The following is a 56,006-nucleotide window of genomic DNA, read 5'->3' on the forward strand; positions in this document are numbered from 1 at the left end:
TGGGCCTGGGCTATCCGCAAGGGCCGCTGGCGTTGGGCGACACGCTGGGCACGAGCGCCATCCTTGAAGTGCTGCAGAACCTGTACGTGCTCTATGGCGACCCGCGTTATCGCCCGAGCCCGTGGCTGCTGCGCCGTGCCCGTCTGGGCATGTCGCTGTTGACGCTGGACGCCTGATTGCCGTTCCCCTCATATAGGCCATTGCCATGACCGCGCAACTGCTCTCCCAACGCATCGGCTCGACGCTGGTGCTCACGCTGTCCAACCCCGATGCGCGCAACGCGCTGGACCCGGTGATGTACGCCGCGTCAATGGAAGCGATGGACCGCGCTGCCAACGACAACGAGATCCGCGCCATCATCTTCACCGGCGCTGGCAACGCATTCTGCGCGGGCGGCAACCTGAACCGCCTGCTGGAAAACCGCAGCAAACCCAAGAGCGTGCAGGAAGACGGTATCGATGCGCTCAACCATTGGATCGAGACGATCCGCACCTTCCCCAAGCCGGTGATTGCCGCGGTGGAAGGCCCTGCGGCGGGGGCAGGTTTCTCGCTGGTGCTGGCCTGCGACTTTGCGATCGCGGCATCGGACGCGAAGTTCGTGATGGCGTACGTGAACGTCGCACTCACGCCGGACGGCGGCGGCTCGTGGCACATCGCGCGCTTCCTTCCGCGCCCGCTGGCGAGCGAGATCATCATGCTCGGCAAACCTGTCGGTGCGGAACGGCTGGCGCACTTCGGCCTCATCAATGAAGTGGTCAAACCCGGTGAAGCACTGGAGCACGCACTGGCACTGGCCGAAAAGCTGGCTGCGCAATCGCCGCATGCGGTGGGCCGCATCAAGGGCTTGATCGCCAACGCAGAAGACGCCTCGCTGCACGATCACCTGAAAGCCGAACAGCACAGCTTTGTCGAAGCGCTGCACCATGCCGATGGCCACGAAGGCATTTCTGCCTTTCTGCAAAAGCGCAAACCCCAATACCGTTGAGCATGATTCCGTTCCCGACACCCAACCGCCGGCGCGTCTACCTGATGCGCCATGGCGCCGTCACGTACTTTGACGAGACCGGCCGCCCGATCGAGCCCGACACCGTGCCGCTCAACGAAGAAGGCCGCAAACAAGCGACGGCCGCCGGGCGGACCTTTGCGGCAGAGAACATCATGTTCGATCGCGTGATCGTCAGCGGCTTGCCGCGCACGGTGGAAACCGCACAGCGCGTGCTGGCGGAAATGCCCGCGATGCAGGCGCGTGGCGTAGCGCTTGAGCAATGGCCCGAGCTGCAGGAAATTCGCGGCGGCAAGCTGGGAGAGATTCCCGAGCATGAGCTTGCGCAAGCGTTCATCGGCGTATTCGAAGGCACCGTGCCGGAGGAACGCCGCTTCCTGCACGGCGAGAGCATCGGCGAATTTCTCGACCGCGTGATCCCAGCCCTCGCGCGCCTGCGCGACCTGCCCGACTGGGACACCGTGCTGCTGGTGCTGCACGGCGGCACCAACCGCGCGATCCTCTCGCACGCCATCACCGGTGGTGAGCGCGTGTTCTTTGGCAACCTCGCGCAGACGGCCGGCTGCATCAATGCACTCGATGTAGGTGACGAGCCGAGCGATTGGGTGCTGCGCATGAGCAACTTCTCGCCGCCCTCACCTGTGCACTTTGGCTCGCGGCTGACGACGATGGAGGTCTTGCTGCAGCAATACCTTCGCTACCGCAATCCCGCCTGAACCCATCACAGAACACGATTCGGAGACACCCCCAATGGCACAAACGGAGCAGCAGGATTTCTCGGCCTTCGAAGGCACACGGCCGGTGGCAGACCAGCAGAAGTTCGACATCGGCGCCCTGGAGGCGTGGATGCGCGAACACGTGGCGGGCTTTGCCGGCCCGCTCACGGTGGAGCAGTTCAAGGGCGGCCAGTCGAACCCGACCTTCAAGCTGATCACGCCGTCGCGCACGTACGTGATGCGCGCCAAGCCGGGCCCGAAAGCGAAACTGCTGCCGTCCGCACACGCCATCGAACGCGAATACCGCGTGATGGATGCGCTGGCCAACACTGACGTGCCGGCTCCGAAGATGTTTGCGCTGTGCGAAGACGAAGCCGTGATCGGCCGCGCCTTCTACATCATGGAGTTCGTGCAGGGCCGCGTGCTGTGGGACCAGGCACTGCCCGGCATGGCGCCTGCTGAGCGCACCGCTATCTACAACGAGATGAACCGCGTCATCTCCGCGCTGCACACGGTGGACTACGCCGCCATCGGCTTGGCCGACTATGGCAAGCCCGGAAACTACTTCGCGCGCCAGATCGAGCGCTGGAGCAAGCAGTACAAGCTGTCGGAAACCGAGTCGATCCCGGCCATGGACAACCTGATCGAATGGTTGCCCAAGCACGTGCCGCAGGAGGCCGAGGAGATCACCAGCATCGTCCACGGCGATTACCGCCTCGACAACCTGATCTTCCACCCGACCGAGCCGCGCGTGCTGGCCATCCTCGATTGGGAGCTGTCGACGCTGGGCCATCCACTGGCCGACTTCAGCTACCACTGCATGAGCTGGCACATCGAGCCGGGGCAGTTCCGCGGCGTGGCCGGGTTGGACTTTGCAGCGCTGGGCATTCCATCGGAAGCCGAGTACATCCGCCAATACGAAGAACGCACCGGCCGCCGCATCACGGGCGACTGGAACTTCTACCTCGCCTACAACATGTTCCGCATCGCCGGCATCCTGCAAGGAATCATGAAGCGCGTAGTGGACGGCACGGCGTCTTCTGCGCAAGCGCTGGAAGCTGGCAAGCGTGCCCGCCCGATGGCCGAGCTGGGCTGGAAATACGCCAAGCAGGCGGGCGCCTGATCCAACAACCTACTTGTACTCACGCGCCGCTTCCAACGGACCGGACAGCGGCGCTTCCAGCTCCAGCACCACCCCGGGCAGCTGCACAAAGATCTGCGCTGCCGGCCGATCGGGGTGCTTGCGCGCCTGATGCGGCATCCCGCTCTCGCGCACGGCGGCCAGCACATCGGCCGCATCCTTCTTCGTGCGAAAGGCGACGTGCGAAAACACCAGCTCCGGAGCATCGCCCTCCTTGTCCACCAGATGCACCAGCGCATCGCCGTTCTGGTACAGCCATGTGCCGGGAAACGGAAACGCCGGGCGCAGCCCTGGTTTCCAGCCGAGCACGTCAGCGAAAAACTTGAGGATGGGCGCATCGCCCGACACGTGAAAGTTCACATGGTCGAATGTCCAGTCGCTGTCGGGTGTCATAGCAAACCGCCTCCGTCAATGTCGATGATGGCGCCGGTCATGAAACCGTTGGTCATGGCCAGCAGATAGCCCTGGGCGAGATCGTCGGGCGTGCCCACGCGGCCAACCGGCAACCCGCCGCCGATGCGCGCAAGCATGGCCTCGCGATCCGCCGGCGCGCCCCACACTTCCGTATCCACCACACCTGGGCTGACCACGTTGACGCGGCGCGGTGCCAGCTCCTTCGCAAGGTTCTTGGCCGCAGCCTCCACCGCTGCGTTGATGGACGCGCGCAGCAACCCTGTCGTCGTGGCCTTGCGTGAGAGCAGGCCCGATGTGAGCGTGATCGACGCCCGCTCGGCCAGATGCGGCAGCGCAGCCTGCACGGCCATCAGCGCAGCAAACAGCTTGGTGCCGAAGCCCTGCTCCAAGTCGGATCGTTGCAATGAGGCAAACGGCGGCGGGCTCGTGCGCGAGCCGATGGTGATGACAAGGTGATCGATCTTGCCACGCGGTGACATCTGGGCAGCCTGCGCCAACGCACTGCCAAGCGAAGCCGTGTCATTCGCGTCGACAGCAATCCCATGGATGCCGCCATCGTCCTTGGCCGAGCGGCCCAGCACCGTCACGCGGGCACCAGCGGCCGCCGCGGCACTGGCCACCGCCTGCCCAATGCCCGCCGTACCGCCTAACACCACCACCGCTTGGTCCTGCAAGGTCTTCGAAGTCATGCCAATGCTCCTTTGAGAAGAAAGAAAAACCGTCAATCGATGGCGGCGATTCTTCCATCAAACAAAAACAAGATAATCCGTCTATGCTTTGATGTTTCTCCAAACAGGCTTTGATAATGATCGCCCTTGACGACCTCCGCCTACTGGTGCGCATTGCTGATGCCGGCAACCTCTCCGCCGCTGCCCGGCAGCTCGGCTGGCTGCCCGCCACCGCCAGCGCGGCACTCAAGCGCGTGGAAACCGAACTGGGCGCCCGCCTGTTCGAGCGCACCACGCGCAGCATGCGGCCCACTGAAGCCGGCCAGCGTTATCTAGGGTATGCAAGGCAGGCGCTGGAAGCGCTGGATGAAGGCGCGGAAAGCCTTGGCCAGGATCGCACAGAGCTGACAGGCGCCATCCGCATTGCCGCCACATCAGACCTGGGGCGGCACATCCTGCGGCCGTGGCTGGATGACTTCTGCGATGCGCACCCCGGTGTGCGCGTCACACTGGTGCTGGGCGACCGGCTGGCCGACCTGATGCGTGAAGACCTCGACTTCGCGCTGCGCTACGGGCATCTGCAGGATTCGGCACTGGTCCGTCGGCCGCTGGCATCGCATCCGCGCGTGATCGTGGGGGCGCCGTCGTACTTCAAGCAGCACGGCCGCCCTGCACACCCGAGCGATCTGGCCGACCACCGCTGCCTGATCCTGCTGCGCAACGGCGAGCCCGTTACGCGCTGGCAACTCACCCATGCCAGCGGCCCCGCCCCGATCGACGTTCGTGGTGATTTCCAATGCGATGACGGCGCGGTCGTGCGCGACTGGGCCGTCGCCGGGCGCGGGCTGGCATTCAAGTCATGGCTGGATGTAGCGCAGGACGTGTACGCCGGGCGGCTGGAAGTCGCACTGCCTGCATGGAGCCACGCGCCCACGCCGCTGCAGCTCGTGAGCCTCGCACGCCGTCATCGCCCGGCGCGGCTGACGGCCTGTGCGGAGTTCCTCGCCGCGCGCTTTGCAGAGTTCAGCGCGCGTTATCCGTTCCCATCGGTCAAAGCCGCGGCGGCCTCATCCAAGGCCATCGCCACAACACGGTGACCTGCCGGCCTGCGCGTTATTGACTATTGCGGCGACGAACCACCCACCATGCAATCAGCGCGGTAAATCCGGCAACCAGCCCTACCATCATCCAGAAACCGTGGTGGTTGTCGGCCAGAGGCACGCCGCCCACGTTCATGCCGAACAGCCCCGCCACAATGTTGATCGGCAGCGCAAGCACGGTGACGAGCGTGAGCGTGAACAGCGTGCGGTTGTTCTGCTCGTCCAGGCGCGCGATCACCTCCTCCTGCAGCAGCTTGATGCGCTCGATCAACCCGCTCATATCGCGCAGCACGACAGAGAACTCCTCGGTCGATTCACGCAACTGCTGCACATCTTCCGGATGGAGCCACGCCGGCGGACGGGCCAGCAGCCGGAAGACCGAACCCGGCTCGGGCGCCAGCATGCGCTGCAGGCGCACCAGCACACGGCGAGTGCCGGCAAGCTCCTGCCGCCCTGACGTGATTTTCGATGCCAGAAAACGGTCTTCGATGCGGTCGATATCGATACCGGTGGTGCGCACGATCTGCGTCATCAGCTCAGCCTGATCGCACATCAGGTGGCCCAGCAGGTCGGCCGGCGAGCGAAACGCCTCGCCGTTGCGCACGCATTCACGCAGCCTGTCGACCGAATGCAACGGCTTGCGGCGCAACGTCACCAGCAGGCGCCGATGCGCGTACACCCACTGCGTCGCAACCTGCGTGGGCGCGCGTTCGAAATCGAAGATCACGTCGTTGAAGACGGCAACCAGCGCCCCGTCCTGCTGCTCGATGCGCGTGGAGTGCACCTCCTCGCCCAGCATCTCGATAAACGGCGCCGGCAAGTCGAGATGGTTTTGCAGCCACCGCATGCACCCCGCACGCGACAGGTTGAAATGCAGCCAGATGAACGCATCGTCGGCACTATCGTTGCCTGCATGCTCCAGCGCGTCGCCGATCTGCGAAGAATCAAGAGCGACACCGGGCCGGCCTGGCTCGAAGCGAAAACCGCAGATAAGACCGGTGTTGTCGGATTGGAAACTGATCGCGGACGCTGTCGCAGTCATACACGAGGATGGAAGACGGTTTGGCTGGAGACTCTGATGCGCGTGCTCGACACAGGCATGACATCAACCTGTCATGCGCACGATTGCGGCGTCTGGGGCGGTCGCCATGCACTGGCATGGCGCGCCCGTTTTGTGCAGCCACGATGATTGCGTCCGGCTTCCGGTTCGTCAACGTCCATCGGCAAAGGCAGCAACGGCATCGTCCAGCGCCACCTCGGCCATCGCCGCGAAGATGTGATCGCGCAGCCAGCGGCCGGCGGCATCCTGGTCGCTGTTGGCGTGCCAGTACAGGTACAACTCCAGCGCCGGCACGTTGAACGGCAGCGTGAGCATGACGTTGCCGTACGGCTCGTTGGCGATGCGCGCGTAGCGTATCGGCAGCGTGGCGAGCAAATCCGTGCAGCTCACCACACGGCAGGCTGCCGGATAGTGCTGGCAGCGCAGCCGCACGCGGCGCTCGTGCCCGAGCCGGCGCAATTCCACATCCTCCAGCCCCGCCCCGCGGCGGCGTGACGACACATGCACGTGCTCGCATGCCAGGTAGCGCTCCAGCGTCAGCGGCTCGTGCGCGATGGGGTGGCCGGGGCGCGCCAGCACCACCATCGGGTCTGCCAGGATCGGTGCGTGGCGAATGGCGGGGGATGCCGGCAGCAGGATGTCCGCCACGGCATCAATCGTGCCGGCCAGCAGTTCGGCTTCGAGCTGGCGGCGGTCGCCCCGCACCGTGGTCACGTCGATACGCGGCGCTTCCTTGGCAATTGCGGCCATCAAGGGCGGCAGCAGTGTCGCCTCCAATGCATCGCGCATCGATATTGTGAAACGGCGTTCACTCGTGGCGGGATCAAAGCGCGTGCCTTCGCGCAGGGTGCGCTCGAACCCCCGCAGCGACGTCCGCACCTCGGCAATGAGCGTGCGCGCCAAGGGCGTCGGCAGCATGCCCTGCCCGCGACGCTCGAACAGCGGGTCGTCAAACAGCTCGCGCAGCCGCCCGAGCGCGTGGCTGACCGCCGGTTGCGTCAGGTTGAGCGTGCGCGCCGCAGCCGTGATCCCGCCTTCCGTGTAGATGGCATCGAAGACGACGAACAGGTTGAGATCGACCCGCGAGATATGCATGGCTTTGATGAATGGCAATCTACGAAATTCATTTCTCTTATTGTAGGCGAAGGCTTAAGCTGCGGGCATTGATGTGAGTGAGGCCATGTGCCATGACCACAGCCACCGACCTGACCGTGCCGACTGTGCCTACGGGCTTCGACCTGCTGAACAAGCCGAGCCCCTTCCTGACGATGCTGGGGCCGGTATACGCCCGTGGCATGGGGCCGTCGATGGTGATGGGCTTTCACGTGGGTCACCACCACCTGAACCGGCGCGGCATCCTGCACGGCGGCGTGGTCGCATCGCTGGCCGATGCGGCGCTCGGATACTGCCTGGCCGACCCCGCCAGCGGTGACGACAAGGCAGGCGTGCTTGCCATGTCCACCGCCAGCCTGACGGTCGACTTCATCGCTTCCGCTGGTGAAGGCGACTGGATCGAAATCACTCCAGAAGGTTTGCGCACCGGCAGCAAGCTGGCGTTTGCGCAGGCCCTGTTCCATCGCGGCGACCGGCTCGTCGCGCGCGCCAGTGCCGTGTTTGCGGTGCTGGGCGGGCGAATCAACGTGCCGGTCCAGTAGCTGATTGCCTGTTCGAGACGCTTGTTCGACGTATCTGAGGAGACACCATGAATTTCGATTACACGCCCAAGGTCAAGGAGATGCAGGAACGCCTGCTCGCCTTCTTCGACCAGCACATCTACCCGAACGAGCATCGTTTCCACGAAGAAATCGAAGCGAACCGCCGTGCCGGTAACGCGTGGATTCCGACCAAGGTCATCGAAGAACTCAAGCCGCTGGCGCGCAAGGCCGGGCTGTGGAACCTGTTCCTGCCGCGCTCGCCGCGCGCACCGGAAGGTCTGTCGAACCTGGAATACGCGCCGCTGTGCGAGATCATGGGCCGGGTGCCCTGGGCGCCGGAAGTGTTCAACTGCTCCGCGCCGGACACCGGCAACATGGAAACGCTGGAGCGCTACGCATCGGAAGCATTGAAGGACCGCTGGCTGGAACCGCTGCTGCGCGGCGAGATCCGCTCCGCCTTCCTGATGACCGAACCGGCCGTGGCTTCGTCGGACGCCACCAACATCGAATGCCGCATCGAGCGCCAGGGCGATGAGTACGTCATCAACGGCCGCAAGTGGTGGTCGTCGGGCGCCGGCGACCCGCGCTGCGCCGTGTACATCGTCATGGGCAAGACCAACCCGGACGCTGGCCGCCACGAGCAGCAATCAATGATCGTCGTGCCGGCCGATGCGCCGGGCATCACCGTCATGCGCCCGCTGACGGTGTTCGGTTACGACGACGCCCCGCACGGCCACATGGAAGTCGACCTCAAGAACGTGCGCGTGCCGGTGGGTAACATCCTGCTGGGCGAAGGCCGCGGCTTTGAGATCGCGCAGGGCCGCCTCGGCCCGGGCCGTATCCACCACTGCATGCGCAGCATTGGCGTGGCTGAACGCGCGCTCGAGTTGATGTGCAAGCGCCTGTCGTCGCGCGTGGCGTTCGGCAAGGCCATCGCCCAGCACAGCGTGTGGCACGAACGCATTGCCGAAGCGCGCTGCATGATTGAACAGGCCCGCCTGCTCACGCTCAAGGCCGCGTACATGATGGACACCGTCGGCAACAAGGTCGCCAAGGCCGAGATTGCGATGATCAAGGTCGTGGCCCCGAACATCGCCTGCCAGATCGTCGACTGGGCGATCCAGGCACATGGCGGCGGCGGCGTGTCGGGCGACTTCCCGCTGGCTTCGGCCTACGCGCACCAGCGCACGCTGCGCCTGGCAGACGGCCCGGACGAAGTGCACCGCGCCGCCATCGCCAAGCTGGAGTTGGCCAAGCACCTGCACCTGAAAGACGTGGTCGACATGCCAATCACACGCGGCGCCTGACCTGCTGCACGGTTGTACCGTTCACTCCTTAACCCCGCCTTGAGCGGGGATTTTTTTGTCCGCGCCCATCGTCTGCGCGTTTTTTCGTTCTGTGCTGGAATGGAACACTTTTGCGGGCTGCTGGTGGCCTGCACGTCCCTTCTCTGCCAGAGGCCAAGGAGCCAACTCGATGATCGACGTCTATAGCTGGGCCACGCCCAACGGGCACAAAGTGCACATCATGCTGGAGGAATGCGAGCTGCCTTATCGCGTTCACGGCATCAACATCGGCGCCGGCGACCAGTTCAAGCCCGACTTCCTGAAGATCAGCCCGAACAACAAGATCCCGGCCATCGTTGATCAGGACGGCCCGGATGGCCAGCCCATCTCGCTGTTCGAATCGGGCGCGATTCTGCTGTACCTCGCTGGCAAGACCGGCAAGTTCATCCCCGAAGACGTGCGCGGCAAGTACGAAGTGCTGCAGTGGCTGATGTTCCAGATGGGCGGCGTCGGCCCGATGCTCGGCCAAGCGCACCACTTCCGCATCTACGCGCCGGAAAAAATCGAATACGCCATCAACCGCTACAGCAACGAGGCCAAGCGCCTGTACGGCGTGATCGACAAGCGCCTGTCGGAATCCAAGTACCTGGGCGGCGCGGACTACTCCATCGCTGACATCGCCACGTGGCCGTGGCTGCGCAGCTGGAAGAACCAGGGGATCGAGCTGTCGGATTACCCCAAGCTGCAGCGCTGGTTCGAGGCCATTGAAGAACGCCCGGCCGTGCAACGCGCGGTGAAGGTGCTGGCCAAGGAGCGGCCCGCCCTGCAGGACGACAAGGCCAAGGAAGTGCTGTTTGGCGCGACGCAGTACCAGCGCCGTTGATTGCGCATCTTTGCTTCAAGAAACAGGCCGCGCGATGTGATCTGGCGCGGCCTTTTCTTTTGGGCGCTATCAATGCAGCCATCAGGCACGAGGCCTACACTGGGCGCATTCGGATTCTCTTGGGGCAGTCATGGCGGCATCGGCCAAGCTTCGCGTTGGGGCGGTGATTTCGGTACTCGGTTACCTCGCGCTCGCGGCGTGGGGCTGGGGTGGCGTTGGCCCCCTGCTCGCAAATCCCGCGCGCGTGGCACTGGTGGTGGTGACGATCGCCCTCACGGTTGCCGCGCTGTTTGCAGGCGGCAACCTCAGCGCAGGTGAGCGCGAAGATCGATCCAACCGCTGGGTCCTGCCGGTGTTCGGCCTGATTGGCGTCGTCAGTGCCTGGCTGCCGGCTTACACGGATCGGCATGACTTCTGGTGCATCGACGGCGATGCCGTGCGGTGGCTGGGCGTCGTGCTCTACGCTGCAGGCGGCGCACTGCGGCTGTGGCCGGTGCACGTGCTGGGCAACCGGTTCAGCGGGCTGGTGGCAATCCAGCCGGGCCATACGCTGGTCACCGGTGGGATCTACCAATACGTGCGCAACCCCAGCTACCTCGGGTTGCTGGTGAGCACGCTGGGCTGGGGCCTGGGGTTCCGGGCGCTGGCCGGCGTAGTGCTGACGCTGCTGCTGATTCCCCCGCTGGTTGCGCGCATGCGTGCGGAGGAAGCCCTGCTGCAATCGCAGTTCGGTGCACAGTACGACGCGTACCGCGCCCGAACCTGGCGCCTGATTCCGGGGGTGTATTGACGCGAACGCTCCGGTCTCAGCTCGATAACGCAAAACACTGCACATCAGGCGCCGTGTACACCGTCGGATACGGTGCCCGCGGCCCGCTTTGCAACCGCAATGGTTGCGTGGCCAGCACTTCGGCTTCGTTGCGCTCACGGGTGCTCAGTGGCGCAGGCGGCGGACTCGGTAGTTGTGCTGGCTGATTCACGGCACAGCGCACCGGCTTTCCATCAGCCAGTTGCACATCCATCGTGTAGTAGGGCCCGACGATAGCTGGCGCGCACGCGGCAACCGCGCACGCCGCCGCAATCAGTACCACTCCATGCAGCGTCTTCATCACCCACCTCCGCAACGAGCATCCCTGCCAGTTTGACTCGCCACGTTGCAAGCGAGTGCCCGCCGCATCAAGCCGAGGCCGAAGCGCTCAGCATGCCCTGCCGCTCAATGAAGCGGATGACCTCATCCAGCCCACCCTGCGCCCGCAGGTTGCACATCACGAAGGGCCGGTCGCCACGCATCTTGCGCGTGTCGCTTTCCATCACCTCTAGGTTGGCGCCGACGTACGGAGCCAGATCCGTCTTGTTGATGATGAGCAGGTCCGACTTGGTGATGCCCGGGCCACCCTTGCGCGGAATCTTCTCCCCGCCCGCCACGTCGATCACGTAGATGGTCAGGTCCGATAGCTCTGGGCTGAAGGTGGCCGCGAGGTTGTCACCGCCCGATTCGATAAAGACCACGTCCGCATCCGGAAACTTGGAGAGCATGCGGTCCACGGCCTCCAGGTTGATCGACGCATCTTCGCGGATGGCGGTGTGCGGGCAGCCGCCCGTCTCCACACCCATGATGCGCTCGGCCGGCAACGCACCGGAGATCGTCAGCAGACGCTGGTCTTCCTTGGTGTAGATGTCATTGGTGATCGCCACGAGGTCGTAGCGCTCACGCATGGCCTTGCAAAGCATCTCGAGCAGCGTGGTCTTGCCGGAGCCCACCGGGCCGCCCACGCCGACGCGCAGGGCTGGAAGTTTCTTGGTACGCATGATGTTCATGAACGAAAGAGTCTTGAGTATTGGGTCTCATGCCGGGCCGACAGCACACCCAGTCCCGGCGAGAACGTCGACAGTTCCGGCGGATGACACGCCGCGCGGCGTGTAGCTTCTTCCACCGCGTTTGCAACCGCGGCATGCAGGCCAAAGAGAATGCGCTGCCCCGCCGCCTGCCCCAGCGGCACGGCCTTCACGGCCGCCGCCATCTGGTTTTCCACCCACGCAAAGCAGTACGCCGTCACACCGTCGTGCGGGTCGACGCTCAGCGCGGCCGCCGCCGCCGCAAATGCCGTCGGAAACGCCACCGACGCACGTGCCGACAGCGCTGCGCGCAATGCATCATCGCCCCATTCCATCTGCTGGATCAGGCGACTGAGCGACCAGCCCATCTGCGAGGTCTCCAAGCGCAGTTCGCGCGTCTCGCGCGTGGCAAGAAACCACGCATCGCGCACGGCCACGGCATCGAAGCGACCGGCCTGCCAGTCGGCAAACTGCAGCAACCACAGCGGCGCCTCGCACGCAGCGAGCACGTCGAGCCCTTCGGCAATCCACTTCGCAGCGGATGCCTCGTCGCCCACATGCCGCACATCCACCGCCGCCTCCAGCCCCTGCGAGTAGCTGAACGCGCCCACTGGCAACGCCGGGGACGCCAGGTGCAGCAAGGCGGTCAGCTGGGCCACGCTAGTCATGGTGGTGATGGCCGCAGCCGGGGCCGTGCACATGACCATGATCGTGGCTGTGGTCATGGCCATGGGAATGACTATGACTATGACTATGCCCATGGTCATGCGCGTGATCGTGATCGTGCCCGTGATGCTCGTGAAACAGCGCCTGCGCAGTGGCGTAATCCTCTTCGAAGGTTGCATCGTGGCCATGGCGATGGCCACCGCCGTAGGCACCCGCCTCCGGCTCGAACGGCGCTTGCACATGCGCGACGGTCACACCCAGGCGCACGAGCATGTCTTCGAGCACCGGATCGGCTTCAAGCTGCAGGGCATCGGCGCTGACCTGCACGGGCGTGTGGCGATTGCCGAGGTGGTATGCAGCGCGCATCAGTGCGAGGCGGTTGTCGCTGGTCACGCGCAGCACCTGCTCCGGCGCGGCCTGCACCTCCACCAGCGTGCCGTCTTCTGCGACGAGCACGTCGCCACCACGCATGACCGTACCGCGTGGCAATACCACCGCCACTTCAAGGCCATCGTCGAGCGTGGCACGCAGGCGGCTGCGGCTGCGTTCCAGAAACGGCAGCACCAGCTTGGGCGCACGCTTGACCAGCACGGGGGCCAGGCCATGCGGCGCGGGAAGATGTTTGTTGATCGAAAGCATTGTCAGGGCCTATTCGTACTTCAACTGCTGAACTTGAACCATGAGGTTCTGAACGTCATGGGCCGCAGTTCTGAACTTCAAACATGGAGTTCTGGACTCGGGATACCGGGTTCTGAACTTCAACCGTCGGGTTGCAGACTCCGATTTTGGGGTTCTGAACCCCATACCTTGGTGTTTCGGACTGCATAGCTCGCGTTCTGAACTGCAAGCATGGGGTTTTGGACTTCAAACTTGGAGTTCTGAACTTTGGATGTTGGGTTCTCGACTTCCAATGTTGGGTTCTGGGCACTAGTGGTACATCCCTGCTTTCTCCCCCTGCCGGGGGCGACTCACTTTCTTTGTCTTGCCAAAGAAAGTAAGCAAAGAAAGGCGCGCCCGATGCGGCGACTTCCCCTTGAATTTATGTCGCAAGGAGGGAGTGCAGGCAACTCGCTACGCTCAAACAGGCCTGCACTCTTTTTCCTCCTTGCAACAGAAATTCAAGGCGCCGCATAGGGCAGGGGTAAAGCACACCATCGTTTGCCAGTGCTCCACGTTGTCTTGCACTGTCTTTGTCCCCTGCCTTATCGATCTCATTCACTCTGCTTGGCTGCCACGGCCCTCTCTTGCTCCGCACCTCTTCCGGCTTGCCTCACCGCTTCCACTTATTCACCGTCGGTTTGGCCTTTGACGTTCCTGCCCTTGATGGCGCCTTGGATTTTTGTAAGCGGGCGGAAAAAAGACGGGGAACTGTCTGAGCGCAGCGAGTTTTCCCCGTCTCCGCCCGGTTGCACAAATCCAAGGGGAAGTCGCCATCTCGGGCGCGCCTTTCTTTTGCTTACTTTTCTTTGGCAAGACAAAGAAAAGTGAGTCGGCCCCGGCAGGGGACGATACAAGGGATGGACCAAAAACAAAAAAAAAAAAAGCCCACCCCACCCCTCACTAGAACAAGAAATACCGCTGCGCCATCGGCAACACCTCAGCCGGCTCACACGTCAGCACCACACCATCGGCCACCACCTGATACGTCTCCGGATCCACACTGATATCCGGCTGCCAGTCGTTATGAATCATGTCCGCCTTGCTGACAGTACGCGTGCCCTTGACCACCGCCGTGGTCTTCGCAAGCCCATACTGTTCCGCCACACCAGCGGCAGCCGCCGACTGCGACAGAAAGCTCAACGACGTGCGCCCCAACGCCCCACCCGCAGCCCCGAACATCGGCCGATAGTGCACAGGCTGCGGCGTCGGGATCGACGCATTGGCATCCCCCATCGCAGCGGAGGCAATCATGCCGCCCTTGAGGATCAGGCTGGGCTTCACCCCAAAGAACGCCGGCTTCCACAACACCAGGTCCGCCCACTTGCCGACTTCAACCGAGCCAACTTCATGCGCAATGCCATGCGTAAGCGCCGGGTTGATCGTGTACTTCGTCACATAGCGCTTGACGCGGAAGTTGTCATGCCCGCCGCGCGCATCGTTCGGGTCACCCGCCAGCTTGCCGCGCTGCACCTTCATCTTGTGCGCGGTCTGCCAGGTGCGCAGGACCACTTCACCCACGCGACCCATGGCTTGCGAATCGCTGGAGATCATCGAGAACGCACCCAGGTCATGCAGGATGTCTTCAGCGGCGATGGTCTCGCGGCGGATGCGGCTTTCGGCAAAGGCGATGTCTTCAGCGATGGACGCATCGAGGTGGTGACATACCATCAGCATGTCGAGGTGCTCGTCCAGCGTATTGACGGTGAACGGCCGCGTCGGGTTGGTGGACGACGGCAGCACGTTCGACTCGCCGCACACGCGGATGATGTCGGGTGCATGCCCGCCACCCGCCCCTTCGGTGTGATACGTGTGGATCGTGCGGCCCTTGAACGCGGCAACGGTCGCTTCCACAAAGCCTGATTCGTTCAGCGTATCGGTATGGATGGCAACCTGCGTGTCGGTGTCGTCGGCCACACCAAGGCAGCAGTCGATGGCGGCAGGCGTGGAGCCCCAGTCCTCGTGCAGCTTCAGGCCGATGGCACCCGCGTCGACTTGCTCGCGCAGCGGGCCCGGCAGGCTGCCGTTGCCCTTGCCCAGAAAGCCGATGTTCATGGGATACGCATCGGCGGCCTGCAGCATGCGCTGCATGTACCAAGGGCCGGATGTGCACGTGGTGGCGTAGGTGCCGGTGGCCGGCCCGGTACCACCGCCGATCATCGTCGTCACGCCGCTGTTGAGCGCTTCGTCAATCTGCTGCGGGCAGATGAAGTGAATGTGCGTGTCGACGCCACCGGCGGTGACGATCATCCCCTCGCCCGCGATGATCTCGGTGCCGGGGCCGATGACGATGGTCACGCCGGGCTGGATGTCGGGGTTGCCCGCTTTGCCGATCGCGGAGATGCGACCGTTCTTCAAGCCGATGTCGGCCTTGACGATGCCCCAGTGGTCAATGATGAGCGCGTTGGTGATGACGGTGTCGGCGCAGTCCTTCGATTCGCGCTGGCTCTGGCCCATGCCGTCGCGGATGACCTTGCCGCCGCCGAATTTCACTTCTTCGCCGTAGATGGTGAAGTCGCGTTCGACTTCAACGATGAGGTCGGTGTCGGCCAGGCGCAGTCGGTCGCCCGTGGTGGGGCCGAACATTTCCGCATAGGCGCGGCGGGAGATTTTCAGTGTCATGTCCGTGCCTCGATCAAAGCTTGCCCATCACACGGCCAGCAAAGCCGTAGACCACGCGATCACCGGCCAGCGCCACGAGTTCGACCGTGCGTTCCTGTCCCGGCTCGAAGCGCACGGCGGTGCCAGCGGCAATGTTGAGCCGGTAGCCGCGCGTGGCATCGCGATCAAAGCGCAGCGCGTCGTTGACTTCAAAGAAGTGGTAGTGCGAGCCGATCTGCACGGGGCGGTCGCCGGTGTTGGCCACCGTCACCGTCAACGTGGGGCGGCCCACATTCAATTCGAGGTCGCCGTCTTGCGGCAGGAGTTCGCCGGGGATCATGATTGCGCCTCTTGCCCTTAGACCGCAGCCACCAGCAGGCCCGCGCCGTACAGCGCCACGCCCACGCCCGACAGACGCGCCAGCCACGCCAGGCGCGGCTTGAGCGCAAACCCTGCGCCAATGCCCGCGGTATGCAGCAGCGCCGTCGCCACGGCAAAGCCACCGACGAAGTACGGGAACATGGCCTGTGCGCCAGCCGGGAATTCCGTGCCGTGCGCGTAGCCGTGGAACAGCGCGAACGCGCCACACAAGAGCGCACCAGCCCACGTGGGCATCTGCGCGCGTGCAGCGATCAGCAAACCGAACACCAGCAGCGATGCGGCGATCATTGGCTCGGCCATCGGCAGGGCCACGCCGCCCGCGCCAAGCATGGCGCCCATGACCATCAGCGCGACAAAGGCGACGGGCGCCCACAGTGCATCACGCACCGAACGCGAGGCCAGTGCGCTCCACACGCCCACGGCCACCATCGCCAACAGGTGGTCGGCTCCCGTCAAGGGGTGCAGGAAACCGGCGAGCAGGCTGCCCTCGGCGGTATGGCCCGGATGCCCCGGGTGCGCGAAGGCGATGGAAGCGCCAAGCGTAAGCGCAATGGCAACAGCAGGCCGCACGATGCGAGACAGGGTGTGTGTCATGGCAGGACTCGTTCTGTAATTGGCGATCAAACAATCGGGTGGTGAACGGTGACCAGCTTGGTACCGTCGGGAAACGTGGCTTCGACCTGGATGTCGGGAATCATCTCGGCGACACCGTCCATCACGTCATTGCGTGAGAGGAGCGTGGTGCCGTAGTGCATCAGCTCGGCCACGGTACGGCCGTCACGCGCACCTTCCATGATGGCGGCGCTGATGAAGGCAACGGCTTCCGGGTAGTTGAGCTTGAGGCCACGGCCCTTGCGGCGCTCGGCCAGCAAGGCGGCGGTGAAGATCAGCAGCTTGTCTTTTTCGCGCGGGGTCAGTTCCACGTGGGGCTCTCTTCGGTGAGGGTCTATGGGAGTTCAGTTAGACGGCGCAGGGTCACGTCGCCCAGAGTCGCAGTGGACGGCCTGGCACACCATGCATCGGTTCACGCAGCGCCAGCCAGGTCTGTGACAGCAAGGCGCGCACATCTTCGGGCCGGCGTGCGAGCACGCGCAGCAGCAAAACGTTTGGCAGGCCGGGCGCGTCCTGGGTGATGCAGGTCACGCCAGCACGGAGGGTGTCGTTGTACGGCAGGTGCTCGGCCATCGCCTCGGCCAGGGCTTCAGTCGCGCCCTCGCCCACCGCCCAAAGCGTGCCGACGACGTGAAAACCGGACATGCCTGTCGTCGCACTCAGCACGGGCGACTGCGCATCAAACGCTGCGGACTCGATCCACAATGGCTGGCCGTTGCAGCGCAATGCCGTGTGCATGGCGATGCGGCCTTCGGCCCATGACTCGCCGGCGGCGTGTCGGCCGAGCATGGTGGTATCCCAGCCGATGGCGGTGGCGCCGGGGGCCAGATCCAGCATCAGATCAATGATCGGGCACGCCTGGTTGAAGACGATGTTCTCCTGCGGCAGCCAGTCGAGCCGCCCGCCTTCATCCACGCGGATGGCAACGCGCTGCGTAGCCGTGCGGCCGAGCGACTTGTACCACTTGGTCGCGCCCGGCGTAGTCAGCAATGCGTGGGCGCCTGCATCCAACTCGATGTCGATGTCGAGCACATCGCCGCCGGCTATGCCTGCTGGCGGGTGCAGCATGACCACATGGCACACCCCCTCGCCTTCCGGATACAGCGCTTTCTGCACCCGCAATGGCCCGCGATGCTGGCACGACGCCAGCACGGTCCGCTCCCCCCGGCGCGCAAACGCCAGCCGCAGGGAGGCTTCCCAGGACGCGAAAGAATCGGTCTGCGGCGGAACAGGAAAATCGGGATGGCGCATCAGTGGTGCTGCACTGCAGCTAGGATTTTTCTCATCATAGCCAGATGCCGCAGGTTTCGCACTCGACTTTTTCTGCAAGACACCTGTGCGTCAAACAGCGACCAAGTCGCGTACGCCATCGGCTTCCATGTTGGCGCCGTCGCCCTGGGCGATGACCTCGCCACGGCTCATGACGACATAGCGATCCGCAATGCTGCGGGCGAAATCGTAGTACTGCTCGACCAGCAGCACCGACATGCCGAATTCGTCCACCAGACGGCGCAACGTGCGGCCGATCTCCTGGATGATCGACGGCTGAATGCCCTCGGTCGGTTCGTCCAGGATCAGCAGGCGCGGCTCGCTCATCAGCGCGCGGCCGATCGCCAGTTGCTGCTGCTGGCCGCCGGACAGATCGCCACCGCGCCGCCCCTTCATCTCCTTGAGCACCGGAAACAGCGCATAGATCGAATCGGGCACCTTGGACGGCGCGCGCTTGGCGGCAGCCCCGATCAGCAGGTTCTCTTCCACCGTCAGGCGCGGAAAAATCTCGCGGCCTTGCGGCACATAGGCGAGGCCCTGGGAGACCCGCTCATACGCGGGCAGCTTCTGGATGGCGTGCCCTTCCCAATCGATCGCGCCGCTGGCAGTGGGCACCACGCCCATCAGGCACTTGAGCAGCGTTGTCTTACCCACGCCGTTGCGGCCGAGCAGCGTGGTCAGCTTGCCTGCCGGCACCTCGAAGCTGACATTGCGCAGGATGTGGCTGCCGCCGTAAAACTGGTTCAGTTGCTGGACCTGCAACATATCAACGCCCCAAATACGATTCAATGACACGCTCGTCACGCTTGACGGCATCGAGCGTGCCTTCGGCCAGGACGCTGCCCTCGGCCAGCACGGTCACGCGCCCCTTCTCCCCCGCCAGCGCGGCAACGAACTCCATGTCGTGCTCGACCACCATGATCGAGCACGAGCCACGCAGGCCGTTGAGCAGCGCGGCCAGTTGCATCGTCTCCTCATCCGTCATGCCGGCGACGGGCTCATCGAGCAGCAGCAGTTGCGGTTGCTGCATCAGCAGCATGCCGATCTCCAGCCGCTGCTTCTGCCCGTGCGAGAGCAGGCCGGCAGGCCGATACGCCTCTGCTTCCAGGTGGATGCGGCCAAGCGTTTCTTCGATGCGCTGGCGGCCGTCATTCAGCAATCGGGCGCGCAGCGACACCCACCAGCGCTTGTCAGCCTTCATCGCCAGTTCGAGGTTCTCCCACACGGTGTGCTGCTCGAATACGGTGGGCTTCTGGAACTTCCGGCCGATGCCGATCTGCGCGATGCGAGGTTCGGTCAGTCGCAGCAGGTCGATGCTCTGACCAAGGAACACCCGGCCCGTGACATCCGCATTGCGCGGGCCGGTCTTGCCGGTGATCACGTCCATCATCGTGGTCTTGCCCGCGCCGTTGGGGCCGATAATGCAGCGCAGCTCGCCGTGGTCGATCGACAGCGTGAGCGCGTTCAGCGCGCGAAAGCCGCCAAAGCGCACCGTCACGTCTTCGAGATACAGGATGGCGCCGTGCGAGACATCAATCGTGTCCGGCTCGACCAGGTGGCCCATGCCGGTGGCGGTGCCGGTTTCCGCGCGGTCGGGGAGTTCGGTAAAGGTGCTCATGCGTGGTCTCCGGCGGGGGGTGCGGCGGTGGCTGCCGTAGCTTCGGGCGCCTTGGCTTGCGTGGGCACGCGCTTCTGTACGCGCAGCCCGGCCCAAAGCCCCAGCACGCCGTTCGGCAGATACAGCGTCACCAGCACGAAGATCGCCCCGAGCACGAACAGCCAGTACTCCGGCACCCACGCCGTCAGCAGCGTCTTGGCCCCGTTGACGAGGAACGCGCCGATGATCGGGCCGACAAGCGTGCCGCGCCCACCCACGGCCACCCACACGGCCATCTCGATCGAGTTGCCCGGCGACATCTCGCCTGGGTTGATGATGCCGACCTGCGGCACGTACAGCGCCCCTGCAATGCCACACAGCACCGCAGAGAACGTCCACACGAACAGCTTGTAGCCGAGCGGGTTGTAGCCGGAGAACATCACGCGCGCTTCGGCATCACGAATGGCCGTGACCACGCGCCCAAACTTGGAGGTGACGATCGCGCGGCAGGCGATGAATGCCAGCACCAGCGCCACAAACGTCGCGACAAAGAGCACCGTGCGGGTCGACAACGCGGCAATCGGGAAGCCAAGAATGCGCTTGAAATCGGTAAAGCCGTTGTTGCCGCCAAAGCCCGTTTCATTGCGGAAGAACAGCAGCATGGCCGCATACGTCATCGCTTGCGTGATGATCGACAGGTACACGCCTTTCACGCGCGAGCGGAAGGCGAAGAAGCCGAACAGCCAAGCCAGCACGCCGGGCACCAGAATCACCAGCAGCATGGCCCAGGCGAAATGCTCGGTGCCGTGCCAGAACCAGGGCAACTCCTTCCAGTCGAGGAAGACCATAAAGTCCGGCAGGTCGCTTTTGTACACGCCGTCCCGGCCGATCGAGCGCATCAGGTACATGCCCATCGCGTAACCGCCCAGCGCGAAGAACACGCCATGGCCGAGGCTCAGGATGCCGCAGTAGCCCCACACCAGATCAAGCGCCAATGCCGCCAGTGCGTAGCACATGATCTTGCCGATCAAGGTGAGCGCATACGCCGACAGATGCAGCGGGCTGCCCTCCGGCACCAGCAGCGCGCACACCGGTGCCCCGATGCAGACGATGAGAGACACCAGCACCAGCGCAGACCACCCGCGCCGCGACAGCAACGGCATGCGCGCCGGAATATCGAGAGAGAACTTGGTCGTCATGGATCAGGCCTCCGCGCTGCGGCCCTTGAGGGCGAACAGGCCCTGCGGACGCTTCTGGATGAACAGCACGATCAGCACCAGCACGATGATCTTCGCCAGCACCGCGCCGTAGAACGGCTCAATGAACTTGTTGATGAGCCCCAGCCCAAACGCACCAATGATGGTGCCGGCCAACTGCCCCACCCCGCCCAGCACCACGGCCATGAACGAATCGATGATGTAGCTCTGACCGAGATCCGGCCCGACGTTACCGATCTGCGAAAGCGCGCAGCCACCCAGCCCGGCAATGCCCGCACCGAAAGCGAAAGCGTAGCTGTCCACCTTCCACGTGCGCACGCCCACGCAGGCGGCCATCGTGCGGTTCTGCGTCGTGGCGCGTACGAACAAGCCCAGGCGCGTGCGGTTGAGTACGGCCCATGCAATCGCCACCACTGCCAGTGCAAACAGCAAAATCACGAGCCGGTTGTACGGCAGGATCAGGCCCGGATACAGCGCAATGCCGCCGCTCATCCAGCTCGGGTTGGCCACCTCCACGTTCTGTGCGCCGAAGATCGAGCGCACGGCCTGCATCAGCAACAGGCTGATCCCGAAGGTGGCAAGCAGCGTTTCCAGCGGACGACCGTACAGATGACGCAGCACAAGCCGCTCCAATGCAAAGCCGACCATGGCCGCCGCCAGAAATGCCGCAGGCAGTGCTGCCGGCAGATACCAGTCGAATGCGTTCGGGAAGTAGTGGCGGAAGATCGTCTGCACCACGTAGGTGGCATACGCGCCGATCATCAGGAACTCGCCGTGCGCCATGTTGATGACGCCGATCAGGCCATAGGTGATGGCCAGCCCCAGTGCAGCGAGCAGCAGCACCGAGCCCAGGCTCAGGCCAGCGAACAGGTTGCCGATCAGCTCGGCCTTGCGCTCCTGTGCCGACAGGCTATCGAGTGCCTGCTGTGCCGCCGCGCGCAGTTCGTCATCCGCCCCACTGTCTTTGGCGAGCAGTGGCGCGATGTGCTGGCGCGTCTGCGGGTTGGTATCCGAGCCCAGCAGCTTGAGTGCTTCGAGCTTCTCGGCATGCGTGCCGTCGTCGAGTGCGAGATTGGCCCACAGCAGATGCAGCTTGGTGCGCAGTTCAGGATCGGTCTCGTGCTTGCGTGCCGCATCGACGATCGGGCGCGAGGCCGTCTCCGGATGCGCGAGCAGCGTGTCGACGGCTTGCGCACGCACGGCGCGGTCGGGTGACTGCAAGACGAAGCCGCTCGCGGCGCTATCGACTTGCGAACGCAACGCGTTGTTCAGCGTGAGGGATTGCAGATCGTCTGCCTTGACCGTCACCGGCTGGCCAGAGACTGCATCGAGATAGCGTTCACCATCCTGGCGCACCATGCCAACAGCGGGCGCGAAGAACAGCGCATCGTTCTGCAAAGCCTGCAGGATGGGGCCAGCCTGTTCAGCAGGCGCGGCAGTCAGTGCGTTGAGCGCCTTCACCTTGGCATCGAAGTCATCTTCGGCCAACGGCTTGAGATCAGCCTGGCTGAGCGAGACGGGAGGTTGCCCGGCAGCCCATGCCGATACAGCGGGCGTTGCAGCCAGACAAAGCGCACACAGCAGCGCAGCAAAGGAATGAGACAACCAGCGGGACAAGCGCATCATGGCAATCCGATGCGTGGCGGCCGGGGTTGAGGCCGCTCCGCCACGTCGTACAGCGTCGTTCAAAGGACAAGCCACGTGCGTCACGTGACCTGCCCGCCTGACTACATCACTTGCTTGCAACCATGTCAGGCTTGCCCTCGTTGCCCGGAATGTATGGGCTCCACGGCTTGGCGCGGATCACTGTCGGCGTCTTCCACACCACGTTGAACTGGCCGTCACCACGTACTTCGCCGATCATCACGGGCTTGCTCAGGTGATGGTTGTTGTTCATCACCAGCGTGAAGCCCGACGGCGCCTTGAACTGCTGGCCGTACATTGCCTGGCGCACCTTGTCCACGTCGGTGGTGCCGGCCTTCTCGACGGCCTGCTTCCACATCATGATGCCGACGTAGGTGGCTTCCATCGGGTCATTGGTGACACGCTTGTCGCCGCCCGGCAGGTTATTGGCCTTCACCCACGCGGCCCACTTCTTCTTGAAATCGTCGTTGACCGGGTTCTTGACCGACATGAAGTAGTTCCACGCTGCAAGCTGGCCAGCCAGCGGCTTGGTGTCGATGCCGCGCAGCTCTTCTTCACCCACCGAGAACGCGACCACCGGCACGTCCTTCGCCTTCAGGCCGGCGTTGCCGAGTTCCTTGTAGAACGGGACATTCGAATCGCCGTTGATCGTGGAGATCACGGCCGTCTTGCCACCCTGGGAGAACTTCTTGATGTTGGCGACGATGGTCTGGTAATCGGCGTGGCCGAACGGCGTGTAGACCTCTTCGATGTCGCTGTCCTTCACGCCCTTGCTGTGCAGGAAGGCGCGCAGGATCTTGTTGGTCGTGCGCGGGTACACGTAATCGGTGCCCAGCAGGAAGAAGCGCTTGGCGCCACCGCCCTCCTTGCTCATCAGGTATTCCACGGCCGGAATGGCCTGCTGGTTGGGTGCAGCCCCCGTGTAGAAGACGTTTCTCGACATCTCCTCGCCTTCGTACTGCACTGGGTAGAACAGCAGGCCGTTGAGCTCCTCATACACCGGCAGCACCGACTTGCGCGACACCGACGTCCAGCAGCCGAACGTGACGGCGACCTTGTCCTGCGTCAGCAGCCCGCGGGCCTTCTCGGCAAACAGCGGCCAGTTCGAAGCCGGGTCCACCACCACCGGCTGCAGCTGGCGGCCGAGCACACCGCCGCTCTTGTTGATCTCGTCGATGGTCATCAGCGCCACGTCTTTGAGCGACGTTTCGGAGATGGCCATGGTGCCCGAGAGCGAATGCAGGATGCCGACCTTGATCGGCTCTTTTGCCTGAGCAAACGCGAGGTTCGGCATGGACGAGAGGGACAACACCGTTGCTGCGGCGACTGCCGACAGCTTCAACAGCTCACGACGTTTCATTGCGGCTCCTTGGGTCTATTGGTGGCGAGAACGACTCCCGGATGCCTAAAGTGCAACTACCGTGCCATCACTTTCCGCTCACCGGATGGGAAATCCGCGCCAAAACGGTGCCAAAGCCGCGCCAGTTGCGCGCATTTAGCTCGGGTGATGCGCATGCATGGGGCACGCGCAGACAAGCACAAAACCAGCCAAACGCAAGGAGAGCGCAACAAGAAAAAAAGGCCGGCATTGCGCCGGCCCTTTCAGACAGATGGGAAAGTCTTTCAGGAATAGCGTCGCGAGATCGACTCCGCCACGCACACCGGACGCTCCTGCCCTTCCCGCTCGATGGTCACGGCCCAGGTCATCTGCGCGCCCGTGAGTGTGGGTGCATTGGGCAGCGGCGGCAGCGCTTCCATCTCCACCAGGCTCACGCGTGCGCGCACACGGCTACCCACAGGCACCGGCGCGGTGAAGCGAACCTTGTTCAGACCGTAGTTCACGCCCATCTTCACGTCCGGCATCTCGATCGCGTTCGCCATCAGCATCGGCAGCAGCGAGAGCGTCAGAAAGCCATGCGCCACCGGCGCCCCAAACGGCGACTCCCGTTTGGCGCGCTCCACATCCACGTGAATCCACTGGTGATCGCCCGTCGCCTCGGCAAACAGGTTGACCTGCTGCTGCGTGATCTCGGTCCAATCGCTGACCGCAACCTCCTGGCCAATCAATCCTTTCAGCTCGTCGAGCGACTCGATGATGCGCATCTGGGTTGTCTCCTTGTTGTTGTTCGATGTGATATTCGATTCGCTCAGGCTTTCGGGCGGCGGCCAAACAGGCCCATACCCGTGACCGTGCAGACCAGCTCACCACGCTGGTTGCGCGCTTCCCAGCGATTGACCGCCACACCACGATCCGGCTTCGACTGCGACGGTTTGATCTCCATGCACGTGCTCGATACCGACAGCGTGTCACCTGGGTACACCGGTTTCATCCAGCGGATTTCGTCCACGCCTGGCGAGCCCATGCTGGCCGCCTTGCCAAGAAAGCCCGTCACCATCAGTCGCATCATGATCGCGCAGGTCATCCAGCCGCTTGAGATGATGCCGCCGTAGATGCTGTGCTTGGCCGCTTCTGCATCGATGTGGAACGGCTGCGGATCATATTGTCGGGCGAAGGTCAGGATCTCCTCTTCGGTGACGGTGTATGTGCCCATTTCCAGCGTACGACCCACTTCAAAGTCATCGAAGTAAAACGCGTACGGTAGCGTTGTCTCTGCCCGACTGTTTTCACTCATCTCGATCTCTCCTCAAAATGACAACGCCCCGCGAGAACGCGGGGCGCTGAAGGATGCCATTACGCTGCGTGTTGGAAACCCGGCAGCGACGCGAAGCGTGCCAGGTGATGATCCACGTCGCCAAGCGTGGTGTTGATCATCGTCAGCCGCTTGAACATGTGCGCAGCCGGCAGTTCGTTCGTCACGCCCATGCCGCCATGCAGTTGCACTGCTTCCTGGCCCACATCACGCGCAGCCTGGCCAACGCGCGCCTTGGCTGCCGATACATAGCGGCGGCGTGCTTCCACATCGCCATCTTCAAAGTGCGCGGCGGCAAGATAGGTAACCGAACGCGCCTGCTCGCCGTGGATGAACATGTCGACCATGCGATGCTGCAACGCCTGGAAGCGCGCAATGGGCACGCCAAACTGCTGACGCGTCTTGGTGTATTCCAGCGTGGCGGCGTTCAGCGCGTCGATCAGCCCGACCGCTTCAGCACACAGCAGCACGCAACCCAGGTCGGCTACCGCGTCGATGGTTTCCCATGCGTCGCCGGCCTTGCCCAGCAGCGTTGCCGGCGCGTTGTCGAAGCGGATGTCTGCAGCGCGCAGGTTGTCGATCGTGCGATAGTCCTTGACCGTCACGCCTGCGGCGTCGCGGTCAACCACGAACAGCGACAGGCCAGCGGTATCGCGTGCCTCGCCGCCCGTGCGTGCGGAAACGATCAGCTTGTCGGCCTGTGCGCCGTGCACGACCACTGCCTTCTCGCCGGAGAGCGTCCAGCCGCTGCCCTGCTGCGCAGCGCGCGTGGCAACGTTGAAGAGTTCGTAGCGCGATTGACGCTCACCAAAAGCGATGGCCAGCTTGACGGCACCACCAGCCACCTGCTCCAGCAGCGCATCTTGACCACCCGCGAGCTTGAGCGCCTGCGCGCCCAGCACGGTGGCCTGATACGGCTCCACGACCAGGCCGCGGCCCAGTTGTTGCATCACCACCAGCAGGTCCATTGCACGGCCGTCGAAACCACCTTGCGCTTCCGGCACCGGCAGCGCAGTCAGACCCAACTCGGCGATGCTGTCCCACGCACGCTGCGACACGCCCTCGGGCGAGTACACGATCTTGTTGCGCGCTTCAAAGCCGTAGTCCTTGTCGACAAAGCGGCGCACGGCATCGGCCAGTTGCTTCTGTTCGTCGGTGAACGAGAAATCCATAGTTGTCTCCGTTATCCGTTCTGATCAGACGCCGAGGATCATCTGCGAGATGATGTTGCGCTGGATCTCGTTCGACCCGCCGTAGATGGAGGTCTTGCGATAGTTGAAGTAGTACGGCGCGAGCGGTGCCGCATCGTTGTCGCCGGTCACGGCTTGCGTGATCTCGCCCTCCAGATAGCTCGGGTCGAACGGCTGCGCATACGGCCCCACAGCCTCGACCATCAGCTCGGTCAGCATCTGCTGGATCTGCGTGCCCTTGATCTTGAGCAGCGAAGCCTCGGGGCCAGGGCCCTTGCCGGCGTTCTCGCTCGACACCACGCGCAGCACAGTGATCTCCAGCGCCATCAGCTCGATCTCCAGCGATGCCACCTTGGCAGCGAATACCGGGTCCTGCAGGAGCGGCTTGCCATTCTTCTGATGCTGCTGCGCAACGCGCTTGAGGAACGCCAGCTCGCGCTTAGAGTGTCCGACGCGTGCAATGCCGGTGCGCTCGTGGCCGAGCAGGTACTTGGCGTAGGTCCAGCCGCGGTTCTCTTCGCCGATGAGGTTCTCAACCGGCACCTTCACGTTGTCGAAGAACACCTCGTTCACTTCATGCTCTTCGTCCAGCATGATGATCGGGCGCACGGTGATGCCCGGCGTCTTCATGTCGATCAGCAGGAACGAAATGCCCTCTTGCTTCTTGGCGTCCGGGTCGGTGCGGACGAGGCAGAAGATCATGTCGGCGTGCTGGCCGAGCGTGGTCCAGGTCTTCTGGCCGTTGACGATGTAGTGATCGCCCTCGCGCACGGCGCGCGTCTTGACCGAGGCCAGGTCCGAGCCCGAGCCGGGTTCGGAGTAGCCCTGGCACCACCAGTCGGTGCAATCGACGATGCGCGGCAGGAAGTAGCGCTTCTGCGCTTCGTTGCCGTACTTCATGATCACGGGCGCAACCATGCTGACGCCGAACGGCAGCACGCCGGGCGCGCCGATCTCCGCGCACTCTTCGTCCCAGATATGCTTTTGGATGGGGGACCAGCCGGTACCGCCCCACTCGACCGGCCAGTGCGGTACCGACCAGCCCTTGCCCGCCAGTGCCTTGTGCCAGCGAACGAAATCTTCGCGGTTCAGGCGGCGGTGATTCAACACCTTGTCTTGAATGTCCTTCGGCAGATTGGCTTGCAGCCAGCCGCGGACTTCCTGGCGGAACGCATCATCGGCCGCCGAGTAGTTCAGATCCATGCCTGTCTCCTGTGGTTGGCGCTCCGCCGTGGCAAATCGGCGGAGCACGTTCTATCGGACCGGCGCGGACCTGAATCGGGCGACTAGTGCACGGGCTGCTTGAGCGCATCCGGCACCAGCAGCGGCATCAACTCGATGCCTTCCTCTGCCAGCTCCTGCGCTTCCTCCCGAGACGTCGTCCCGCGAATGCCCCGCTCCGGCGCCTCGTCGTAATGCATGCGACGCGCCTCTTCTGCAAACCGGTCGCCGACGTCCTCGGTGTTGGCCAGGACATGGCGCACGGCTTTCAGGTAGAGCTGTTGCAGGGCTGCGGGCACACCACCCTCGCCTTCGCCTGTCTTGGTGGCGCCCCCCTTCTGGGCGGCCTCCGCACGTGACGACGACAGATTCAGGCGCGGCGCACTCGGTAGGCGCTCAACCTCGTTGTGACCGCAAACCGGGCACGTCAGCAGCCCGCGTTCCTGCTGCGATTGCAGGTCGGCATCGGAACCGAACCAGCCTTCGAAGCGGTGGTCATTGGCACAACGGAGATCCAGCACTTTCATGATCGGTCCAGCGCATGGGGATGAGTGTATCCCCGATTCGAAAATTTGTGAACGGTCGTGCTAATTTTTTCGCACGACCGTTCGCTATAGTAACGACAGCAGGAAGACGGCTTGACCAGACGACTATACAAGAGGCTCAGACAGCACCTGGCGTCCACGCACCCGACAGAATCTTCTCGAGCCAGAACGTGCCGATAATGGTCTTCACGTCAGAAATCTTGCCTTCACGCACCCAGTCGATCAACTGGCCCGCCGGCGTGATAAAGGTCTCAAGAAACTCACCTTCGTCGAGCATCGCCTCGCCCTGTTCGAGATCACGCGCGAGATAGATGTCAATGAACTCGGTAGAGTATGAGATGACCGGGTGGATGCGAGTGAGGTAGTCCCAGCGTTCAGCCGTGTAGCCGGTTTCCTCAATCAGCTCGCGCTTGCCGCACGCCAGCGCGCCCTCTTGCGGGTCGAGCTTGCCAGCGGGGAATTCGATCATCACCTTGCCGACCGGGTAGCGGAACTGCCGCTCCATCAGCACAGTGCCGTCGTCAAACAGCGGGATCATCATGACCGCGCCCGGGTGGATCAGGTACTCGCGGCTGGCGTTGCGGCCGTCCGGCAAGCGGACGATGTCCTGCTTGAGCGTGAGGAACTTACCCTGATGCATCAAGGCCGATGCGACCTGTGTCTCGCGCAGGCCGGCATCCGGGTCAGACGTCATGTCTGCGGATGCGGGGAACGTGGATGCGGGATTGCTATCGGACATGGCGCTCTCTCATGCCGAGACAGCGGGTGCCTGCCCGGCGGGTGATCAACGGGAGTGGCGAACCAGGTATTGCCACGTAAAGCCAGGAAACGCGAACACCAACATCAGGCAAGCAGTGATTGCGTAGAACTGCCAGCCTTGCGGGAAGGCATTACCCTGGCTCGATTCAATGCCGAAGCCGATCAACCCCACCACAACATACATGGCGATCAGCTCGGTACCGCGCAGCCAGAACGGCTTGCGCGGCCAGCGTGCCGGCACCAGGGCCAACACGCGTTGATTGACGAACGGCAGATTGGCACAGATCAGTGCCAACACGATGACAAACAAGCCGCCCGTCGATGCGTTCACGATCGCGCCTGATTAAGAAGCCAGCGTCAGGCGAATTGCCTGGTAGCACAGCGCCATCAGGCCGGCCGGGAAGATACCCAGCAGCAGCACCAGCAGACCGTTGACCGACAGTACCGAACGCAGGCCGAAGGTGGCTTCCACCGGACCTTCGTCAGCCGGGGCATCAAAGTACATGACCTTGATGACACGCAGGTAGTAGAACGCACCCACCAGCGAGAACAGCACGGCCACGATAGCCAGCCACGGCATGCCAGCATCCACCACCGCACCCAGCACCGACAGCTTGGCGTAGAAGCCGACCGTCGGCGGCAGACCTGCCAGCGACATCATCATGAACAGCGTCAGCAGCGCAAACCAGGGGCTCTTCTTCGACAAGCCCTTCAGGTCAGCAATGTCTTCCGCCTCGTAGCCCTTGCGCGACAACAGCAGAATGATGCCGAAGGCACCCAGCGTGGTCAGCACGTAAGTCACGGCGTAGAACATCGAGGCGCTGTAAGCCTGAGCCGTCAGATCCGGCTTGCCGGCACTCACGCCCGACAGCAGACCCAGCAGCAGAAAGCCCATGTGCGAAACCGTCGAATACCCCAACAGGCGCTTGAAATTCGCCTGCACCACACCAGTGATATTACCGATGGCCAGCGAGAGCACGGCCAGCACGATCAGCATGTTCTGCCAGTCAAACGCCAGCGGCAGCAAGCCTTCAACCAGGATGCGCAGCGTCATGGCAAACGCAGCCAGCTTCGGTGCACCCGCGATCAGCAGCGTCACGGCCGTCGGCGAGCCTTGATACACGTCAGGCACCCACATGTGGAACGGCGCCACACCTAGCTTGAATGCCAGGCCAGCCACCAGGAACACCACGCCGAACACCAGGATTGTCTTGTTGATGTTGCCCGTGTTGATCTGGCGGAACACCTCTCCCAGGTCCAGCGAGCCGGTCGCGCCGTACATCATCGACATACCGTACAGCAGCAGACCCGATGCCAGTGCACCGAGGATGAAGTACTTCATCGCCGATTCCGACGAGACGTTCGCGCCACGGCGCAATGCCACCAGCGTGTACGAAGCCAGCGACAGCAGTTCCAGACCCAGATAAAGCGTCAGGAAGTTATTGCCGGTGATCATCACCACCTGACCGCCAAGCGTGAACAGCGCGAACATGTAGAACTCGCCGTTGTACATGTCGCGATCAGCCAGGTACTTGCGCGTGTAGATCAGCGTCACGAACACCGCCAGTGCGGCCACGGAGCACAGCACGTTGGCCATCGGATCAATCACGGCCAGGTTGCTGAACACGTAGTGCGTTTCACCGGCCGCCGCATTGATGGCAAACCAGACGCTCAGCACCAGCGTGATCGTCAGCGACACCGGATAGGCAACGCTGCTGCGGTTCTGACCGCGCGCCAGGTCAATCCAGTTGACGGCACCGATGCCGAGCGCGAGGAAGATGATCGGGGCGATAGCCGCCATGGATGAGGACAATTGCATGGTTTCTTCTCCCCGCTTACAGCTTGCTCTGAGCCACGTGGGTGAGGAGATTCACCACGGACGCATGCATGACATCGGTAAAGGGCTTCGGATACAGGCCCATGTAAAGCGTTGCGATCGCCAGCACGCCGAGCATGAAGAATTCACGGCAGTTCAGGTCTTTCAGCTCGGCGACGTGCTTGTGCGTCACGTCGCCAAAGATCACGCGTTTGACCATCCACAGCGAATAAGCAGCGCCGAAGATCAGGGCGGTAGCCGCCAGCAGGCCAATCCAGAAGTTGTACTTGACCGAACCCAGGATGACCATGAATTCGCCAACGAAACCGGAGGTCGCCGGCAGGCCGCAGTTGGCCATCGCGAAGAACACCGACAGCGCGGCAAACTTCGGCATCGTGTTCACCACACCGCCGTAATCGGCGATCTGGCGCGAGTGCACGCGGTCATACAGCACACCGATGCACAGGAACATCGCACCGGAGATGAAGCCGTGCGAAATCATCTGGACGATACCGCCCTCAATACCGATCTCGTTGAAGATGAAGAAGCCCAGCGTGACGAAGCCCATGTGCGCGATCGACGAATACGCGACCAGCTTCTTCATGTCAGCCTGCACCAGTGCAACCAGACCGATGTAGATCACGGCGATCAGCGAGATCGCGATGATGAACGCGGACAATTGATGGCTTGCGTCCGGCGCGATCGGCAGCGAGAACCGCAGGAAACCGTAGGCACCCAGCTTCAGCATGATGGCGGCCAGCACCACGGAACCGCCGGTCGGCGCTTCCACGTGGGCGTCAGGCAGCCAAGTGTGCACCGGCCACATCGGCACCTTCACGGCGAAGGCCATGAAGAACGCGATGAAGATCAGGATCTGCTCGTTCATCGACAGCTTGACCTGATGCCACTGCAGGATCTCGAACGTACCACTGTGGAAGTACAGATACAGCAGCGCAACCAGCGTCAGCAGCGAACCCAGCAGCGTGTACAGGAAGAACTTGAACGCCGCGTACACGCGATTCGGACCACCCCACACACCGATGATGATGTACATCGGGATCAGCGTGGCTTCGAAGAAAACGTAGAACAGCATGCCGTCGAGCGAGGCGAACACACCGATCATCAGACCCGACAGGATCAGGAACGCGGCCATGTACTGCGCCACACGCTCGGTGATCACTTCCCAGGCCGCGATCACCACGATCACCGTGATGAACGCAGTCAGCACCACGAACCACATCGAGATGCCGTCGACACCCAGGTAGTAGTTGATGTGGAAGCGCTCGATCCAGCTCGACTTCTCGACGAACTGCATCGCCGCCGTGGTCTTATCGAAACGCGTGAAGAGCGGCAGCGTGATCACAAAGCTGATTAGCGAGCCGATCAGCGACATCCAGCGGACATAACCGGGATTGCGGTCTGAGCCCGAGGCCAGCACCAGCACGCCGAAGAAGATCGGCAGCCAGATCGCAAAAGACAGAACCATTTTTGTTATCCCTTATTTGCCCGCCAGGAACACGAAGTACGTCAGCAGGCCAACCGTGCCGACAATCATCGCGAACGCGTAGTCATAGATGTAGCCGGACTGGAGCAGGCGCACGACGCTCGCGAACCAACCCACCAGACGCGCGCTGCCGTTCACGACCACGCCGTCGATCACACCCTGATCGCCGCCCTTCCACAGGCCGCGGCCAACCTTGACCGCACCGTTGGCGAAGACGATCTCGTTGATCTTGTCCATGTAGTACTTGTTGTCCAGCAGCTTGTAGAGGCCGGAGAAACGCTTGGCGATTGCAGCCGGAATGTCCGGGCGCTTCAGGTAGAAGAACCACGACAGCACCACACCCGACACCAGCAGGATGAACGGAACCGACGTGAAGCCGTGCACCGCCATCTCAACCCAGCCGTGGAAGTCTTCGCCCAGCACCTTCATGGCTTCGTGGTTCTCGCCATTGAAGATCACCTGTGCGAACGCCACGCCGTGCTTGAAGAACTCGCCGAACAGCATCGGCTGGATCGCCCAGGCACCGATCACCACCGACGGAATCGCCAGCAGCACCAGCGGCACCGTCACCACCCACGGCGACTCGTGCGGCTTTTCGCCCGGCGCCAGACCGTGATGCTCGTGGCCGCCATCTTCCTCTTCGTGATGTTCGTCGTGGTGCTGATCAGCCTTGCCGAAACGCTCTTCCCCGTGGAACACCAGGAAGTACATGCGGAACGAGTAGAACGCCGTCACGAACACACCACCCAGCACGGCCCAGTAGGCAAACTGAGCGCCCGGCAGGTGCGATTCCGCGACCGCCTCGATGATCGAATCCTTCGAGTAGAACCCCGAGAAGAACGGCGTACCGATCAGTGCCAGCGAACCCACCAGTGACGTCAGCCACGTGATCGGCATGTACTTGCGCAGGCCGCCCATGTTGCGCATGTCCTGATCGTGGTGCATGCCGATGATGACCGAGCCCGCACCCAGGAACAGCAGCGCCTTGAAGAACGCGTGCGTCATCAGGTGGAACACGGCGACCTGGTATGCCGATGCGCCCAGCGCAACGGTCATATAGCCAAGCTGCGACAGCGTCGAATACGCCACGACGCGCTTGATGTCGGTCTGAATGATGCCCAGGAAACCCATGAACAGCGCGGTAATGGCGCCGATGATCAGCACGAACGACAGCGCGGTGTCCGACAACTCGAACAGCGGCGACATGCGCGCAACCATGAAGATGCCGGCGGTCACCATGGTGGCCGCGTGGATCAGCGCGGAAATCGGGGTCGGACCTTCCATCGAGTCCGGCAGCCACACGTGCAGAGGGAACTGTGCCGACTTACCCATCGCGCCGATGAACAGGCAGATGCAGGCGACCGTCAGCATGTGCCAGTCGGTGCCAGGGAAGCCGATGGTCGCCAGATTGTCACGAGCGGCGAACACGTCTGCGTAGCTCAGGCTGCCGCTGTACGCCAGCAGCAGGCCAATGCCAAGTACGAAGCCGAAGTCACCCACACGGTTGACCAGGAATGCCTTCATGTTGGCGTAGATCGCCGTCGGGCGCTTGAACCAGAAGCCGATCAGCAGATACGACACCAGGCCCACCGCTTCCCAGCCGAAGAACAGCTGCAGGAAGTTGTTGCTCATCACGAGCATCAACATCGAGAAGGTGAACAGCGAGATGTAGGCGAAGAAACGGTTGTAGCCGTCGTCTTCTGCCATGTAGCCGATGGTATAGATGTGCACCATCAGAGAGACGAAGGTCACCACGCACATCATCATCGCCGTGAGCGAATCGATGAGGAAGCCGACTTCCATTTTCAGCGAGCCGACCGTCATCCATTCGTAGACGGTGGCGTTATAGCCGGCGCCGTTAATGACATCGAGCAGCACCGACACCGACAGGATGAAGGCGATCGCCACACCAAGGATGGTGACGCTGTGGGACGTCTTGCGGCCGATCTTCTCGCCGAAGAACTTGGTGCCGAACAGCCCGGCGATCGCTGAGCCGGCGAGCGGCGCAAGCGGGATCGCCAGCAGCAGGTTGGGATTGAGCGTAGTAGCCATGGAGCTTCTTATAAGTGGATACGCCGATCAGCCCTTGAGGCTGTCCAGATCGTCAACGTTGATGGTGTCCAGGTTACGGAACAGCACCACCAGGATGGCGAGACCAATCGCGGATTCCGCCGCGGCCACCGTCAGGATGAAAAACACGAACACCTGCCCCGCCAGGTCACCCAGGTAGTGGGAGAACGCAACGAAGTTCATGTTGACCGCAAGCAGCATCAATTCGATCGCCATCAGCAGCACGATGACGTTCTTGCGGTTCAGGAAGATGCCGACGATGCTGATGGCAAACAGCACCGCGCCGAGCACGAGGTAATGGGCAAGGGATAGCGAAGACATATGGATACTCCCGGGGCTCAGCTCTTGGAATCAGCCGAAGCTGCGCCTGCCGCCTTCTCGGCCGGCATCGAGACCAGGCGCACGCGGTCCTTGCGCTGCACGCGGATCTGATCGGCCACCTTCTGGCTCTTGGTGTCCTTACGACGGCGGGCCGTCAGCGCCACGGCGGCGACGATAGCCAGCAGCAGCACGATGCCCGCCACTTCGAAGGCGTAGATGTAATCGGTGTAGATCAGCTTGCCGAGCGCCTGCGTATTTGGGCCTTGGAAGCCCTTGGGCAATTCCTGCACAGGCTGTACGCGCCCCATGAAAGTCTTGGTCAGCACCACAGCCATTTCCAGGATGATGACCACGCCTACGAACGCCGCCAGAGGCACATACGTCCAGAAGTCTCGTCGCAGGTGTTCGATGTCGATGTCAATCATCATCACCACGAACAGGAACAGCACCATCACTGCCCCCACGTAGACCAGCACCAGCGTAATGGCGAGGAATTCCGCCTTGAGCAGCATCCAGATCGCCGCCGCGGTGAAGAACGACAGCACGAGGAACAGCGCCGCGTGTACCGGGTTCTTCGCGGTGATGACCTTCAGCGCTGAGAGCACCAGCACCAGCGCGAAACAGTAGAAGATGATCGTCGTGATTTCCATGATCCTGGCGCGGGCCGTTTTGCGGCACGCGCTTGTCCAAAGCCGCGGCGGCATGATGCCGCCGTAGCTGGTTGGCTCACGAGGAGCCGTTGTACTTCCGGAATTTCAACTGCACCACTCGCCGCTTGCCCAGCGAGTGTCTTGAATCAGCGGTACTTTGCGTCGGCCGCCTTGCTCGCCGCGATTTCCGGCTCGAAGCGATCGCCCACGGCCAGCAGCATGTCCTTGGTGAAGTACAGGTCGCCGCGCTTCTCACCGTGGTATTCCAGGATGTGCGTCTCGACGATGGCATCGACCGGGCAAGCTTCTTCACAGAAGCCGCAGAAAATGCACTTGGTCAGGTCGATGTCGTAGCGCGTGGTGCGGCGGGTGCCGTCGTCGCGCTGATCCGACTCGATCGTGATGGCCATAGCCGGGCACACGGCTTCGCACAGCTTGCATGCGATGCAGCGCTCTTCCCCGTTCGGGTAGCGGCGCAATGCGTGCAGACCACGGAAGCGCGGCGACAGCGGCGTCTTCTCTTCCGGGAAGAGCACAGTGATCTTGCGCGCGAACAGATAGCGCCCGGTCAACGCCATGCCCTTGAAGAGTTCCTTCAGGAGCAGGCTGTTAAAGAATTCCTTGATGGATAGCAACATGGTGCGCCCCTATTGTCCCGTTACTTCCAGATGTTCCACGGCGACACCAGCCAGATGGCAACGATGATCAGCCAACCTACGGTGAGCGGAATAAAGATCTTCCAGCCCAAGCGCATGATCTGGTCATAGCGATAACGCGGGAACGATGCGCGCAGCCAGATGAAGACCGACAGCAGCAGGAAAACCTTGATCAGCAGCCAGAAGAAGCCCGGAATCCAGTTGAACACCGGAGCATCGATCGGCGGGGCCCAGCCACCCAGGAACATCGTTGCCGTCATCGCCGAGATGACGATCATGTTGATGTACTCGGCCAGGAAGAACAGCGCGAACGCCATGCCCGAGTACTCGATCATGTGGCCGGCCACGATTTCCGACTCGCCTTCCACCACGTCAAACGGGTGACGGTTGGTTTCCGCCACGCCCGAGATGAAGTACACGCCGAACATCGGCAGCAGCGACAGCCAGTTCCACGACAGGATGTTCACCCCGTGGTCCGCAAAGAAACCGCGGTTCTGTGAGTTGACGATGTCCGACAGGTTCAGGCTGCCCGTCACCATCAGCACGGTCACGAGCGCAAAGCCCATGGCGATTTCGTACGAAATCATCTGTGCCGAAGCCCGCATCGCGCCCAGGAACGCGTACTTGGAGTTCGAAGCCCAACCGGCCAGAATCACGCCGTACACACCCACGGAGCTGATCGCCATGACATACAACAGACCAGCATTGATGTTCGACACCACAGCTTCGGCCTGGAATGGCACCACCGCCCAGATCGCCACAGCCGGCATCAGCACCATCAGCGGCGCAATGATGTACAGGCCACGGCTGACCTGGCTCGGCACCATGACTTCCTTGAGCAGGAGCTTAAGCACGTCGGCGATCGGCTGCAGCAGGCCCATCGGGCCCACGCGGTTCGGACCCAGACGCACGTGCATCCAGCCAATCAGCTTGCGCTCCCAGAGGATCAGGTAAGCCACGCACAGCAGCAGCGGCAGGATGATGCAGACCGCACGCACCAGCGTCCAGATCAGCGGCCACCAGCCACCGAAGGTCGCCGTGCCGAAAGAAGTAATCGACTCGATCATGTTGACCCTTACACCGTAGCCGCCAGCGCGGACGATTCAACCTTTTCAACGCTTACCACGCCGAACATCGCGCCCAGTTGAGCCGATGCCTCAGTCGCAGCCGGCACGCGGATCACGCCGGAAGCCAGCGATTTGTCCAGCACCGCCGGCAGCACCACGCTACCCTGCCCTTGCGTCACGCGAACAGCGTCGCCGTTGGCCAGACCCAGTTGCGCGAACAGATCGGCCGGCAGACCAGCGCGAACCGCAGCACGGGCAGCCGCCGTCAGTTGCAGCGAACCGGCGCGACGCACGATCGGATCGGCGTGATAGATGGGCACATCGGCCAGGCGCTCGATGCCAGCAGCAGCGGCGGCCGGGGCAGCAGTTTGCGCCGTCGTCGCATTCGACAGACGATCGGTCACCGGCTTGGCCAGCACGTCGTTGCGTACCACTTCCGAGGTGTCGTAATCGAAGCCCGACAGATTCAGCAGGTTGCCCAACACGCGCAGGACCTTCCAAGCCGGACGCGAATCACCCAGGCTGCGCACGACACCACTGAAGCTCTGCGGCAGGCCTTCGCAGTTGACGAAGGTGCCCGAGGTTTCAGTGAACGGCGCGGTCGGCAGCAGCACGTCGGCGTATTCCAGTGCGGCACGCGAGGCGAACGGCGCCAGCACGATCACGGTGTCAGCTTGGTCCAGCGCGGCGCGTGCCTGCGTCGGGTTGGCCGTATCGAATTCCGGCTCGGCGCCCAGCAGCACGTAAGCGCGGCGCGGCTGAGCCAGCATGGCAGCAGCGTCCAGGCCATTGCTCTGCGGCAGCGCGCCGGCAATGTAACCGCCGACCGTGTTGGCTGCTTCCGTCAGGAAGCCCAGCGCGGCACCGGTCTGCTGCGCGACCCATTGAGCCAGCGCATGCAGTTGCGAGAATTGCGGATGTGCCACAGCTGCGTTGCCGAGGAACACCGCCTTGCGCTCGCCCGAAGCCAAGCTGTCGGCGATGCGCTTGGCGACATCACCAGCTTCGACACCCTCCGTACCGGCCGGACGCGCAACGTTCTTAGACGCAGCAACAGCGACAGCCACTTGCGACAACAGCGACAGCCATTGCGACGGTGCGCCCAGCAGTCGCGTAGCGGGCATCAGCAGGTCTTCGCCGCCAGCGCCGATCACGTTCAGTTGTCCACCCTTCTTGCCAGCCTGGCGCAGACGCGCGGCCAGCAGCGGATGATCCTTGCGCAGGAACGCGCCCACCACCAGCGTACGCTGCAGCAGCGACACATCGGCGATTGGCATGCCGAGCCACGGAGCACCCGTCGGCTTGGCGGAGAAATCGGACTGACGCAGGCGGAAGTCGACGTTGTCGCTGCCAATGCCGCGCACCAGCTTTTGCAGCAGGAACAGTTCTTCCAGCGTGCTGTGCGGGCTGGCCAGCGCGCCGATCTGCTCGGCGCCGTGGTCGCGTTTGATTTCGTTCAGGCCATTGGCGACGTATTCCAGCGCCGTGGTCCAGTCGACAGCCTTCCACTGACCGCCCTGCTTGAGCATCGGCTGAGTCAGGCGGTCGTCACTGTTCACGCCTTCGTAGGCGAAACGGTCCTTGTCGGACAGCCAGCATTCGTTGATCGCTTCGTTGTCCAGCGGCAGCACGCGCATCACGCGCTGGTTCTTCGTCTGGACGATCACGTTGGCACCCAGGCCGTCGTGCGGCGACACCGATTTGCGGCGTGCCAGTTCCCACGTACGGGCTGAGTAGCGGAAGGGCTTGCTGGTCAACGCGCCGACCGGGCACAGGTCGATCATGTTGCCCGACAGCTCCGAGTCAACGGTCTGACCAACGAACGTGGTGATCTCAGAATGCTCACCGCGGTTGAGCATGCCCAGTTCCATCACGCCGGCCACTTCCTGGCCGAAGCGGACGCAGCGCGTGCAGTGGATGCAGCGCGTCATCTCTTCCATGGAGATCAGCGGGCCCACGTTCTTGTGGAACACCACGCGCTTCTCTTCCTTGTAGCGCGATTCGGACTTGCCGTAACCGACGGCCAGATCCTGCAGCTGGCACTCGCCGCCCTGGTCGCAAATCGGGCAATCCAGCGGGTGATTGATCAGCAAGAATTCCATCACGGACTTCTGCGCCTTCACCGCCTTCTCGGAGTTGGTGAAGACCTTCATGCCCGCGGTGACCGGGGTAGCGCAGGCCGGCAGTGCCTTGGGCGCCTTCTCGACCTCGACCAGGCACATCCGGCAGTTGGCCGCGACCGACAGTTTGCGGTGATAGCAGAAGTGAGGAATGTAGGTGCCCGCTTGGCGAGCCGCCTCCATCACCAGGCTGCCTTCGGCAACCTCGACCTTCTTGCCATCGATTTCGATTTCAACCATGTTCTGCCACGCTTAAATGTAGGTGGGCACCATGCACTGCTTGTGTTCGACGTGATACGCGAACTCATCCCAGTAGTGCTTGAGCATGCCGCGGACCGGCATCGCGGCGGCATCGCCAAGCGCGCAGATGGTCCGGCCCATGATGTTCTCGGCCACGTTGTTGAGCAGTTCCAGGTCTTCCTGGCGGCCCTTGCCGTGCTCGATACGATCGACCACGCGGTACAGCCAGCCGGTGCCTTCACGGCACGGCGTGCACTGACCGCACGACTCTTCGAAGTAGAAGTACGACAGACGCAGCAGCGACTTCACCATGCAGCGCGTCTCGTCCATCACGATCACGGCACCCGAGCCCAGCATCGAGCCGGCCTTGGCGATCGAGTCGTAGTCCATGTCGGAGGCCATCATCAGGTCAGCCGGGACCACGGGCGCCGACGAGCCGCCCGGAATGACTGCCTTGAGCTTCTTGCCACCGCGCATGCCACCGGCCAGCTCCAGGAGTGTGGAGAACGGCGTGCCCAGCGGGATTTCGTAGTTGCCCGGACGCTCCACATCGCCGGACACCGAGAAGATCTTCGAGCCGCCGTTGTTCGGCTTGCCCATCTTCAGGTAGTTGTCCGGGCCGATCGACAGCAGGAACGGCACCGCGGCAAACGTCTCGGTGTTGTTGATCGTGGTCGGCTTGCCGTACAGGCCAAAGCTGGCCGGGAACGGCGGCTTGAAGCGCGGCTGGCCTTTCTTGCCTTCCAGCGATTCGAGCAGCGCAGTTTCTTCGCCGCAGATGTACGCGCCATAGCCATGGTGCGCGTGCAGCTGGAAGTTGAAGCCGGAGCCGAGGATGTTGTCACCCAGGAAACCGGCAGCACGCGCTTCTTCCAGCGCCTGCTCGAAAATCTTGTACTCGTTCCAGATTTCGCCGTGGATATAGTTGTAACCCACGGTGATGCCCATCGCATAGCCGCCGATGGCCATGCCTTCGATCAGCGCGTGCGGGTTGTAGCGAATGATGTCGCGGTCCTTGAACGTGCCCGGCTCGCCTTCGTCCGTGTTGCAGACCAGGTACTTCTGCCCCGGAAACTGGCGCGGCATGAAGCTCCACTTCAGGCCGGTCGGGAAGCCCGCACCGCCACGGCCGCGCAGGCCTGAAGCCTTCACGTCGGCGATGACTTGCTCAGGGGAAATCTTTTCCGTCAGGATGCGCTTGAGCTGCTGATAGCCTCCACGCTTGACGTAGTCTTCGAGGTGCCAGTTGTCGCCGTTCAGGCCAGCAAGAATCAACGGCTGGATGTGTCGATCGTGCAGGGAGGTCATTTACTTGCCTGCTCCGTTGGTCGCCTTCGCCTGGAGGTCGGCGATCAGCGCGTCGAGCTTCTCGTTACTCATGAAGCTGCACATATTGGTGTTGTTGACGATCATGACCGGTGCGTCACCGCACGCGCCCATGCACTCGCCTTCCTTCAGCGTGAAGTTGCCGTCAGCAGTCGTCTCGTTGAAACCGATGCCCAGCTTCTTCTTCAGGTAGTCGGCAGCGCGCTCGCCGCCCGACAGCGCGCACGGCAGGTTCGTGCACACCGACAGCTTGAAGCGGCCCACCGGCTTGGTGTCGTACATGTTGTAGAACGTCGCCACTTCCTCGACCCACACCGGCGGCATTTCGAGGTACTCGGCCACGAACTGCATGACTTCGGGCGAGACCCAGCCTTTCTCGCTCTGCGCGACCGCCAGCGCCGCCATGACGGCGGACTGCTTCTGGTCGGCGGGATATTTCGCGACCGCCCGGTCGATTTCCTTGAGAGCTTCTGCTGATAGCATGTTCGTTGCGATTGGTGCGGGACGCGGGGCGGACTACAAATACCCCGGCGTGCGTCCTCGTTTCACAGCCGCGCTTGCCTGCGCGTCAAACCGTTATGTCTTGCGGGCTTAGCGATCAATCTCGCCAAACACGATGTCTTGCGTACCAATGATCGTCACAGCATCCGCGATCATGTGGCCGCGGGCCATCTCATCGAGTGCCGCCAAGTGCACGAAGCCCGGCGCGCGGATCTTCAGACGGTACGGCTTGTTGGCACCGTCCGAGATCGCATAGATACCGAACTCGCCCTTTGGATGCTCGACGGCGGCATACGCCTCGCCCTCGGGCACGTGCATGCCTTCGGTAAAGAGCTTGAAGTGGTGAATCAGCTCTTCCATGTTCGTCTTCATCTCGACACGCGACGGTGGCGCTACCTTGTGGTTGTCGGTAATCACCGGACCCGGGTTCTTGCGCAGCCACTCGATGCACTGACGGATGATGCGATTGCTCTGGCGCATTTCTTCAACGCGCACCAGATAACGGTCGTAACAATCGCCGTTCACGCCCACCGGAATGTCGAAATCAACACGGTCATACACTTCATACGGTTGCTTCTTGCGCACGTCCCAGGCGATGCCCGAGCCGCGCAGCATCGCGCCGGAGAAGCCCTTGTTGAGCGCACGCTCCGGGCTCACCACACCGATGCCGACCAGACGCTGTTTCCAGATCCGGTTATCAGTCAGCAGCGTTTCGTATTCGTCGACGTACTTCGGGAAGCGATTGGTGAAGTCTTCGATGAAGTCCAGCAGCGAACCCGAACGCGTTTCGTTCAGGGCAGCCAGGGCCTTCTCGTTGCGCACCTTGGATGCCTTGTATTGCGGCATCGTGTCAGGCAGGTCGCGGTAGACGCCGCCCGGACGATAGTAAGCGGCGTGCATACGCGCCCCCGACACCGCCTCGTACATGTCGAACAAGTCTTCGCGCTCACGGAAGGCGTACAGGAACACCGCCATGGCACCCACGTCCAGTGCGTGCGAGCCGATCCACATCAGGTGGTTCATGATCCGCGTGATCTCGTCGAACATGACGCGGATGTACTGCGCGCGCAGCGGCACCTCGAGACCCAGCAGACGCTCGATGGCCATCACGTAGGCGTGTTCGTTGACCATCATCGACACGTAGTCGAGGCGGTCCATGTACGGCACGCTTTGAATCCAGGTCTTCTGCTCGGCGAGCTTTTCGGTCGCGCGGTGCAGCAGGCCAATGTGCGGGTCAGCACGTTGAATGACTTCGCCGTCCAACTCAAGCACAAGGCGCAGCACGCCGTGCGCGGCCGGGTGTTGCGGGCCGAAGTTCAGGGTGTAGTTCTTGATATCTGCCATGATCGGGCGCCCTTCAGTGCTTCAGACCGCCGTATTGATCCTCACGGATCACACGCGGCGTTATCTCGCGCGGTTCGATGGTCACCGGCTGGTAGACCACGCGGCGCTGCACCGGGTCGTAGCGCATTTCGACGTAGCCCGACACAGGGAAATCCTTGCGGAACGGGTGGCCAATGAAGCCGTAATCGGTCAGGATGCGGCGCAGGTCCGGGTGACCTTCGAACACCAAGCCGTACAGGTCGAACGCTTCACGCTCAAACCAGTCGGCGGAGTTCCAGATCGTGGTCACGGACGACACCACCGGCAGGTCGTCATCCGGTGCAAACACGCGCACGCGTACGCGCCAGTTGTTCGTGATCGACAGCAGATGGGCCACAGCAGCAAAACGCGGACCATTCCAGGCGCCGTCGCCGTAGTCGGCATAGTCGACGCCACACAGGTCCATCAACTGCTCGAACTTGAGCGACGCGTCATCGCGCAGCGTACGCATGGCCTCAAGATAATCGGCGGCCTTCACCACGAGGGTGAGTTCACCAACCGACTCAGTCAGGCTTTGAATGCGATTACCCAGCGCCTTTTCGAGCGCGGCCTTCAGGGTGGCAAGCTTTTCGGTCATGTCAGCCCTTGCGCGCAATGGTATTGGTGCGGCGGATCTTGGCCTGCAGCTGGATGATGCCGTAGATCAACGCTTCAGCCGTCGGCGGGCAACCCGGCACGTACACGTCGACCGGCACAATGCGGTCGCAACCGCGCACGACAGAGTACGAATAGTGGTAATAGCCACCGCCGTTGGCACACGAGCCCATCGAGATGACCCAGCGCGGCTCGGCCATCTGGTCGTACACCTTGCGCAGAGCGGGGGCCATCTTGTTGCACAGCGTGCCGGCCACGATCATCACGTCAGACTGACGCGGCGACGGACGGAACACCACGCCGAAGCGGTCCAGGTCATAACGCGATGCACCAGCGTGCATCATCTCCACGGCACAGCAGGCCAGGCCGAACGTCATCGGCCACAGCGACCCGGTGCGGGTCCAGTTGATCAGCTTGTCAGCGGTGGTCGTGACAAAGCCTTCGTTGAGTACGCCTTCGATCGCCATTTCACATCACTCCCAATCGAGCGCGCCTTTTTTCCAGATGTAGACGAAGCCCACGAGAAACTCGAGAAGAAACACACCCATCGCGAAGAACCCCGGCCAGCCGATGTCACGCAGCGCCACGCCCCACGGGAAGAGGAACGCGGTCTCCAGATCGAACAGGATGAACAGGATGGCGATGAGGTAATAGCGCACGTCGAACTTCATCCGCGCGTCTTCGAAGGCTTCGAAACCGCACTCGTACGGCGAGAGCTTTTGAGGATCGGGATTGTTCGGACCGAGAATTCGGCCGATGGTCATGAGTGCAAGGCCAAGGCCAACACCAACGACGATGAACAACAGTACGGGGAAATAGGCTTCGAGGTTCAAGGGACGCCCGCCTTTTTGAATGGTTGCAACAGCACTGCCCGCAGGCGGCGCCTTGTCGCCCCATCGAAGGCGCCGGGTCCGCAGCCTCACGACGCATCAACTGCACGTCGCCTTGCGGATGGGGCCCAGACCTAAACGGAATACATCCCGTTGACCAGACCCCGAATTTGATTGGTGCCGACGGCGAGACTCGAACTCGCACAGCTTTCGCCACTACCCCCTCAAGATAGCGTGTCTACCAATTTCACCACGTCGGCTGGGGGAAGAAACTCTATCAGGACCGCGGATCAGGCTTAACGCCGTTGCCGTTTTCCGTATTGTTTCAAGCCTCACATTCTACCGCAAAGCGAAGCTTTTGTTCAATGCACAAACAAAAATCTTATAGCTCGCGACGCACCGAAAAAAAATCAACCGTGCGTCCGCGATCGTTACATCAAATTACTTTGGCACGGCCGGTGCGGAGGCCGCGGCCGGAACAGCCGGAGCCGATGCTGCAGGCGCCGAAGCAGCCGGCACAACCGGAGCTACTGAACCCATCACACCCGCCGAAACGCTGCCCTTGTTGGTACCGATCAGCGTCAGCGCCAGCGTAGCCACAAAGAACACGGTGGCCAGCACGGCCGTCGTACGCGACAGGAAGTTTGCCGAACCCGTTGCACCAAACAGGCTACCCGATGCGCCCGAGCCGAAGGCGGCACCCACATCAGCACCCTTGCCATGCTGCAGCAGCACCAGACCGATCACACCAAGCGCGCTCAGAATTTGCGCCACCAGCAGCAGAGTCTTCAGAATTGCCATTTCGTTTCTCTCAATAATATGTTGCGGTTGCACATGCGCCGCATGCCGCAACCTCGATCAACCGCTCAAGCGCGACCGATCGCCAGGAAATCTTCGGCCTTCAGCGATGCACCGCCGATCAGGCCGCCATCGATGTCCGCCATCGCAAACAGCTCGCCCGCGTTGTCCGGCTTGACGCTGCCGCCGTACAGAATCTGCAGACGCTGCGCCACACCCGCATCACGGGCTGCGACGCGCGAGCGCAGGAAAGCGTGCACGGCCTGCGCTTGCTCGCTGGTTGCAGTCTTGCCGGTGCCGATTGCCCAGACCGGCTCGTAGGCAACAACGATGCGACCCAACTGCTCGATCGACAGCGCTTCCAGCACCGCATCCAGCTGGCGACCCACCACTTGCTCGGTTTCACCCGCTTCACGCTGTGCCAACGTCTCACCCACGCAGACGATCGGCGTGATGCCGTGCTCCAACGCGCGCAGTGCCTTGGTCGCCACTTGCGCATCGGTTTCGCCGTGATACGTGCGGCGCTCGGAATGACCGACGATTGCGTAGCCGCAACCAAATTCCGACAGCATCGATGCCGCCACCTCACCGGTGAACGCGCCACGCGTTTCAGCCGACACATCCTGCGCGCCCCAGCCCACTGCCGAACCCGCCAGCAGCGACTGGCATTGGGCCAGATACGGGAACGGCGCGCACACCGCCAGCGTGGCGTTGGCCTTGCCTGCGGCCTTGATCTGCTCAAGCAGCGCGGCGTTGGTGTTCAGGCTGCCATGCAGCTTCCAGTTGCCTACCACCAGCTTCGGTCTTGCGTTCACGTTCTTGTTCCGCCCGGTCGACTGTCAAATAAACCCGGCATTCTACCGTGGCGGCAAAAACAGGGTCAATTTTGACGTCCTGAGTTCAATCCCAAACCAACATGATTTTGCCGATGTGCGCACTGGACTCCATCAGGGCGTGCGCCTGCGCAGCCTGCGCTGCCGGCAAGACCTCATGGATGACAGGCTTGATGCGGCCCGACGCCAGCAGCGGCCACACATGCTCATGCAGGTTGGCGGCAATTGCCGCCTTGAAGGCCACCGAGCGCGGACGTAACGTCGACCCGGTGAGCGTAATGCGTCGGCGCAGAATGTCGCCCAGCGGCACTTCAGCCTTGGCACCACCCAGCAGCGCGATCAACACGATGCGGCCATCGTCAGCCGTGCAAGTGATCTCACGGGCGACATAGCTGCCGCCCACCATGTCGAGCACCACGTCGGTGCCCCGCCCCGTCTCAGCCTTGACAATTTCGACGAAGTCTTCGGTTTTGTAGTTGATGGCGCGTGTGGCTCCCAACTCGACACACGCAGCGCACTTGTCAGCGCTACCGGCCGTGGCAAACACGCGATAGCCCAGTGCCGAAGCCATCTGGATCGCCGTCGTGCCAATGCCGCTGGAGCCGCCCTGCACGAGCAGCGTCTCATCCTTGCCGTGCGGGCCCTGGCCCAGCAAGCCGCGATCAAACACGTTCGACCACACGGTGAAGTAGTTCTCGGGCAGCGCTGCCGCCTCGACGTCAGAAAGGCCCGCCGGCACCGGCAGCACCTGACCGACCGGTGCAGCGCAGAACTCGGCATAGCCGCCGCCTTGCACGAGCGCGCATACGCGATCGCCTGCCTTCAGGCCATAACGGTTATCCGCGTGTGACAGATCGCCGCCGACAATTTCTCCGGCCACTTCCAGCCCCGGAATATCAGACGCGCCCGGTGGGACCGGATAGTTGCCGGTGCGCTGGAATACATCGGGCCGATTGACACCGGCTGCGCGCACGCGGATCAGCACTTCGCCCGCCTTCGGCTCGGGCATCGGGCGCTCGCCAAGCTTCAGGACTTCGGGCCCGCCGTACTGGGTGATTTCAATCGCTTTCATGGGGATCGATTTGGTATGGGTTACGTGGCGCTGCGCTTGGGTTCAACAAAGTGCTGCGGGATGCCTCGCGATGTCTCGCGCAGAATCTCTTGTTTGCCGTGGACGATAGCGTCAGCGATCTTGCCGATATGCAACTTGAGCCACATCTCGGTGGGCGAGCCGGCACGATAGTCGGCCGGGCCGAGCATGTCGACCCGATCATCGGCACGCAGGTTATCGGCCTGCTCGAACGAACGCGCGCTCTCAGGGTTATAGACCGCATACGTGCGACCACCACCCTTACGCGCCACCGAGAACGCCGGAATATCGCTCGGACCATCCGCCACGTAGATCATGTTGGCAAATGGCACGCGGCGCTCATCCTCGGCAATCGACGAGTTCACGTTGACGGCCTCGGGATGCTTGTTAACACCCTTGTTGATCTCGAACAGCGCACGCGTCTTGGTGGTGTTATCGATGGCATAGATAACTTCTGAGATGACTTGGCGACCATTCGCGTCGGGCGCCTCCAGGAATTCGCAGCCCCACACGCCGTCGATATAAGGGGCGATGGGTGAACCCTTGATCATCTCCGTCAGGCCGGTGCTGACGATGTAGTGCTCGAGCTTGATGTCGAAGGCTTGATACGCGCCGTTGTCACGCACCCAGGCCTTGCTGCGCTCGAAGAAATCGGTCACGCCGGGAAAGAACTCAAGGTGAGCGCCCAGCTCGCGTAGTGCCGCGTTATCGAGCCCACTCATGCGGCCGTCGCGCACGTGGCGCAGCAGAACATTCAGATAGAAGGTTTCGCGATTGACCTTCTGGCCTCGCGATTCGATTGCCCTCGAACCGGCTTCGACTTCATCCCAAAAACCCTGCTCAGCGATGTTGAAATGCTCGAACAGCGGCACTTGCATATAGCGCGGGATCAGCGTCTTGTCGAAATCCCAGACAACGGCGATGCGGTTTTGCTCGAAGAGGCGGCTCATGTCAGCGGCAGATGGAGAACTCGCGACGCAGTGTAAACAAAAAAAACGGCTGGACACTGTCCAGCCGTTTTCATAGCGAAAAACCTCTCCGCCTTGACTGCTTTTACTGCTGTTGTTGCTGTTGCTGCTCCGAAGCGGCATCACCTGCGCCCGGCGCTTGCGGAGCCGCTGCCGGCACGTCGCCTTCTTCAGCCTTGGCGGCCTTGATCGACAGACGCATGCGACCCTTCTCATCGGTGCTCAGCAGCTTCACGCGCACGGCCTGGCCTTCCTTCACGTAGTCGGAGACCTGGTTCACGCGCTCGTTGGCGATTTCCGAGATGTGCAGCAGACCGTCCTTGCCCGGCAGAATGTTCACGATCGCGCCGAAGTCCAGCAGCTTGAGCACGGTGCCGTTGTAGATCTTGCCCACTTCGGCTTCAGCCGTGATGCCTTCGATACGACGCTTGGCTTCAGCCATGCCTTCCGACGACGTCGACGCGATGGTGATCGTGCCGTCTTCGCCGATGTCGATCGTGCAGCCGGTTTCCTTGGTCAGCGCCTGGATGGTCGAGCCGCCCTTGCCGATCACGTCGCGGATCTTCTCCGGATTGATCTTGACGGTGATCATGCGCGGAGCGTGCTCCGACAGCTCGGTGCGTGCGCCGCCCATGGCAGCCTGCATCTTGCCCAGGATGTGCAGGCGGCCTTCCTTGGCTTGCGCCAGCGCGACCTGCATGATTTCCTTGGTGATGCCCTGCACCTTGATGTCCATCTGCAGCGCGGTGATACCAGCGTCGGTACCCGCGACCTTGAAGTCCATGTCACCCAGGTGATCTTCGTCGCCCAGGATGTCGGTCAGCACGGCAAACTTGTTACCTTCCAGGATCAGGCCCATGGCCACGCCAGCCACGTGCGCCTTGATGGGCACGCCCGCATCCATCAGCGCCAGCGAGCCGCCGCACACCGAAGCCATCGACGACGAACCATTCGACTCGGTGATTTCCGAAACCAGGCGCATCGTGTAGGCGAATTCGTCGTCCTTCGGCAGCACCGGAATCAGTGCTCGCTTGGCCAGACGGCCGTGGCCGACTTCGCGGCGCTTCGGGCTGCCCACGCGGCCGGTTTCGCCCGTGGCGAACGGCGGCATGTTGTAGTGAAGCATGAAGCGGTCACGGTACTCGCCTTGCAGCGCGTCGATGATCTGCTCATCGCTCTTGGTGCCCAGCGTGGCCACCACCAACGCTTGCGTTTCACCACGCGTGAACAGGGCCGAGCCGTGCGCACGCGGCAGCACCGACGAGCGGATCTCGATCGGGCGCACCGTGCGGGTGTCGCGACCGTCGATACGCGGTTCGCCATTCAGGATCTGGCCGCGCACGATCTTCGATTCGAGCTCGAACAGGATGTTGTCGACTTCCACGCCGTCGGCTTCCACACCGGCGGCAGCCAGCTTCTCGGCAACCGACTTGTAGACTTCCTTCAGCTTCTGGCTACGGGCCGACTTCTGGCGCAGTTGGTAAGCAGCTTGGAGATCAGCCAGGCCCAACTCGGAAATCTTGGCGGTCAGCGCTTCGTTCTTCGGCGCAGCTTGCCAATCCCACTCGGGCTTGCCGCCTTCGCGCACCAGATCGTGGATCGCGTTGATGGCGATCTGCATTTGCTCATGGCCGTACACCACGGCGCCCAGCATCACTTCTTCCGACAGCTGGTTGGCTTCCGATTCGACCATCAGCACGGCACGCTCGGTACCGGCGACGACCAGGTCCAGCTCCGAATGTGCGAGTTGCGCGCGGTTCGGGTTCAGCAGGTACTGACCATCCTTGTAACCTACGCGGGCAGCGCCCACCGGGCCGTTGAACGGCAGGCCCGACACAGCCAGCGCAGCCGAAGCCGCCACCAGCGCGGGGATATCAGCCGGCACTTCCGGGTTGATCGACAGCACGTGGATGACGACCTGGACTTCGTTGTAGAAGCCTTCCGGGAACAGCGGACGCAGCGGACGATCGATCAGGCGCGAGGTCAGCGTCTCGTTTTCCGACGGACGGCCTTCACGCTTGAAGAAGCCACCCGGGATCTTGCCGGCGGCGTAGGTCTTCTCAAGGTAGTCGACGGTCAGCGGGAAGAAATCCTGGCCCGGCTTCGGGTTCTTGGCGCCCACCACGGTGGCGAGCACAACGGTGTCGTCCATGTCGAGCAGCACAGCGCCGCTGGCTTGGCGGGCGATCTCACCCGTTTCCATGCGGACCTGATGGCCGCCCCATTGGAATTCTTTGACGATCTTGTTGAACATGGTCATAGCATCTCCTGTTCGGTATTCGCAGCGCTCACGCTTCAAACGCGATTTCATTGCGCCACGACAAACACGTTCCGGAAGACGGTACGGTTGCAGAGGTGTGTTTATGCCATTCCAGCGCAGCACTGACGTGCAACGCCGCGCTGGAATGACACAAGACTCTGCTTCCTGCCGCCCCCGGTCCCTGGCAGTCGGTCACCCCACTGCCATCACTTCTTGCCGGTCACCCGGCGCAGCCACAAACGCGGCCGCCAAAAACAAAATGCCTGCATCAGCATGCTGACGCAGGCACTTATTCATCACGCACAATGCGTGAGACTCACCATTACTTACGCAGGCCCAGCTTTGCAACCAACGCGGTGTAGCGGTCGGCGTCCTTGCCCTTGAGGTAGTCCAGCAGACGACGGCGACGGCTCACCATCTTGAGCAGGCCGCGACGGCTGTGGTGGTCCTTCATGTGCGCCTTGAAGTGCGGCTGCAGTTCGTTGATGCGGGCCGTCAGCAGTGCAACCTGCACTTCCGGGCTACCCGTATCGTTGGCGCTGCGGCCGTTATCCTTGACGATTTCTTGCTTGTTGATGTTAGCAACGGACATTTCGATTCCTTTGACTTGCGGACACTGCAGCGCCTGATTGGCCGCCGCCGGTGCCGTGTTGAACAATAATCTTGCCAGCCCTTTCCTAACCCGGTCTGGACAGCAAGACCGCGATTATAGCCTAAACCCTTCACTAGACGACAGTGGCGTGACAGGGCTGATCAATAGCGCGGCATCTTGCAGGTCGTCGGCAATGCTGTTTGCGCCGCCGGAATCACTTTCAGTGTGCGGAAACCATAGCCGGACCCCTCGATATCGAACGGCGTGCCTGGTGTCCCCGCCCGCTCCATCTGTGTCACGACCAGTGACTGGATAGCCTGGTGATCCTCCGCGCGCAGCGTGATGCGGTGAAAGCCGTTATCCAACGATGCGCCTTCCAGTGCACGCGCCACAGCGCCTGCCTCGGTCGTACCGGCACGCTCGATGGCGGCGGCCAGCATGTCGATCATCATCTGGTCGCGCAGTACCGGATAGTCATCTGCTGGCGCCGGATAGCGTGCGCGGAAAACCTTGTAGACAGCATCAGATTTGGCGCCGCCAAGATTCGGATGCCACTCCGCGACCGCCACCACGCGGCCAACGCCCGCCTCGCCCATCGCCGCCGGCGCGCCCAGCGAATTGCCGTAGAACGTGAAGAAGCGCGCCTTGAGTCCCGCATCGCGCGCAGCCTTGACCAAAAGCGTCAGATCATTACCCCAGTTGCCGGTAACGACCGTATCTGCACCCGACGCCGCGATACGCGCGATGTACGGCGCAAAATCCTTCACCTTGCCGATCGGATGCAGCACCTCGCCAACAATGGCCACATCTGGCCGCTTCTCGACCAACTGCTGACGCGCAGATTGCGCCACCTGGCGACCGAATGTGTAGTCCTGCCCGATCAGATAGACCTTCTTAACCGACTTGTCTGACCGGATTACCTCGGTCAGCGCATGCATGCGCATATCGGCCGAGGCATCGAATCGGAAATGCCAGAAGCTGCATGCTTCGTTGGTCAGCGCTGGATCGACCGCAGCGTAGTTCAGGTACAGCACGCGCGACTCCGGATGGCGTTCGTTGTAGCGCGAAATCGATGTCGACAACGCAGCCGCAGCCGCTGAGCTGTTGCCCTGCAGGACGACGCGAATTCCTGCATCGGTGGCAGCCTGCAGTTGCAACAAGGATTCATCGACCGTGTTCTTGCTGTCCAGGCGCACCAGTGCAAGCGGATGGCGTCCATCGGGCAGCTTCACACCACCGCGCGCATTCACCCCTTCGATGGCGAAACGCAGATTGCGATCCACGGCCTCCCCCGCATTAGCAAAGGGGCCAGACAGCCCTTCGATCAACCCCAACCGGATCGGCGCAGCCTCGGGTTGGGCAACCGCGGCGCCGCATAACCCGACGGCCGCCAAGGTGGCCAGAAACAAGCGAAACATCATGACAACTCCCCGTGAAGCGCGGATGGTAAAGCGCACCGCCTTGCAGGCACAAGCGGGCGACCGACATCAGGTTCTACACTGAAGGCATTCAGGAGAACCATCGTGGGCCCACGAACCTTGCAGCGCACCGCGTTGCTCGCCATGGCGCTGGCGTTGATGAGCGCATGTACCGTACTGGCCCCTGTTCAAACGGGCGAAGCACTGATCGGCCAGCCGGCTTCCACCGTGGAGGCGCGTTTCGGCAAACCGCCTGAGCAATATGCTCGCGCAGACGGCGGAACGCGTTGGCTATATCCAACCCAACCGTACGGGCAGTTCACCTATGCCGCCGACTTCGACGCGAGCGGCAAGCTCGTCTCGTTCCGGCAAATTCTGACGACGATGGATTTTGCGCAGATCCGCGTTGGCACCTCAACGCAGAAGGATGTGCTGCAGACATTCGGCAAGCCCGAGGAGACTGCCTACTTCCGGCTAATGGATCGGCAGGTGTGGTCCTACCGCTTCAAGCACGAGGGCGTGTGGCCCTCGCTGATGAACTTCTATTTCGACCGCGACGGCGTCGTGCGGCTCACGCAGGTCAGCCCCGACCCGATGTACGACCACGATCACGATTCCAGCCGCTGAGCGGCCACCAAGCGCTGCAACGGCAACATCCACGCGAGGCGCATCACCTGGCGTGGATGTTCGGGTCGGCCATGTCGTGGATCACACTCACATGGCTCTCAAAGACGGCCGGCATGGTGCACGCTCCTGACGTGCCCGGTGCCGCCGCACCCGCTTCGCGTTCCGGTGGGTAACCGGGTGCGCGCTCAGTGGTAATCGTGTTGGGGTCTGGGCTGACTCCTGCGTGTATTCGTTGAAACCCGCGATCAGATCTGCGGATTGAGCTTCTCGCTGCTCTTGTCCTGCAGCTTGTTCAGCGCGGCCAGGTAAGCCTTGGCAGAGGCGGCAACGATGTCGGGATCGGTTCCCACGCCGTTGACGATGCGGCCCGACTTGGACAGGCGGACCGTTACTTCGCCCTGCGCCTGCGTGCCGGTCGTGATGGCATTGACCGAGTACAGCAGTTGCTCGGCGCCGCTGGCGACCTTGCTTTCGATGGCGTTGAGCGTGGCATCGACCGGGCCGTTGCCCTCCGCCTCGCCCGTCACTTCCTTCCCGTCGGCAACGAAGACGATACGTGCATGCGGGCGTTCGCCGGTTTCCGAGCGCTGCGCCAGCGACACAAAGCGGAAGTGCTCGCCTTCACTGTGCTGCGCCTCGTTGGAGACGATAGCGACGATGTCTTCGTCGAAGATCTCGGCCTTCTGGTCGGCCAGTTCCTTGAAGCGCGTGAACGCAGCGTTCAACTCGGCCTCCGAATCCAGCTCGATACCGAGTTCCTGCAGGCGCTGCTTGAACGCATTGCGGCCCGAGAGCTTGCCCAGGACGATCTTGTTGGCCGTCCAGCCCACGTCTTCGGCGCGCATGATTTCGTAGGTATCACGCGCCTTGAGCACGCCATCCTGGTGGATGCCCGAAGCGTGCGCAAAGGCGTTGGCGCCCACCACGGCCTTGTTCGGCTGCACGACGAAACCGGTGATCTGCGAGACCAGCTTGGAGGCCGGCACGATCTGCGTGGTATCGACACCGACGTCGAGGTTGAAGTAATCGCGGCGCGTCTTTATCGCCATCACCACCTCTTCAAGGCTGGTGTTGCCGGCGCGCTCGCCCAGGCCGTTGATCGTGCATTCGATCTGGCGCGCGCCACCCAATTGAACGGCGGTCAGCGAATTGGCAACGGCCATGCCCAGATCGTCATGGCAATGCACTGACCAGATCGCCTTATCGGAATTCGGAATGCGCTCACGCACCGAGCGAATCAGCGCGGCATAGCCTTCCGGCACCGCGTAGCCCACCGTATCCGGCAGATTGATGGTGGTCGCGCCTTCGTCGATCACGCCTTCCAACACGCGGCACAGGAAGTCCATGTCGGAGCGGCTGCCGTCTTCCGGTGAAAACTCGATGTCATCCGTGAACTGGCGTGCGAAGCGCACCGCCAGACGCGCCTGCTCATACACCTGGTCCGGCGTCATGCGCAGCTTCTTCTCCATGTGCAGCGCCGACGTGGCGATGAACGTGTGGATGCGGAACTGGCCGGCGGGCTTGAGCGCCTCCGCAGCGCGGGAGATGTCGCGGTCATTCGCACGTGCCAGCGAACAAATCCGCGAATCCTTGACCGACTGGGCAATCGCGCGAATCGCTTCGAAATCCCCATTGGAGCTGGCCGCGAAGCCGGCTTCGATCACATCCACCTTGAGTCGCTCGAGCTGCTTGGCGATGCGGATCTTCTCTTCCTTGGTCATCGACGCCCCGGGGGACTGCTCGCCGTCGCGCAAGGTGGTATCGAAAATAATGAGTTTGTCGCTCATGGCGGCTCCTTGATGGGGTGACGTTTTTGACGTCGGTCTTAGTGGTGTCTCGGATCGTTTTTGGCGGTGCAGAATGCAAAACGCCCCGGCGTGCATGGTTGCAGGCCGGGGCGCTGTGAATTCTGGTTCGCGAAAACTTGGCGGTCTTTGCTTGCCTTGTCTTGCGATTTCCCTATGCGCGTGTCCCGACCTGACGACCTAGTAGGCCATCAATCGAGACTAGCGTAATCAGAATGGAAATCGGGCGCGAAAGCATGCGAACGACTATAGACGAATTCAAAAATTGACGCAAGCGCACAATGGTGCAGCGCATCGGTCACTCGTGGGCTTCATCTGGTGCCTGCTTCGGCAGTTTGGGACTGCCCTGCTGACCTTGCAGCGTGCGCCAACCCCACAACAGGTAACCCGACACCGCGTAGCCGACGAACAGCCCGAACAGCGCCACCGGCGGATCGCTCGATATGACCACGAACAGCACCAGCACCAGCACCATGACGCCGAACGGCACGCGATGCCGCACGTCGAGCGCCTTACCGCTGTAGAACGGCGCGTTCGATACCATCGAGAGCCCCGCGTACAGCGTCAGCCCAAAGGCTACCCACGGCATCCACAGCTCTTTCACCGGCAGCTTGTTATCGATTGCCAGCCAGACAAAGCCAGCGATCAACGCCGCCGCAGCCGGACTCGGCATGCCCTGGAAGAAGCGCTTGTCGACCACGCCAATGTTGGTGTTGAAGCGCGCCAGGCGCAGCGCCGCACCGGCGCAGTAGACAAAAGCCGCGAGCCAACCCCACTTGCCGAGGTCACGCAGGATCCACTCATACATCACCAGCGCGGGGGCAACGCCAAACGACACCATGTCCGACAGCGAATCGTATTGCTCACCGAACGCGCTTTGCGTGTTGGTGATGCGCGCGACACGGCCATCCATGCCGTCGAGCACCATCGCAGCGAAGATGGCAATGGCCGCCGTCTCGAAGTTCAGGTTCATCGCCTGCACGATGGCGAAGAAGCCAGCAAACAGCGCGGCCGTCGTAAAGGCGTTGGGCAGCAGATAAATGCCGCGACGACGTGGACGGACGACATCTAGGTCGTCATCATCCGGGCGCGGCTGGTTGTGGCGCAGCGGACGCAGATGCGTCACGTTGCTGGTGAAGCGCTTCTTGCGCCGATTGAACGCGGGCATGGCGGCCTCCGGATCAGTCCAGCTCGGCGAGCACCGTCAGCGTGGCGGACACCTTCTCGCCGATGGTCACGCGCGGGCGTGCGGTCAGCGGCAGGTACACGTCGACGCGCGAGCCGAAGCGGATAAAGCCGTAGCGCTGGCCGCGCGCGAGGGTCTCCCCTGCCTTGGTATAGCAAAGGATACGGCGCGCGATCAAGCCGGCCACCTGCACCGAGGTGACGAGCTGGCCATCAGGGCGACGCAGCACAACGGCGTTGCGTTCGTTCTCAAGCGATGCCTTGTCCAGATCTGCGTTGACGAACTTGCCCGGGAAGTACTGCACTTGCTGCACGGTGCCATCCACCGGCGCGCGGTTCGAGTGCACGTTAAAGACGTTCATGAACACGCTGATCTTCAGCGAGTCGCGATCGGCATACGGGTCACGCACTTGCTCGACGGCAACGATGCGGCCATCGGCCGGCGAGAGGATCGCGTTGGCCTGCGTTGGCACGACGCGTGCCGGATCGCGGAAAAACTGCAGCACGAACAGCGTCAGCACCCAGAACGGCCAAGCCCAGCCGAAGCCGGCGGCAGCCTGCACGATGAGAGAGACAATGA

At 62.6% G+C, this 56,006-nt stretch carries 60 protein-coding genes and 1 tRNA gene (2 of these 61 only partly in view); 11 read left to right on the forward strand and 50 right to left on the reverse strand.

The features are described from left to right. The 4 genes in view from R2N11_RS00270 to R2N11_RS00285 are tightly spaced (at most 34 nt apart) and all read left to right on the forward strand, a layout consistent with a single transcriptional unit that may run on beyond the window. Nucleotides 1–176, forward strand: partial view of a 3-hydroxyacyl-CoA dehydrogenase gene (locus R2N11_RS00270; RefSeq protein ID WP_316679742.1) — the 3' portion only. 1,333 nt of this gene lie to the left of the window's left edge; only the last 176 of its 1,509 coding nucleotides appear in the window; the start codon falls outside the window, past its left edge; the stop codon is at nucleotides 174–176. Between the two features lie 29 nt (nucleotides 177–205). Beyond that, nucleotides 206–985: an oxepin-CoA hydrolase, alternative type gene (locus tag R2N11_RS00275; RefSeq protein WP_316679743.1), complete on the forward strand. Its 780-nt coding sequence runs from the start codon at nucleotides 206–208 to the stop codon at nucleotides 983–985. A gap of 2 nt (nucleotides 986–987) precedes the next feature. Beyond that, nucleotides 988–1,719, forward strand: coding sequence for a histidine phosphatase family protein (locus tag R2N11_RS00280; RefSeq protein WP_316679744.1), 732 nt, complete (start codon nucleotides 988–990; stop codon nucleotides 1,717–1,719). Between the two features lie 34 nt (nucleotides 1,720–1,753). Further along, on the forward strand, nucleotides 1,754–2,842 hold the full coding sequence (locus R2N11_RS00285) for a phosphotransferase (protein ID WP_199031851.1): 1,089 nt from the start codon (nucleotides 1,754–1,756) through the stop codon (nucleotides 2,840–2,842). A gap of 9 nt (nucleotides 2,843–2,851) precedes the next feature. Here R2N11_RS00285 and R2N11_RS00290 read toward each other — a convergent pair whose 3' ends face one another. Together R2N11_RS00290 and R2N11_RS00295 are read right to left on the reverse strand one after the other, a co-directional pair. After that, entirely contained in the window at nucleotides 2,852–3,253 is a 402-nt protein-coding gene (locus R2N11_RS00290; protein ID WP_199031852.1) for a VOC family protein, read from the reverse strand. After that, a complete protein-coding gene (locus R2N11_RS00295; RefSeq protein WP_199031853.1) occupies nucleotides 3,250–3,963 on the reverse strand; it encodes an SDR family oxidoreductase in 714 nt (237 codons plus the stop codon). Before R2N11_RS00295 ends, R2N11_RS00290 begins: the two co-directional genes overlap by 4 nt. A gap of 116 nt (nucleotides 3,964–4,079) precedes the next feature. Here R2N11_RS00295 and R2N11_RS00300 point away from each other — a divergent pair, with 116 nt between their 5' ends. Next, nucleotides 4,080–5,039 (forward strand): LysR family transcriptional regulator, encoded by a 960-nt coding sequence (locus R2N11_RS00300; protein WP_199031854.1) that lies wholly within the window; start codon nucleotides 4,080–4,082, stop codon nucleotides 5,037–5,039. Nucleotides 5,040–5,055: 16 nt separating this feature from the next. On the opposite strand, the gene R2N11_RS00305 is transcribed toward R2N11_RS00300, so the two are convergent. Then, nucleotides 5,056–6,033 carry a transporter gene (locus R2N11_RS00305; protein ID WP_316680016.1) on the reverse strand — a complete coding sequence of 326 codons (978 nt, stop codon included), beginning with the start codon at nucleotides 6,031–6,033 and terminating at the stop codon, nucleotides 5,056–5,058. Between R2N11_RS00305 and R2N11_RS00310 the strand changes: the two genes are divergently transcribed. After that, the gene (locus tag R2N11_RS00310; protein ID WP_316680037.1) at nucleotides 5,914–6,231 is read left to right on the forward strand and encodes a hypothetical protein; all 318 of its coding nucleotides are present in this window, start codon (nucleotides 5,914–5,916) and stop codon (nucleotides 6,229–6,231) included. The genes R2N11_RS00305 and R2N11_RS00310 overlap by 120 nt on opposite strands. A 21-nt stretch (nucleotides 6,232–6,252) precedes the next feature. Here the strand turns inward: R2N11_RS00310 and R2N11_RS00315 are convergent, their stop codons facing one another. Beyond that, complete coding sequence (locus R2N11_RS00315) at nucleotides 6,253–7,197, reverse strand: LysR family transcriptional regulator (RefSeq protein WP_199031856.1); 945 nt, start codon at nucleotides 7,195–7,197, stop codon at nucleotides 6,253–6,255. A 92-nt stretch (nucleotides 7,198–7,289) separates the two neighbouring features. Here R2N11_RS00315 and R2N11_RS00320 point away from each other — a divergent pair, with 92 nt between their 5' ends. From R2N11_RS00320 to R2N11_RS00335, 4 genes are all read left to right on the forward strand, one after another. Further along, nucleotides 7,290–7,757, forward strand: coding sequence for a PaaI family thioesterase (locus R2N11_RS00320; RefSeq protein WP_316679745.1), 468 nt, complete (start codon nucleotides 7,290–7,292; stop codon nucleotides 7,755–7,757). Between the two features lie 47 nt (nucleotides 7,758–7,804). After that, entirely contained in the window at nucleotides 7,805–9,064 is a 1,260-nt protein-coding gene (locus tag R2N11_RS00325) for an acyl-CoA dehydrogenase family protein (protein WP_199031858.1), read from the forward strand. Between the two features lie 169 nt (nucleotides 9,065–9,233). Then, entirely contained in the window at nucleotides 9,234–9,926 is a 693-nt protein-coding gene (locus R2N11_RS00330) for a glutathione binding-like protein (RefSeq protein ID WP_199031859.1), read from the forward strand. A gap of 130 nt (nucleotides 9,927–10,056) precedes the next feature. Next, complete coding sequence (locus tag R2N11_RS00335; protein ID WP_316679746.1) at nucleotides 10,057–10,716, forward strand: methyltransferase family protein; 660 nt, start codon at nucleotides 10,057–10,059, stop codon at nucleotides 10,714–10,716. A 16-nt stretch (nucleotides 10,717–10,732) separates the two neighbouring features. Here the strand turns inward: R2N11_RS00335 and R2N11_RS00340 are convergent, their stop codons facing one another. The 43 genes from R2N11_RS00340 to R2N11_RS00550 all read right to left on the reverse strand — a co-directional run bounded on the left by R2N11_RS00340 (nucleotide 10,733) and on the right by R2N11_RS00550 (nucleotide 51,809). Further along, nucleotides 10,733–11,035 carry a hypothetical protein gene (locus R2N11_RS00340; protein WP_316679747.1) on the reverse strand — a complete coding sequence of 101 codons (303 nt, stop codon included), beginning with the start codon at nucleotides 11,033–11,035 and terminating at the stop codon, nucleotides 10,733–10,735. Between the two features lie 67 nt (nucleotides 11,036–11,102). After that, a complete protein-coding gene (gene ureG, locus R2N11_RS00345) occupies nucleotides 11,103–11,735 on the reverse strand; it encodes an urease accessory protein UreG (protein ID WP_031329372.1) in 633 nt (210 codons plus the stop codon). Between the two features lie 5 nt (nucleotides 11,736–11,740). Further along, on the reverse strand, nucleotides 11,741–12,430 hold the full coding sequence (locus R2N11_RS00350; protein WP_316680017.1) for an urease accessory protein UreF: 690 nt from the start codon (nucleotides 12,428–12,430) through the stop codon (nucleotides 11,741–11,743). Then, entirely contained in the window at nucleotides 12,423–13,067 is a 645-nt protein-coding gene (gene ureE, locus R2N11_RS00355) for an urease accessory protein UreE (RefSeq protein WP_316679748.1), read from the reverse strand. The genes R2N11_RS00350 and ureE overlap by 8 nt, the downstream gene beginning before the upstream one ends. A 921-nt stretch (nucleotides 13,068–13,988) precedes the next feature. Further along, complete coding sequence (gene ureC, locus R2N11_RS00360; RefSeq protein WP_316679749.1) at nucleotides 13,989–15,707, reverse strand: urease subunit alpha; 1,719 nt, start codon at nucleotides 15,705–15,707, stop codon at nucleotides 13,989–13,991. A gap of 13 nt (nucleotides 15,708–15,720) precedes the next feature. After that, on the reverse strand, nucleotides 15,721–16,026 hold the full coding sequence (locus tag R2N11_RS00365; RefSeq protein ID WP_316679750.1) for an urease subunit beta: 306 nt from the start codon (nucleotides 16,024–16,026) through the stop codon (nucleotides 15,721–15,723). 17 nt (nucleotides 16,027–16,043) lie between these two features. After that, complete coding sequence (locus tag R2N11_RS00370) at nucleotides 16,044–16,661, reverse strand: HupE/UreJ family protein (protein ID WP_316679751.1); 618 nt, start codon at nucleotides 16,659–16,661, stop codon at nucleotides 16,044–16,046. Nucleotides 16,662–16,687: 26 nt separating this feature from the next. Further along, nucleotides 16,688–16,990: an urease subunit gamma gene (gene ureA, locus R2N11_RS00375; protein WP_199031866.1), complete on the reverse strand. Its 303-nt coding sequence runs from the start codon at nucleotides 16,988–16,990 to the stop codon at nucleotides 16,688–16,690. Between the two features lie 52 nt (nucleotides 16,991–17,042). Further along, on the reverse strand, nucleotides 17,043–17,930 hold the full coding sequence (locus tag R2N11_RS00380; protein ID WP_316679752.1) for an urease accessory protein UreD: 888 nt from the start codon (nucleotides 17,928–17,930) through the stop codon (nucleotides 17,043–17,045). Nucleotides 17,931–18,020: 90 nt separating this feature from the next. After that, complete coding sequence (urtE, locus tag R2N11_RS00385; RefSeq protein ID WP_199033230.1) at nucleotides 18,021–18,713, reverse strand: urea ABC transporter ATP-binding subunit UrtE; 693 nt, start codon at nucleotides 18,711–18,713, stop codon at nucleotides 18,021–18,023. 1 nt (nucleotide 18,714) lies between these two features. Then, nucleotides 18,715–19,566, reverse strand: a complete 852-nt coding sequence (gene urtD / locus R2N11_RS00390) for an urea ABC transporter ATP-binding protein UrtD (protein ID WP_316679753.1) — start codon at nucleotides 19,564–19,566, stop codon at nucleotides 18,715–18,717. Further along, nucleotides 19,563–20,744, reverse strand: coding sequence for an urea ABC transporter permease subunit UrtC (gene urtC, locus R2N11_RS00395; protein ID WP_316679754.1), 1,182 nt, complete (start codon nucleotides 20,742–20,744; stop codon nucleotides 19,563–19,565). Before urtC ends, urtD begins: the two co-directional genes overlap by 4 nt. 3 nt (nucleotides 20,745–20,747) lie before the next feature. Further along, nucleotides 20,748–22,388 (reverse strand): urea ABC transporter permease subunit UrtB, encoded by a 1,641-nt coding sequence (urtB, locus tag R2N11_RS00400; protein ID WP_316679755.1) that lies wholly within the window; start codon nucleotides 22,386–22,388, stop codon nucleotides 20,748–20,750. 106 nt (nucleotides 22,389–22,494) lie between these two features. Next, nucleotides 22,495–23,766 carry an urea ABC transporter substrate-binding protein gene (gene urtA, locus R2N11_RS00405; RefSeq protein WP_199031607.1) on the reverse strand — a complete coding sequence of 424 codons (1,272 nt, stop codon included), beginning with the start codon at nucleotides 23,764–23,766 and terminating at the stop codon, nucleotides 22,495–22,497. 263 nt (nucleotides 23,767–24,029) lie between these two features. Then, a complete protein-coding gene (locus R2N11_RS00410; protein ID WP_199031608.1) occupies nucleotides 24,030–24,509 on the reverse strand; it encodes a MaoC family dehydratase in 480 nt (159 codons plus the stop codon). A 44-nt stretch (nucleotides 24,510–24,553) separates the two neighbouring features. After that, the gene (locus tag R2N11_RS00415) at nucleotides 24,554–25,039 is read right to left on the reverse strand and encodes a MaoC family dehydratase (protein WP_199031609.1); all 486 of its coding nucleotides are present in this window, start codon (nucleotides 25,037–25,039) and stop codon (nucleotides 24,554–24,556) included. Between the two features lie 59 nt (nucleotides 25,040–25,098). After that, nucleotides 25,099–26,229 (reverse strand): acyl-CoA dehydrogenase family protein, encoded by a 1,131-nt coding sequence (locus R2N11_RS00420; protein ID WP_199031610.1) that lies wholly within the window; start codon nucleotides 26,227–26,229, stop codon nucleotides 25,099–25,101. Between the two features lie 24 nt (nucleotides 26,230–26,253). Next, a complete protein-coding gene (locus R2N11_RS00425; protein WP_199031611.1) occupies nucleotides 26,254–27,450 on the reverse strand; it encodes an acyl-CoA dehydrogenase family protein in 1,197 nt (398 codons plus the stop codon). Nucleotides 27,451–27,533: 83 nt separating this feature from the next. Beyond that, the gene (locus tag R2N11_RS00430) at nucleotides 27,534–27,995 is read right to left on the reverse strand and encodes a DUF1178 family protein (protein ID WP_199031612.1); all 462 of its coding nucleotides are present in this window, start codon (nucleotides 27,993–27,995) and stop codon (nucleotides 27,534–27,536) included. A gap of 136 nt (nucleotides 27,996–28,131) precedes the next feature. Then, nucleotides 28,132–28,752 (reverse strand): NUDIX domain-containing protein, encoded by a 621-nt coding sequence (locus R2N11_RS00435; RefSeq protein WP_316679756.1) that lies wholly within the window; start codon nucleotides 28,750–28,752, stop codon nucleotides 28,132–28,134. Between the two features lie 45 nt (nucleotides 28,753–28,797). Then, complete coding sequence (locus R2N11_RS00440; protein WP_039597872.1) at nucleotides 28,798–29,103, reverse strand: DUF2818 family protein; 306 nt, start codon at nucleotides 29,101–29,103, stop codon at nucleotides 28,798–28,800. A 12-nt stretch (nucleotides 29,104–29,115) separates the two neighbouring features. Then, complete coding sequence (gene nuoN / locus R2N11_RS00445; protein ID WP_316679757.1) at nucleotides 29,116–30,591, reverse strand: NADH-quinone oxidoreductase subunit NuoN; 1,476 nt, start codon at nucleotides 30,589–30,591, stop codon at nucleotides 29,116–29,118. A gap of 16 nt (nucleotides 30,592–30,607) precedes the next feature. Further along, nucleotides 30,608–32,074, reverse strand: coding sequence for an NADH-quinone oxidoreductase subunit M (locus R2N11_RS00450; protein WP_316679758.1), 1,467 nt, complete (start codon nucleotides 32,072–32,074; stop codon nucleotides 30,608–30,610). A 12-nt stretch (nucleotides 32,075–32,086) separates the two neighbouring features. Further along, nucleotides 32,087–34,144, reverse strand: a complete 2,058-nt coding sequence (gene nuoL / locus R2N11_RS00455; RefSeq protein WP_199031615.1) for an NADH-quinone oxidoreductase subunit L — start codon at nucleotides 34,142–34,144, stop codon at nucleotides 32,087–32,089. A gap of 27 nt (nucleotides 34,145–34,171) precedes the next feature. Further along, nucleotides 34,172–34,483 (reverse strand): NADH-quinone oxidoreductase subunit NuoK, encoded by a 312-nt coding sequence (gene nuoK / locus R2N11_RS00460; RefSeq protein ID WP_021194982.1) that lies wholly within the window; start codon nucleotides 34,481–34,483, stop codon nucleotides 34,172–34,174. Between the two features lie 17 nt (nucleotides 34,484–34,500). Then, on the reverse strand, nucleotides 34,501–35,133 hold the full coding sequence (locus R2N11_RS00465) for an NADH-quinone oxidoreductase subunit J (protein ID WP_199031616.1): 633 nt from the start codon (nucleotides 35,131–35,133) through the stop codon (nucleotides 34,501–34,503). A 146-nt stretch (nucleotides 35,134–35,279) separates the two neighbouring features. After that, nucleotides 35,280–35,768, reverse strand: a complete 489-nt coding sequence (nuoI, locus tag R2N11_RS00470) for an NADH-quinone oxidoreductase subunit NuoI (protein WP_199031623.1) — start codon at nucleotides 35,766–35,768, stop codon at nucleotides 35,280–35,282. A gap of 23 nt (nucleotides 35,769–35,791) precedes the next feature. Then, the gene (gene nuoH, locus R2N11_RS00475; protein ID WP_021194984.1) at nucleotides 35,792–36,856 is read right to left on the reverse strand and encodes an NADH-quinone oxidoreductase subunit NuoH; all 1,065 of its coding nucleotides are present in this window, start codon (nucleotides 36,854–36,856) and stop codon (nucleotides 35,792–35,794) included. 8 nt (nucleotides 36,857–36,864) lie between these two features. Next, nucleotides 36,865–39,216, reverse strand: a complete 2,352-nt coding sequence (gene nuoG, locus R2N11_RS00480; RefSeq protein WP_316679759.1) for an NADH-quinone oxidoreductase subunit NuoG — start codon at nucleotides 39,214–39,216, stop codon at nucleotides 36,865–36,867. Nucleotides 39,217–39,228: 12 nt separating this feature from the next. Further along, on the reverse strand, nucleotides 39,229–40,524 hold the full coding sequence (gene nuoF / locus R2N11_RS00485) for an NADH-quinone oxidoreductase subunit NuoF (RefSeq protein ID WP_316679760.1): 1,296 nt from the start codon (nucleotides 40,522–40,524) through the stop codon (nucleotides 39,229–39,231). Beyond that, nucleotides 40,525–41,025 (reverse strand): NADH-quinone oxidoreductase subunit NuoE, encoded by a 501-nt coding sequence (gene nuoE / locus R2N11_RS00490; RefSeq protein ID WP_021194987.1) that lies wholly within the window; start codon nucleotides 41,023–41,025, stop codon nucleotides 40,525–40,527. A gap of 108 nt (nucleotides 41,026–41,133) precedes the next feature. Next, nucleotides 41,134–42,387 (reverse strand): NADH-quinone oxidoreductase subunit D, encoded by a 1,254-nt coding sequence (locus tag R2N11_RS00495; RefSeq protein WP_199031619.1) that lies wholly within the window; start codon nucleotides 42,385–42,387, stop codon nucleotides 41,134–41,136. A 13-nt stretch (nucleotides 42,388–42,400) separates the two neighbouring features. Further along, nucleotides 42,401–43,003: an NADH-quinone oxidoreductase subunit C gene (locus R2N11_RS00500; RefSeq protein WP_316679762.1), complete on the reverse strand. Its 603-nt coding sequence runs from the start codon at nucleotides 43,001–43,003 to the stop codon at nucleotides 42,401–42,403. Nucleotide 43,004: 1 nt separating this feature from the next. Continuing rightward, nucleotides 43,005–43,487 (reverse strand): NuoB/complex I 20 kDa subunit family protein, encoded by a 483-nt coding sequence (locus tag R2N11_RS00505; protein WP_003261929.1) that lies wholly within the window; start codon nucleotides 43,485–43,487, stop codon nucleotides 43,005–43,007. A 6-nt stretch (nucleotides 43,488–43,493) separates the two neighbouring features. After that, the gene (locus tag R2N11_RS00510) at nucleotides 43,494–43,853 is read right to left on the reverse strand and encodes an NADH-quinone oxidoreductase subunit A (RefSeq protein WP_048932806.1); all 360 of its coding nucleotides are present in this window, start codon (nucleotides 43,851–43,853) and stop codon (nucleotides 43,494–43,496) included. Nucleotides 43,854–44,025: 172 nt separating this feature from the next. Next, a tRNA-Leu gene (locus R2N11_RS00515) sits at nucleotides 44,026–44,110 on the reverse strand. 181 nt (nucleotides 44,111–44,291) lie between these two features. Next, the gene (gene secG, locus R2N11_RS00520) at nucleotides 44,292–44,651 is read right to left on the reverse strand and encodes a preprotein translocase subunit SecG (RefSeq protein ID WP_064802480.1); all 360 of its coding nucleotides are present in this window, start codon (nucleotides 44,649–44,651) and stop codon (nucleotides 44,292–44,294) included. Nucleotides 44,652–44,716: 65 nt separating this feature from the next. Then, nucleotides 44,717–45,463, reverse strand: a complete 747-nt coding sequence (gene tpiA, locus R2N11_RS00525) for a triose-phosphate isomerase (protein ID WP_316679764.1) — start codon at nucleotides 45,461–45,463, stop codon at nucleotides 44,717–44,719. Between the two features lie 85 nt (nucleotides 45,464–45,548). Then, nucleotides 45,549–46,553 carry an NAD(P)H-quinone oxidoreductase gene (locus R2N11_RS00530; RefSeq protein WP_316679765.1) on the reverse strand — a complete coding sequence of 335 codons (1,005 nt, stop codon included), beginning with the start codon at nucleotides 46,551–46,553 and terminating at the stop codon, nucleotides 45,549–45,551. 20 nt (nucleotides 46,554–46,573) lie between these two features. Next, a complete protein-coding gene (locus R2N11_RS00535) occupies nucleotides 46,574–47,521 on the reverse strand; it encodes an HAD family hydrolase (protein ID WP_316679766.1) in 948 nt (315 codons plus the stop codon). A gap of 103 nt (nucleotides 47,522–47,624) precedes the next feature. Further along, nucleotides 47,625–49,799 carry a polyribonucleotide nucleotidyltransferase gene (pnp, locus tag R2N11_RS00540; protein WP_316679767.1) on the reverse strand — a complete coding sequence of 725 codons (2,175 nt, stop codon included), beginning with the start codon at nucleotides 49,797–49,799 and terminating at the stop codon, nucleotides 47,625–47,627. A 322-nt stretch (nucleotides 49,800–50,121) separates the two neighbouring features. Then, nucleotides 50,122–50,391, reverse strand: a complete 270-nt coding sequence (gene rpsO, locus R2N11_RS00545) for a 30S ribosomal protein S15 (protein ID WP_021194996.1) — start codon at nucleotides 50,389–50,391, stop codon at nucleotides 50,122–50,124. Nucleotides 50,392–50,552: 161 nt separating this feature from the next. Then, nucleotides 50,553–51,809: a branched-chain amino acid ABC transporter substrate-binding protein gene (locus tag R2N11_RS00550; RefSeq protein ID WP_199031640.1), complete on the reverse strand. Its 1,257-nt coding sequence runs from the start codon at nucleotides 51,807–51,809 to the stop codon at nucleotides 50,553–50,555. A 144-nt stretch (nucleotides 51,810–51,953) separates the two neighbouring features. Between R2N11_RS00550 and R2N11_RS00555 the strand changes: the two genes are divergently transcribed. Then, entirely contained in the window at nucleotides 51,954–52,436 is a 483-nt protein-coding gene (locus R2N11_RS00555; RefSeq protein WP_199031641.1) for a hypothetical protein, read from the forward strand. Between the two features lie 245 nt (nucleotides 52,437–52,681). On the opposite strand, the gene R2N11_RS00560 is transcribed toward R2N11_RS00555, so the two are convergent. The 3 genes from R2N11_RS00560 to R2N11_RS00570 all read right to left on the reverse strand — a co-directional run. Further along, nucleotides 52,682–54,223 carry a 2-isopropylmalate synthase gene (locus tag R2N11_RS00560; RefSeq protein WP_316679768.1) on the reverse strand — a complete coding sequence of 514 codons (1,542 nt, stop codon included), beginning with the start codon at nucleotides 54,221–54,223 and terminating at the stop codon, nucleotides 52,682–52,684. A gap of 316 nt (nucleotides 54,224–54,539) precedes the next feature. Beyond that, a complete protein-coding gene (gene pssA / locus R2N11_RS00565; protein WP_199031632.1) occupies nucleotides 54,540–55,409 on the reverse strand; it encodes a CDP-diacylglycerol--serine O-phosphatidyltransferase in 870 nt (289 codons plus the stop codon). A gap of 13 nt (nucleotides 55,410–55,422) precedes the next feature. Continuing rightward, nucleotides 55,423–56,006: the 3' portion of a phosphatidylserine decarboxylase gene (locus R2N11_RS00570; protein ID WP_199031631.1), read on the reverse strand. Its footprint extends 64 nt past the window's final position; only the last 584 of its 648 coding nucleotides appear in the window; its start codon lies beyond the right edge, outside the window — the gene reads right to left on this strand; it ends in the stop codon at nucleotides 55,423–55,425.

It is taken from the genome of Ralstonia flaminis (genome assembly GCF_958415495.1).
Taxonomy (GTDB): Bacteria; Pseudomonadota; Gammaproteobacteria; order Burkholderiales; family Burkholderiaceae; genus Ralstonia; species Ralstonia flaminis.

Coding starts and splice junctions, on each gene's coding strand:
- R2N11_RS00465 (WP_199031616.1), bottom strand. CDS start 35,133: ATGGAAATCACGACGATCATCTTCTACTGTTTCGCGCTGGTGCTGGTG.
- R2N11_RS00560 (WP_316679768.1), bottom strand. CDS start 54,223: ATGAGCGACAAACTCATTATTTTCGATACCACCTTGCGCGACGGCGAG.
- ureC (WP_316679749.1), bottom strand. CDS start 15,707: ATGACACTGAAAATCTCCCGCCGCGCCTATGCGGAAATGTTCGGCCCC.
- nuoK (WP_021194982.1), bottom strand. CDS start 34,483: ATGTCTTCGCTATCCCTTGCCCATTACCTCGTGCTCGGCGCGGTGCTG.
- nuoH (WP_021194984.1), bottom strand. CDS start 36,856: ATGATCGAGTCGATTACTTCTTTCGGCACGGCGACCTTCGGTGGCTGG.
- rpsO (WP_021194996.1), bottom strand. CDS start 50,391: ATGTCCGTTGCTAACATCAACAAGCAAGAAATCGTCAAGGATAACGGC.
- R2N11_RS00295 (WP_199031853.1), bottom strand. CDS start 3,963: ATGACTTCGAAGACCTTGCAGGACCAAGCGGTGGTGGTGTTAGGCGGT.
- R2N11_RS00280 (WP_316679744.1), top strand. CDS start 988: ATGATTCCGTTCCCGACACCCAACCGCCGGCGCGTCTACCTGATGCGC.
- urtE (WP_199033230.1), bottom strand. CDS start 18,713: ATGTTGCAGGTCCAGCAACTGAACCAGTTTTACGGCGGCAGCCACATC.
- urtC (WP_316679754.1), bottom strand. CDS start 20,744: ATGACGACCAAGTTCTCTCTCGATATTCCGGCGCGCATGCCGTTGCTG.
- ureG (WP_031329372.1), bottom strand. CDS start 11,735: ATGCGTACCAAGAAACTTCCAGCCCTGCGCGTCGGCGTGGGCGGCCCG.
- R2N11_RS00450 (WP_316679758.1), bottom strand. CDS start 32,074: ATGGTTCTGTCTTTTGCGATCTGGCTGCCGATCTTCTTCGGCGTGCTG.
- R2N11_RS00500 (WP_316679762.1), bottom strand. CDS start 43,003: ATGACCGAAAAGCTTGCCACCCTGAAGGCCGCGCTCGAAAAGGCGCTG.
- nuoE (WP_021194987.1), bottom strand. CDS start 41,025: ATGCTATCAGCAGAAGCTCTCAAGGAAATCGACCGGGCGGTCGCGAAA.
- R2N11_RS00435 (WP_316679756.1), bottom strand. CDS start 28,752: ATGTCCGATAGCAATCCCGCATCCACGTTCCCCGCATCCGCAGACATG.
- R2N11_RS00285 (WP_199031851.1), top strand. CDS start 1,754: ATGGCACAAACGGAGCAGCAGGATTTCTCGGCCTTCGAAGGCACACGG.
- urtA (WP_199031607.1), bottom strand. CDS start 23,766: ATGAAACGTCGTGAGCTGTTGAAGCTGTCGGCAGTCGCCGCAGCAACG.
- nuoL (WP_199031615.1), bottom strand. CDS start 34,144: ATGGCTACTACGCTCAATCCCAACCTGCTGCTGGCGATCCCGCTTGCG.
- R2N11_RS00315 (WP_199031856.1), bottom strand. CDS start 7,197: ATGCATATCTCGCGGGTCGATCTCAACCTGTTCGTCGTCTTCGATGCC.
- nuoF (WP_316679760.1), bottom strand. CDS start 40,524: ATGACCTCCCTGCACGATCGACACATCCAGCCGTTGATTCTTGCTGGC.
- R2N11_RS00350 (WP_316680017.1), bottom strand. CDS start 12,430: ATGACTAGCGTGGCCCAGCTGACCGCCTTGCTGCACCTGGCGTCCCCG.
- R2N11_RS00365 (WP_316679750.1), bottom strand. CDS start 16,026: ATGATCCCCGGCGAACTCCTGCCGCAAGACGGCGACCTCGAATTGAAT.
- pnp (WP_316679767.1), bottom strand. CDS start 49,799: ATGACCATGTTCAACAAGATCGTCAAAGAATTCCAATGGGGCGGCCAT.
- R2N11_RS00425 (WP_199031611.1), bottom strand. CDS start 27,450: ATGGATCTGAACTACTCGGCGGCCGATGATGCGTTCCGCCAGGAAGTC.
- R2N11_RS00495 (WP_199031619.1), bottom strand. CDS start 42,387: ATGGCAGATATCAAGAACTACACCCTGAACTTCGGCCCGCAACACCCG.
- R2N11_RS00535 (WP_316679766.1), bottom strand. CDS start 47,521: ATGAGCCGCCTCTTCGAGCAAAACCGCATCGCCGTTGTCTGGGATTTC.
- R2N11_RS00300 (WP_199031854.1), top strand. CDS start 4,080: ATGATCGCCCTTGACGACCTCCGCCTACTGGTGCGCATTGCTGATGCC.
- urtD (WP_316679753.1), bottom strand. CDS start 19,566: ATGAGCACCTTTACCGAACTCCCCGACCGCGCGGAAACCGGCACCGCC.
- R2N11_RS00310 (WP_316680037.1), top strand. CDS start 5,914: ATGCAGCCAGATGAACGCATCGTCGGCACTATCGTTGCCTGCATGCTC.
- R2N11_RS00320 (WP_316679745.1), top strand. CDS start 7,290: ATGACCACAGCCACCGACCTGACCGTGCCGACTGTGCCTACGGGCTTC.
- R2N11_RS00505 (WP_003261929.1), bottom strand. CDS start 43,487: ATGGCGATCGAAGGCGTACTCAACGAAGGCTTTGTCACGACCACCGCT.
- R2N11_RS00370 (WP_316679751.1), bottom strand. CDS start 16,661: ATGACACACACCCTGTCTCGCATCGTGCGGCCTGCTGTTGCCATTGCG.
- R2N11_RS00335 (WP_316679746.1), top strand. CDS start 10,057: ATGGCGGCATCGGCCAAGCTTCGCGTTGGGGCGGTGATTTCGGTACTC.
- pssA (WP_199031632.1), bottom strand. CDS start 55,409: ATGCCCGCGTTCAATCGGCGCAAGAAGCGCTTCACCAGCAACGTGACG.
- ureE (WP_316679748.1), bottom strand. CDS start 13,067: ATGCTTTCGATCAACAAACATCTTCCCGCGCCGCATGGCCTGGCCCCC.
- R2N11_RS00410 (WP_199031608.1), bottom strand. CDS start 24,509: ATGCGCATCATCGAGTCGCTCGACGAGCTGAAAGGATTGATTGGCCAG.
- R2N11_RS00340 (WP_316679747.1), bottom strand. CDS start 11,035: ATGAAGACGCTGCATGGAGTGGTACTGATTGCGGCGGCGTGCGCGGTT.
- R2N11_RS00420 (WP_199031610.1), bottom strand. CDS start 26,229: ATGGATTTCTCGTTCACCGACGAACAGAAGCAACTGGCCGATGCCGTG.
- R2N11_RS00430 (WP_199031612.1), bottom strand. CDS start 27,995: ATGAAAGTGCTGGATCTCCGTTGTGCCAATGACCACCGCTTCGAAGGC.
- nuoG (WP_316679759.1), bottom strand. CDS start 39,216: ATGGTTGAAATCGAAATCGATGGCAAGAAGGTCGAGGTTGCCGAAGGC.
- R2N11_RS00330 (WP_199031859.1), top strand. CDS start 9,234: ATGATCGACGTCTATAGCTGGGCCACGCCCAACGGGCACAAAGTGCAC.
- R2N11_RS00290 (WP_199031852.1), bottom strand. CDS start 3,253: ATGACACCCGACAGCGACTGGACATTCGACCATGTGAACTTTCACGTG.
- nuoN (WP_316679757.1), bottom strand. CDS start 30,591: ATGCAATTGTCCTCATCCATGGCGGCTATCGCCCCGATCATCTTCCTC.
- R2N11_RS00325 (WP_199031858.1), top strand. CDS start 7,805: ATGAATTTCGATTACACGCCCAAGGTCAAGGAGATGCAGGAACGCCTG.
- R2N11_RS00555 (WP_199031641.1), top strand. CDS start 51,954: ATGGCGCTGGCGTTGATGAGCGCATGTACCGTACTGGCCCCTGTTCAA.
- urtB (WP_316679755.1), bottom strand. CDS start 22,388: ATGATGCGCTTGTCCCGCTGGTTGTCTCATTCCTTTGCTGCGCTGCTG.
- R2N11_RS00550 (WP_199031640.1), bottom strand. CDS start 51,809: ATGTTTCGCTTGTTTCTGGCCACCTTGGCGGCCGTCGGGTTATGCGGC.
- R2N11_RS00275 (WP_316679743.1), top strand. CDS start 206: ATGACCGCGCAACTGCTCTCCCAACGCATCGGCTCGACGCTGGTGCTC.
- secG (WP_064802480.1), bottom strand. CDS start 44,651: ATGGCAATTCTGAAGACTCTGCTGCTGGTGGCGCAAATTCTGAGCGCG.
- R2N11_RS00380 (WP_316679752.1), bottom strand. CDS start 17,930: ATGCGCCATCCCGATTTTCCTGTTCCGCCGCAGACCGATTCTTTCGCG.
- R2N11_RS00415 (WP_199031609.1), bottom strand. CDS start 25,039: ATGAGTGAAAACAGTCGGGCAGAGACAACGCTACCGTACGCGTTTTAC.
- R2N11_RS00530 (WP_316679765.1), bottom strand. CDS start 46,553: ATGAAAGCGATTGAAATCACCCAGTACGGCGGGCCCGAAGTCCTGAAG.